This is a genomic window from Arthrobacter sp. 'calajunan', from assembly GCF_046940185.1.
In the GTDB taxonomy this organism is placed as follows: Bacteria; Actinomycetota; Actinomycetes; order Actinomycetales; family Micrococcaceae; genus Glutamicibacter; species Glutamicibacter soli.
Genome location: NZ_JBKZDY010000014.1, coordinates 1 through 55085 on the forward strand (window position 1 = coordinate 1; position 55085 = coordinate 55085).

At 65.2% G+C, this 55085-nt stretch carries 56 protein-coding genes (1 of these 56 running past the window's edge); 24 read left to right on the plus strand and 32 right to left on the minus strand.

Features of this window, described 5'->3' with window-relative positions; translation table 11 throughout:
- Positions 1-204: 204 nt before the first annotated feature.
- Entirely contained in the window at positions 205-981 is a 777-nt protein-coding gene (locus RF641_RS16055) for an SDR family NAD(P)-dependent oxidoreductase (RefSeq protein WP_161448441.1), read from the plus strand.
- Positions 982-1005: 24 nt separating this feature from the next.
- Here the strand turns inward: RF641_RS16055 and RF641_RS16060 are convergent, their stop codons facing one another.
- The 7 genes from RF641_RS16060 to RF641_RS16090 all read right to left on the minus strand — a co-directional run bounded on the left by RF641_RS16060 (position 1006) and on the right by RF641_RS16090 (position 9897).
- Positions 1006-1905 carry a hypothetical protein gene (locus RF641_RS16060; protein ID WP_424573603.1) on the minus strand — a complete coding sequence of 300 codons (900 nt, stop codon included), beginning with the start codon at positions 1903-1905 and terminating at the stop codon, positions 1006-1008.
- A 76-nt stretch (positions 1906-1981) separates the two neighbouring features.
- A complete protein-coding gene (locus RF641_RS16065; RefSeq protein WP_424573604.1) occupies positions 1982-2995 on the minus strand; it encodes a pseudouridine synthase in 1014 nt (337 codons plus the stop codon).
- Positions 2996-3042: 47 nt separating this feature from the next.
- Complete coding sequence (locus tag RF641_RS16070) at positions 3043-3870, minus strand: DNA-formamidopyrimidine glycosylase family protein (protein WP_424573605.1); 828 nt, start codon at positions 3868-3870, stop codon at positions 3043-3045.
- A 54-nt stretch (positions 3871-3924) separates the two neighbouring features.
- On the minus strand, positions 3925-8589 hold the full coding sequence (locus RF641_RS16075; RefSeq protein WP_424573606.1) for an ATP-dependent helicase: 4665 nt from the start codon (positions 8587-8589) through the stop codon (positions 3925-3927).
- A gap of 39 nt (positions 8590-8628) precedes the next feature.
- Entirely contained in the window at positions 8629-8928 is a 300-nt protein-coding gene (locus RF641_RS16080; protein ID WP_120991482.1) for a transcriptional regulator, read from the minus strand.
- Entirely contained in the window at positions 8912-9379 is a 468-nt protein-coding gene (locus RF641_RS16085; protein ID WP_424573607.1) for a hypothetical protein, read from the minus strand. The genes RF641_RS16080 and RF641_RS16085 overlap by 17 nt, the downstream gene beginning before the upstream one ends.
- 59 nt (positions 9380-9438) lie before the next feature.
- Positions 9439-9897 (minus strand): 23S rRNA (pseudouridine(1915)-N(3))-methyltransferase RlmH, encoded by a 459-nt coding sequence (locus RF641_RS16090; RefSeq protein ID WP_183043211.1) that lies wholly within the window; start codon positions 9895-9897, stop codon positions 9439-9441.
- Between the two features lie 56 nt (positions 9898-9953).
- Between RF641_RS16090 and RF641_RS16095 the strand changes: the two genes are divergently transcribed.
- The 4 genes from RF641_RS16095 to RF641_RS16110 all read left to right on the plus strand — a co-directional run bounded on the left by RF641_RS16095 (position 9954) and on the right by RF641_RS16110 (position 14034).
- Complete coding sequence (locus tag RF641_RS16095) at positions 9954-10658, plus strand: phosphatase PAP2 family protein (protein ID WP_052772206.1); 705 nt, start codon at positions 9954-9956, stop codon at positions 10656-10658.
- A 414-nt stretch (positions 10659-11072) separates the two neighbouring features.
- A complete protein-coding gene (locus tag RF641_RS16100) occupies positions 11073-11807 on the plus strand; it encodes an IclR family transcriptional regulator (protein WP_160309066.1) in 735 nt (244 codons plus the stop codon).
- Positions 11804-12742: a formimidoylglutamase gene (gene hutG / locus RF641_RS16105; protein ID WP_047118026.1), complete on the plus strand. Its 939-nt coding sequence runs from the start codon at positions 11804-11806 to the stop codon at positions 12740-12742. The genes RF641_RS16100 and hutG overlap by 4 nt, the downstream gene beginning before the upstream one ends.
- Positions 12743-12747: 5 nt before the next feature.
- A complete protein-coding gene (locus tag RF641_RS16110; RefSeq protein WP_047118025.1) occupies positions 12748-14034 on the plus strand; it encodes a sodium/glutamate symporter in 1287 nt (428 codons plus the stop codon).
- Positions 14035-14106: 72 nt separating this feature from the next.
- On the opposite strand, the gene RF641_RS16115 is transcribed toward RF641_RS16110, so the two are convergent.
- Positions 14107-15078, minus strand: coding sequence for a D-2-hydroxyacid dehydrogenase family protein (locus RF641_RS16115; protein WP_424573608.1), 972 nt, complete (start codon positions 15076-15078; stop codon positions 14107-14109).
- Between the two features lie 113 nt (positions 15079-15191).
- Here RF641_RS16115 and RF641_RS16120 point away from each other — a divergent pair, with 113 nt between their 5' ends.
- On the plus strand, positions 15192-16316 hold the full coding sequence (locus RF641_RS16120; protein WP_424573609.1) for a hypothetical protein: 1125 nt from the start codon (positions 15192-15194) through the stop codon (positions 16314-16316).
- 130 nt (positions 16317-16446) lie between these two features.
- Here the strand turns inward: RF641_RS16120 and RF641_RS16125 are convergent, their stop codons facing one another.
- The 12 genes from RF641_RS16125 to RF641_RS16180 all read right to left on the minus strand — a co-directional run bounded on the left by RF641_RS16125 (position 16447) and on the right by RF641_RS16180 (position 26394).
- The gene (locus RF641_RS16125; RefSeq protein ID WP_147407291.1) at positions 16447-17217 is read right to left on the minus strand and encodes a hypothetical protein; all 771 of its coding nucleotides are present in this window, start codon (positions 17215-17217) and stop codon (positions 16447-16449) included.
- A gap of 2 nt (positions 17218-17219) precedes the next feature.
- Positions 17220-18131: an ATP-binding cassette domain-containing protein gene (locus tag RF641_RS16130; RefSeq protein ID WP_047118022.1), complete on the minus strand. Its 912-nt coding sequence runs from the start codon at positions 18129-18131 to the stop codon at positions 17220-17222.
- A gap of 2 nt (positions 18132-18133) precedes the next feature.
- A complete protein-coding gene (locus RF641_RS16135; protein ID WP_424573610.1) occupies positions 18134-18523 on the minus strand; it encodes a hypothetical protein in 390 nt (129 codons plus the stop codon).
- 1 nt (position 18524) lies between these two features.
- On the minus strand, positions 18525-18869 hold the full coding sequence (locus tag RF641_RS16140; RefSeq protein ID WP_047118020.1) for a PadR family transcriptional regulator: 345 nt from the start codon (positions 18867-18869) through the stop codon (positions 18525-18527).
- A gap of 2 nt (positions 18870-18871) precedes the next feature.
- Positions 18872-19549, minus strand: a complete 678-nt coding sequence (locus RF641_RS16145) for a CPBP family glutamic-type intramembrane protease (protein WP_424573611.1) — start codon at positions 19547-19549, stop codon at positions 18872-18874.
- A gap of 55 nt (positions 19550-19604) precedes the next feature.
- Positions 19605-20069: a hypothetical protein gene (locus RF641_RS16150; protein ID WP_424573612.1), complete on the minus strand. Its 465-nt coding sequence runs from the start codon at positions 20067-20069 to the stop codon at positions 19605-19607.
- A 966-nt stretch (positions 20070-21035) separates the two neighbouring features.
- Positions 21036-21434 carry a 4-carboxymuconolactone decarboxylase gene (gene pcaC / locus RF641_RS16155; RefSeq protein ID WP_047118017.1) on the minus strand — a complete coding sequence of 133 codons (399 nt, stop codon included), beginning with the start codon at positions 21432-21434 and terminating at the stop codon, positions 21036-21038.
- Positions 21435-21449: 15 nt separating this feature from the next.
- Positions 21450-22247: an alpha/beta fold hydrolase gene (locus RF641_RS16160; RefSeq protein WP_047118016.1), complete on the minus strand. Its 798-nt coding sequence runs from the start codon at positions 22245-22247 to the stop codon at positions 21450-21452.
- Entirely contained in the window at positions 22229-23632 is a 1404-nt protein-coding gene (locus RF641_RS16165) for a lyase family protein (protein WP_120991475.1), read from the minus strand. The genes RF641_RS16160 and RF641_RS16165 overlap by 19 nt, the downstream gene beginning before the upstream one ends.
- A 109-nt stretch (positions 23633-23741) precedes the next feature.
- Positions 23742-24320: a protocatechuate 3,4-dioxygenase subunit alpha gene (gene pcaG / locus RF641_RS16170; protein WP_424573613.1), complete on the minus strand. Its 579-nt coding sequence runs from the start codon at positions 24318-24320 to the stop codon at positions 23742-23744.
- Positions 24321-25154 (minus strand): protocatechuate 3,4-dioxygenase subunit beta, encoded by an 834-nt coding sequence (gene pcaH / locus RF641_RS16175; RefSeq protein ID WP_113607659.1) that lies wholly within the window; start codon positions 25152-25154, stop codon positions 24321-24323.
- 43 nt (positions 25155-25197) lie between these two features.
- Positions 25198-26394, minus strand: coding sequence for a 4-hydroxybenzoate 3-monooxygenase (locus tag RF641_RS16180; protein ID WP_424573614.1), 1197 nt, complete (start codon positions 26392-26394; stop codon positions 25198-25200).
- Between the two features lie 282 nt (positions 26395-26676).
- Between RF641_RS16180 and RF641_RS16185 the strand changes: the two genes are divergently transcribed.
- Positions 26677-27474 (plus strand): aspartate dehydrogenase domain-containing protein, encoded by a 798-nt coding sequence (locus RF641_RS16185; protein ID WP_424573615.1) that lies wholly within the window; start codon positions 26677-26679, stop codon positions 27472-27474.
- A 9-nt stretch (positions 27475-27483) separates the two neighbouring features.
- Here the strand turns inward: RF641_RS16185 and RF641_RS16190 are convergent, their stop codons facing one another.
- The gene (locus RF641_RS16190) at positions 27484-28233 is read right to left on the minus strand and encodes an IclR family transcriptional regulator (RefSeq protein WP_424573616.1); all 750 of its coding nucleotides are present in this window, start codon (positions 28231-28233) and stop codon (positions 27484-27486) included.
- 103 nt (positions 28234-28336) lie between these two features.
- Positions 28337-29530 (minus strand): MFS transporter, encoded by a 1194-nt coding sequence (locus RF641_RS16195; RefSeq protein WP_424573617.1) that lies wholly within the window; start codon positions 29528-29530, stop codon positions 28337-28339.
- Between the two features lie 222 nt (positions 29531-29752).
- On the opposite strand from RF641_RS16195, the gene RF641_RS16200 reads away from it, so the two are divergent.
- From RF641_RS16200 to RF641_RS16225, 6 genes are all read left to right on the plus strand, one after another.
- The gene (locus RF641_RS16200; RefSeq protein ID WP_424573638.1) at positions 29753-30958 is read left to right on the plus strand and encodes a thiolase family protein; all 1206 of its coding nucleotides are present in this window, start codon (positions 29753-29755) and stop codon (positions 30956-30958) included.
- Between the two features lie 65 nt (positions 30959-31023).
- On the plus strand, positions 31024-31695 hold the full coding sequence (locus tag RF641_RS16205; protein ID WP_113607663.1) for a 3-oxoacid CoA-transferase subunit A: 672 nt from the start codon (positions 31024-31026) through the stop codon (positions 31693-31695).
- Entirely contained in the window at positions 31695-32345 is a 651-nt protein-coding gene (locus tag RF641_RS16210; RefSeq protein ID WP_424573618.1) for a 3-oxoacid CoA-transferase subunit B, read from the plus strand. Before RF641_RS16205 ends, RF641_RS16210 begins: the two co-directional genes overlap by 1 nt.
- A 93-nt stretch (positions 32346-32438) precedes the next feature.
- On the plus strand, positions 32439-33221 hold the full coding sequence (locus tag RF641_RS16215; RefSeq protein ID WP_424573619.1) for an IclR family transcriptional regulator domain-containing protein: 783 nt from the start codon (positions 32439-32441) through the stop codon (positions 33219-33221).
- 119 nt (positions 33222-33340) lie between these two features.
- Positions 33341-33613 carry a hypothetical protein gene (locus RF641_RS16220; RefSeq protein WP_113607665.1) on the plus strand — a complete coding sequence of 91 codons (273 nt, stop codon included), beginning with the start codon at positions 33341-33343 and terminating at the stop codon, positions 33611-33613.
- Between the two features lie 66 nt (positions 33614-33679).
- On the plus strand, positions 33680-34003 hold the full coding sequence (locus RF641_RS16225) for a hypothetical protein (RefSeq protein WP_424573620.1): 324 nt from the start codon (positions 33680-33682) through the stop codon (positions 34001-34003).
- On the opposite strand, the gene RF641_RS16230 is transcribed toward RF641_RS16225, so the two are convergent.
- The 3 genes from RF641_RS16230 to RF641_RS16240 form a co-directional block, all read right to left on the minus strand.
- Positions 33968-34519 carry a TetR/AcrR family transcriptional regulator gene (locus tag RF641_RS16230; protein WP_047118005.1) on the minus strand — a complete coding sequence of 184 codons (552 nt, stop codon included), beginning with the start codon at positions 34517-34519 and terminating at the stop codon, positions 33968-33970. The two genes, RF641_RS16225 and RF641_RS16230, sit on opposite strands and share 36 nt — an antisense overlap.
- Positions 34520-34554: 35 nt before the next feature.
- Positions 34555-35778 carry a saccharopine dehydrogenase family protein gene (locus RF641_RS16235; protein WP_424573621.1) on the minus strand — a complete coding sequence of 408 codons (1224 nt, stop codon included), beginning with the start codon at positions 35776-35778 and terminating at the stop codon, positions 34555-34557.
- An 83-nt stretch (positions 35779-35861) separates the two neighbouring features.
- The gene (locus tag RF641_RS16240; protein WP_424573622.1) at positions 35862-37373 is read right to left on the minus strand and encodes an APC family permease; all 1512 of its coding nucleotides are present in this window, start codon (positions 37371-37373) and stop codon (positions 35862-35864) included.
- A 343-nt stretch (positions 37374-37716) separates the two neighbouring features.
- On the opposite strand from RF641_RS16240, the gene RF641_RS16245 reads away from it, so the two are divergent.
- Positions 37717-38922 (plus strand): glycerophosphodiester phosphodiesterase family protein, encoded by a 1206-nt coding sequence (locus RF641_RS16245; RefSeq protein ID WP_424573623.1) that lies wholly within the window; start codon positions 37717-37719, stop codon positions 38920-38922.
- Between the two features lie 52 nt (positions 38923-38974).
- On the opposite strand, the gene RF641_RS16250 is transcribed toward RF641_RS16245, so the two are convergent.
- Genes RF641_RS16250 through RF641_RS16265 form a run of 4 tightly spaced genes read right to left on the minus strand, consistent with a single transcriptional unit; the run spans position 38975 to position 41427 of the window.
- The gene (locus RF641_RS16250) at positions 38975-39478 is read right to left on the minus strand and encodes a MogA/MoaB family molybdenum cofactor biosynthesis protein (protein WP_424573624.1); all 504 of its coding nucleotides are present in this window, start codon (positions 39476-39478) and stop codon (positions 38975-38977) included.
- Entirely contained in the window at positions 39465-39947 is a 483-nt protein-coding gene (moaC, locus tag RF641_RS16255) for a cyclic pyranopterin monophosphate synthase MoaC (RefSeq protein ID WP_424573625.1), read from the minus strand. The genes RF641_RS16250 and moaC overlap by 14 nt, the downstream gene beginning before the upstream one ends.
- Positions 39940-41172, minus strand: coding sequence for a molybdopterin-binding protein (locus tag RF641_RS16260; RefSeq protein WP_424573626.1), 1233 nt, complete (start codon positions 41170-41172; stop codon positions 39940-39942). Before RF641_RS16260 ends, moaC begins: the two co-directional genes overlap by 8 nt.
- A gap of 3 nt (positions 41173-41175) precedes the next feature.
- Positions 41176-41427: a MoaD/ThiS family protein gene (locus tag RF641_RS16265; protein ID WP_047117998.1), complete on the minus strand. Its 252-nt coding sequence runs from the start codon at positions 41425-41427 to the stop codon at positions 41176-41178.
- Positions 41428-41480: 53 nt separating this feature from the next.
- Between RF641_RS16265 and RF641_RS16270 the strand changes: the two genes are divergently transcribed.
- Both RF641_RS16270 and RF641_RS16275 read left to right on the plus strand, forming a co-directional pair.
- Complete coding sequence (locus RF641_RS16270; protein WP_424573627.1) at positions 41481-42650, plus strand: ThiF family adenylyltransferase; 1170 nt, start codon at positions 41481-41483, stop codon at positions 42648-42650.
- A 17-nt stretch (positions 42651-42667) separates the two neighbouring features.
- Positions 42668-43075, plus strand: a complete 408-nt coding sequence (locus tag RF641_RS16275; RefSeq protein ID WP_424573628.1) for a molybdenum cofactor biosynthesis protein MoaE — start codon at positions 42668-42670, stop codon at positions 43073-43075.
- 608 nt (positions 43076-43683) lie between these two features.
- Here RF641_RS16275 and RF641_RS16280 read toward each other — a convergent pair.
- On the minus strand, positions 43684-45501 hold the full coding sequence (locus RF641_RS16280) for a serine/threonine protein kinase (protein ID WP_424573629.1): 1818 nt from the start codon (positions 45499-45501) through the stop codon (positions 43684-43686).
- 410 nt (positions 45502-45911) lie between these two features.
- On the opposite strand from RF641_RS16280, the gene RF641_RS16285 reads away from it, so the two are divergent.
- The 3 genes from RF641_RS16285 to RF641_RS16295 all read left to right on the plus strand — a co-directional run bounded on the left by RF641_RS16285 (position 45912) and on the right by RF641_RS16295 (position 48811).
- On the plus strand, positions 45912-47564 hold the full coding sequence (locus RF641_RS16285) for a hypothetical protein (RefSeq protein WP_424573630.1): 1653 nt from the start codon (positions 45912-45914) through the stop codon (positions 47562-47564).
- Between the two features lie 464 nt (positions 47565-48028).
- Positions 48029-48223 (plus strand): DUF1016 N-terminal domain-containing protein, encoded by a 195-nt coding sequence (locus RF641_RS16290; protein ID WP_424573631.1) that lies wholly within the window; start codon positions 48029-48031, stop codon positions 48221-48223.
- A 75-nt stretch (positions 48224-48298) separates the two neighbouring features.
- On the plus strand, positions 48299-48811 hold the full coding sequence (locus RF641_RS16295) for a PDDEXK nuclease domain-containing protein (RefSeq protein WP_424573632.1): 513 nt from the start codon (positions 48299-48301) through the stop codon (positions 48809-48811).
- 95 nt (positions 48812-48906) lie between these two features.
- Here RF641_RS16295 and RF641_RS16300 read toward each other — a convergent pair whose 3' ends face one another.
- The gene (locus RF641_RS16300) at positions 48907-49863 is read right to left on the minus strand and encodes a helix-turn-helix transcriptional regulator (protein ID WP_424573633.1); all 957 of its coding nucleotides are present in this window, start codon (positions 49861-49863) and stop codon (positions 48907-48909) included.
- 90 nt (positions 49864-49953) lie between these two features.
- Here RF641_RS16300 and RF641_RS16305 point away from each other — a divergent pair, with 90 nt between their 5' ends.
- Entirely contained in the window at positions 49954-50502 is a 549-nt protein-coding gene (locus RF641_RS16305; protein WP_424573634.1) for a DinB family protein, read from the plus strand.
- On the opposite strand, the gene moaA is transcribed toward RF641_RS16305, so the two are convergent.
- Complete coding sequence (moaA, locus tag RF641_RS16310) at positions 50503-51543, minus strand: GTP 3',8-cyclase MoaA (RefSeq protein ID WP_424573635.1); 1041 nt, start codon at positions 51541-51543, stop codon at positions 50503-50505.
- 144 nt (positions 51544-51687) lie between these two features.
- On the opposite strand from moaA, the gene modA reads away from it, so the two are divergent.
- The 4 genes in view from modA to RF641_RS16330 are tightly spaced (at most 13 nt apart) and all read left to right on the plus strand, a layout consistent with a single transcriptional unit that may run on beyond the window.
- Positions 51688-52488, plus strand: coding sequence for a molybdate ABC transporter substrate-binding protein (gene modA / locus RF641_RS16315; protein ID WP_113607677.1), 801 nt, complete (start codon positions 51688-51690; stop codon positions 52486-52488).
- Positions 52481-53287, plus strand: coding sequence for an ABC transporter permease (locus tag RF641_RS16320; protein ID WP_113607678.1), 807 nt, complete (start codon positions 52481-52483; stop codon positions 53285-53287). The genes modA and RF641_RS16320 overlap by 8 nt, the downstream gene beginning before the upstream one ends.
- 13 nt (positions 53288-53300) lie before the next feature.
- Positions 53301-54059 carry an ATP-binding cassette domain-containing protein gene (locus RF641_RS16325; protein ID WP_424573636.1) on the plus strand — a complete coding sequence of 253 codons (759 nt, stop codon included), beginning with the start codon at positions 53301-53303 and terminating at the stop codon, positions 54057-54059.
- Positions 54049-55085: the 5' portion of a molybdopterin-binding protein gene (locus RF641_RS16330; protein WP_424573637.1), read on the plus strand. 223 nt of this gene lie beyond the right edge of the window; 1037 of the gene's 1260 nt are visible here — the first part of the coding sequence; it begins with the start codon at positions 54049-54051; its stop codon lies off the right edge, out of view. The genes RF641_RS16325 and RF641_RS16330 overlap by 11 nt, the downstream gene beginning before the upstream one ends.

Genomic DNA, 55085 nt, shown 5'->3' on the forward strand with positions numbered 1-55085 from the left:
ACAAAAATTTTTACAAGCACAACCCGCAAAACGGGGTAGGAGTCCGTCTCGTGGGCTCGGAGTTGTGTATAAGAGACAGGCCCGGCACCCTCGTGGTGCCGGGCTGCGCGGCAGCGGGCTCCCGGGCACCGGGATCCGGATCTTCACCTTTGCCCATGCGGGCGATAGGCTGACCGGAGATTCACGACTATCGAAGGGGTTTGCATGCAGCTACGGGATTCGGTCGCGCTGGTGACTGGCGGACTGTCCGGGTTGGGACGGGCCACGGCCCAGAAACTGGCTGCGCAGGCCAAGCACGTGGTGGTGCTGGACCTGCCGCGCGAGGACGGGGATGAAATCGCCGCGGCGATCGGCGCGAACGTGCGCTACGCCCCGGCGGACGTCACCAGTTCCGAGGAAGTGGCAGACGTGATAAAGCGCGTGCGCGAGCTGGGCCAGCTGCGGGTGCTGGTGAACTGCGCAGGGGTGGCAACCCCGGGCAAGGTGCTGGGACGCGAGGGCGTGCTGCCGCTGGAGAAGTTCGCCAAGGTGCTCCAGATCAATGTCAACGGCACGTTCAACGTGATCCGCCTGGGCGCCGAGCTGATGGCGCACAGCGAGTCGCTCATCGACGCGCAGGGCACCGCCGAGCGCGGGGTCATCATCAACACCGCCTCCGTGGCGGCCTTCGACGGGCAGATCGGGCAGCCGGCCTACGCCGCCTCCAAGGGCGCCGTGGCCGCAATGACGCTGCCGCTGGCCCGTGAGCTGGCGCAGCACCAGATCCGCGTCATGACCATCGCCCCGGGCATCTTCCAGACGCCGATGATGGCAGGGCTGCCGCAGGCGGCGCAGGATTCGCTCGGCGCGCAGGTGCCGCACCCTTCGCGGTTGGGCCGCCCGGAGGAGTACGCGGCCTTGGTGGAGCACATCGTGGCCAACCCGATGCTCAACGGGGAGACGATCCGTTTGGACGGCGCGATCCGCATGGCGCCGCGCTGAACCCGCGGCGCAGGCGGGCCGGACTCAGAAATCCAGGGTCCGGCCCGCCTGCACCCGGTGCTCGGCGTGGCTGATCTGGAACCGCCGGTTCTCCGCGCAGACGCACACCACGATCGCCAGGAACACCCACAGCACGCAGGCCCACAGCGGGGTGGCGCCCAGCATCCAGCCCTGGGCCGCGGCAGCGGCCAGCGCCAGGCCGAACCCGCTGGCGAAGGCATGCCTGCCGCGTTCGGAGTGGGCGAACACCGCCGCCGGCACCGCGGCGGCCACCGCGACCAGCGACACCGCCAGCGCATGGCCCGGCTCGTTCCAGCCGGCGGCTGCGAACACCAGCTGCAGCGTGTAGACCAGGGCGAATCCGGCGAAGAAGCCCAGCGGCATGTCCGTGGCGATACGCTCGGTCCGGTTGCGGGCGGTATTCAGGTTCAGCTGGTGCACCCCGTACAGCGCGATTCCGGCGGCCGCCGCGGAGACCGCCGCGGCGGTCCAGGGCAAGAACCCGGAGGCGAGCGTCAGCGCGCAGCTCATCAGGGCCGCAGCGCTCAGCGCATGGATGCCGGCCGCGCGCTGCCGGCGCGAGGAGAGCTGGGCAGGCAGGGCGCTGAAGGCGGCGCTGGCGATCAGGGCGATCCCGATGACCGGCCAGATCACCGCATGCACCAGCCCGGTATCCAGCAGGCTGGCCTGGCTGCGGGCATCCATCCCGGCGCCGAAGGCCAGCGAGGTGGCCAGCAGCAGCACCCCGGACAGGGCGAACAGCCCGGCGCGGACCTTGTCGAAGACTTCCACCGCGGGATTGGGCCGCAGGTCAGGGGCCGTATAGGGCAGCTCGAACGCAGGCCTGCGCGTGGACTCGGCGATGGCCCGCTGGGCGGAGCCCACCAGGGTGCGCAGCTGCATATTGGGCTGTGGCTCGGCCATGGCATACCATCCTTCGTCGGGCCCGTGCAGGGGTGTGCAACAGCCTAGGGTAAATATGCCGAGGTGAGAAGAGGCGCTAGGCGGCCGGGGCTTCGCGCAGGCTCTGCGCGGAACTGAAGCTGCGCGCGGCGCCGGTGATCGGGTCGGTGAAGGAAATGGTGTGCGCCAGCAGCTGCAGCGGGCGGTCGTAGTCGTCCGGCGCCAGGTCCCACAGCCGCGGGTAGAAGGCATCGTTGACGATGCCCAGGCCCAGCGAGGCGAGGTGGATGCGCAGCTGGTGGGTTTTGCCCGAATGCGGCTCCAGATCCATCAGCGCCACCTCGGTGCCCGCGTGGAATCCGGCGCTGCGGCCGATGGCCTCCACGCTGATCAGCGTCTGCGCGTTGGGCTCGCCGTCCTCGACGATCGAGCGCAGCTGGCCCTTCACCTTGGACATGCGGTTCTCGTAGGTCATCGGCATGCCAGCCAGCAGGGCGCGCAGTTCTTCGCTGGTGCGTTGCTGGCTGTGCTCCCCATTGGCCTGCAGCACCACGCCGGTCTCCAGCCCGTCGCCGGGGGCCAGCGCGACCACCGCCTTGTAACGTTTGGCGATCTCGCGGCGCTCGAAGAGCATCTGGTAGGCGCCGCGGGTTTCCGGGTTGACGGCGAAGAGGATCACCCCGGCGGTGGCCCGGTCCAGCCGGTGCATCGGCACCAGATCGTCGATGCCGGTCTGGTTGCGCAGCCGCACCAGGGCGGATTCCTGGATGAACTTGCCGCCCGGAGTGGTGGGCAGGAAGTGCGGTTTGTCCACCACCAGCAGGTGCTCGTCCTGGTGGAGGATCTTGGCTTCGAAGGGGATCGGGGTCTCCACCGGCAGCGAGCGGTAGTACCAGATGAACTCGTGCTCGCCCATAGGCGTCTGCCGGTCCAGCTTCACCCCGCCGATTCCCACGATCTCGCCGTCATCGAAGCGGCGCAGGATGCCCTCGGGGTCCACATGCCCGAACCGTTCGAGCAGATACTGGGCCACCGTGTCCCATGGACCGGTGCGCGGCAGGTGCAGACGGGTGGCGTTGACGCCGTTGCGGACGGGGAGCGGAGATGCCATGGCCATGGCTCCCATTCTTTCATCTTTGCCCCGGGCCGTTGTCCTCATCAGTGCGCAGCCGGCTGGCAGGAAGGACAGAAGTAGCAGTCTCGCTCCAGGCCCGAATCCTCGGCCGCGATCTTCAGCAGCTGGATCTTCGCGCCGCAGCGCAGGCAGGGCTTGCCGGCGCGCCCGTACACCCAGTAGGGCTCGCGGGTCCGGGCCAGGCCGGTGGTGACCCTGCGGGAACGCTCCTTGTTGACTTCCAGCAGGCGCTGCGACATCTCGATGACCTTCCCGAGGTCCACGACCTGTCCCACGGGCGTGAGTGGGTGCAGCCGGGTGAGGAACAGGACCTCGCAGCGGTAGATGTTGCCCACCCCCGCCATCAGCCGCTGGTCCAGCAGCGCCTCGCCGATCCCGCGGTGCGGCTGCGCCCGGAAATTCGCGGCGGCCGCCTGCGCATCCCAGTCGGGCCCCAGCAGGTCCGGGCCCAGGTGCCCGACCAGCTGCGCTTCCTCGGCAGTGGGCACGAGCTTGACCTGGGCGATGTCGAAGCCGACCGCCACGACGCCGTCGCAGGCGAGCACCACGCGTGCGGTGTGCGCCGGACGCTTGAAGCGGGCTCCCGGACCGTAGAGATCCCACCGCCCCTCCATGAGCAGGTGCGAATGCAGGGTCAGCGGCGGCTGGTTGAAGGCAGGTTCCGCCGTGGCGGGAGGCTGCAGCCGCATGAGCAGGTGCTTGCCGCGCGGGAGGACCTCGGACACCGTGTAGCCGGCCAGGTCCACCGTGGACAGTGCCGGGACCCGGAAGTCCGAACGCAGGATGCTCTTCCCGGCCAGCGCATGGTGCAGCCTTGCGGTGGCCCGGTAAACGGAATCGCCTTCCGGCATGGTGCATCTCCTTTGCTGCTGCCAGCCGCCGCGTACAGCGCGCTGGTGTCCAGGCTACCGCCGGAAGCGGATGCCCTGCGGGGTCGAGTAGAAACCGGCGCCCAGCAGGGCGGCGGCCGCCGGGTGCTCCTGCACAGGTTCGCCGTTGACCGTGGCGATGGCGATCTTGTCCACCCCGGCACGGCGCAGCGCCGCAACCAGCCTGGCCGCCAGCAGCGCCCAGGCCTGCTCTCCGGGTTCGCCAAAGGCCAGCACGGTGCGTCCGCCGCGTTCGAGGTACAGCACCAGCTCGCCGTCCAGCATGCCCACGATCGCCCCGGCCTTGCGCCCGGGGCGGTGCCCGGTCTGCGTGGCGGGCCACGGCAGCGCCGCGCCATAGGGGTTGGCCGGGTCGGTGGCGGCTAGCACCACGGCTTCGGGCTGGCGGCGCGGGTCCTCGGGCAGCACGAAGCCGCGCAGCCGGTCAATGGTGTTCGAGGTGGAGAACTGCGCGGCGCCCAGCTTCTCGATGAAGTAGCCACGGCGCGCATGCCCGGCCTCCTCCAGCTTGGACAGCACCCGGTAAAGCTGTCCGAAGCCCCCCGGCACCGCCTCGGCGGCCACCGAGCCGCGGGTCAGCACCCCGTAGCGCTCAAGCATGATTTCCGCGGTGGCGTGCGCGGCGATGGTGGGGTCGCGCACCGGCTCGGGCAGCAGCGCCCAGCGCGCCGAACCGCGGGTGCTGCGCGCATGCACCACGCCCTGCTCGCGGGCCATGCGGCTGAGTCCGGACAGCCGGTTCAGCCGGGCGGCGCGGGCGCGCGGGGCGGGCTTGGCGATCTTGTGCGCGGTGCTGCCCCCGGCCAGGTAGCCGCGCACCGGCGCCAGGGTGTCAGGGGAGATGAACCCGGCCCAGAACAGCTGCCAGCAAGCCTCGGTGATCTCCTGCTCGCTGGGCGGGCGCCCCTCGCCGGGGTGGATGCGCGCGGCGATCTCCTGCACGAAGTACGCGCCGGTCGGGTCGAAGGATTCAAGCACCCGGCGGGCCAGCGCATCCAGCGGCGCGGGGTCCGGGATCGGCAGGCTCAGCGGGGCATGCTCGGCGGTATGCAGCGAGAGCCAGCCGTCCTTGCCCCCGGCCGCGCCGGCGCCGCAGATGAGCACGTCCCCGGCGCTGGTCAGCTCGTCCAGCCAGGCGCTCTGGTAGCCGGGCAGCCGGGCAGGCAGCACAAAGGACTCCAGCGCGGAGGCGGGCAGCTCGACGCCTGCCAGCTGCATCGCCACCTCGTAGACTCCGTCGCTGCCCTCCAGCCGGGAGCCGACCTGCTGCCAGGCCGGCAGGAAACGCGCGAAAGCCAGCTGGTCCACCGGCTCCACCTCGGCGCGCAGGGCGGCCAGCGAGCGGGTGCGGATGGTGCGCAGCACCTGCACGTCGCAGTACTCGTCCCCGCTGACGCCCTCGGGAATCAGCTCCACCGGGCGGAATGCTCCCAGCGAGAGCCGCCCGGCGGCGGTCATGGCATCCAGCACCGGGCGCAGCACCGCCACGCCCAGGCCCAGCACCCCGGAGATCTCGGTGAGCGTGAACGGGGCGTGGGTGCGGGCATAGCGCGAAACCAGGTCCTCGACGGGCTGGGCCGCGGGCTCCAGGAAGGCGGCGGGGATGCCGGTGGGCAGCGGGGTGCCCAGTGCGTCGCGCAGCTTGGCCGCGTCCTCGATTCCCGCGTAGGCCAGCTGCCCGCCGATCCGCAGGGTGAACGCACGCCGGGTGGCCACCAGCGATTCGGCGTGCGCGCGGGCCGCCGCCTCGGCCAGCGGGGCCTGCTCGTCGGCAGGCTCACGCAGGCGTTCAGCCAGCTGAGCGGCGGTCAGGGGGCCCAGCAGCCGCAGCAGGTCCGCGGCCCCCTCCATGCCGGCCAGCCGGCGCTTGGGCGCCAGGTACTGCAGCTGCTGCGCCAGCTCGGCGATGACCTGCGGATCCAGGATCTCGCGCACGTCGTTGCGGCCCAGCAGCTCGCCCAGCAGCACCGGGTCCAGGCTCAGCGCCGCGGCCCGGCGTTCGGCCAGCGGAGCGTCGGATTCGTAGAGGAACTGCGCCACATAGCCGAAGAGCAGCGACTGCGCGAAGGGCGAAGGCAGCTCGGTGGTGACCTCCACCAGCCGGATGGCGCGCGAAGAGACCTGGGACAGGATCCGGGTCAGCGCTGGCAGGTCGTACACGTCGTTCAGGCATTCGCGTACGGTTTCCAGGATGATCGGGAAATCCGGGTAGTTGCGGGCCACGTCCAGCAGCTGGCTGGCGCGCTGGCGCTGCTGCCACAGCGGGGTGCGCTTGGTCGGGTTGATGCGCGGCAGCAGCAGCGCCCGGGCGGCGCATTCGCGGAAGCGCGCGGCGAACAGCGCCGAATTGGCCACCTGCCCGGTGACCAGATCCACGATCTCGTCGGACTCGAACGCGAACAGCTCGGCCCCGGGCGGCTCGTCGTCCATGGCGGGGATGCGCAGCACGATCCCGTCATCGGCGGCCATCGCGGAGGCGTCCAGCCCCCAGCGTTCACGCACCCGCGCACCGACTGCCAACGCCCACGGGGCGTGCACCGCCAGCCCGAAGGGCGAATGCAGGATCACCCGCCAGTCGCCCAGCTCGTCGTGGAAGCGCTCCACCACGAAGGTCTGGTGGTTGGGGACCTGCCCGGTGGCCTCGCGCTGCTCGCCCAGGTAGTTCAGCAGGTTCTGCGCGGCGAAGGCATCCAGTCCTCCTGCGCCCAGCTCTTCGGCGGCCTCGGAGCGTTCGCGGGCCAGCAGGCCGGTGGTGAATTCGCCCAACGCCGCGCCCAGCTCCACCGGGCGGCCCAGCCCGTCGCCGTGCCAGAAGGGCAGCTTGCCGGGCTGGCCGAAGGCGGGGGTGACCAGCACCCGGTCGTGGGTGATGTCCTCGATGCGCCAACTGGTGGCGCCCAGGGCGAACACGTCGCCCACCCGGGACTCGTAGACCATTTCCTCGTCCAGCTCGCCCACGCGTTTGGGCGCCTTGTCGTCCTCGGATCCGGCCAGGAACACGCCGAACAGCCCGCGGTCAGGGATGGTGCCGCCGGAGATCACGGCCAGGCGCTGCGCTCCGGGGCGCGCGGAGAGCACCCCGGCGTCGCGGTCCCAGATGATCCGCGGCTTGAGCGTGGCGAATTCGTCGGAGGGGTACTTGCCGGTGAGCATGTCCAGCGTGGCCAGGTACACGCTGCGCGGCAGCTGCTGGTAGGGGGCCGCGCGCCGGACGGTGTCGAACCATGCCTCGACGTCCAGGTCTTCCATGGCCACCGCAGCAAGGGTCTGCTGGGCCAGCACATCGAGCGGATTGGCAGGGATCGCCATCTTCTCGATCTTGCCCTCGCGCATGCGGGTGACCACCAGCGCGGTGGAGAGCAGGTCGGCGCGGTGCTTGGGGAAGAAGATTCCCTGGGAGACCGAACCCACTTGGTGGCCTGCGCGGCCCACGCGCTGCAGTCCGGAAGACACCGAGTTGGGGGACTCGACCTGGATCACCAGGTCCACCAGCCCCATGTCGATGCCCAGTTCCAGCGAGCTGGTGGCGACCACCGCACGCAGCCGGCCGAGCTTCAAATCCTCCTCGATGGCCGCGCGGGCGTCCTTGGAGACCGAGCCGTGGTGGGCGCGGGCCAGCAGCGGCGCCTCGGGATCCGCGGCCGCGGTGGACCCGGCCTGCGCCATCATCACCGCGGGGGAGGAGGACAGCTGGTTCTCTACCGCGAAGCCCTCGCGCTCGGCATAGATTTCATTCAGCCGCCCGGTCAGCCGTTCGGCCAGCCGCCGGGAGTTGGCGAAGATGATGGTCGAGTGGTTGGCCAGCACCAGGTCCACCAGCTGGTTCTCCACGTGCGGCCAGATGCTGGCCGCGGCTGCCGGAGACGAGCCGGGGCCCAGGTCGTGGGCGGCGGCAGCGGAGGGCAGGTCGGTCATGTCCTCGACCGGAACCCGCACCTCAAGCTCCCATTGCTTGGTGGATTCCGGGCGCACGGTGTTCACCGGGGCGGAGCCGGCCAGGAAGCGCGCGACTTCCTCGGGCGGCTCGACGGTAGCTGACAGGCCGATGCGCTGTGCCGGGGCGGCGAGCAGGGAATCCAGCCGTTCCAGGGACAGCGCCAGATGGGTGCCGCGCTTGGTGTTGGCGATCGCGTGGATCTCGTCGATGATCACCGTGTGCACCTGCGACAGCGTGGTGCGCGCCTGGCTGGTCAGCATCAGGTACAGCGACTCGGGTGTGGTAATCAGGATGTCCGGGGGATTGCGCAGCAGCTGCCGGCGCTCGGAAGCGGGGGTGTCGCCCGAGCGCACGCCCACCGAGACCGAGGGCTGGGAGAGTCCCAGCTCGTGGGCGGTGGCCCGGATGCCGGCCAGCGGGGAGCGCAGGTTGCGCTCCACATCCACGCCCAGGGCCTTCAGCGGCGAAATGTAGAGCACCTTGGTGCCGGTGCCCGTCGGATGGTCGCTGTCCTGGTCCAGTCCGGGCAGCGCCGGGGCATCCAATTCCGCGTGGTGCAGCCGATCCAGCGCCCAGAGGAAGGCCGCCAAGGTCTTGCCGGAGCCGGTCGGGGCGATGACCAGCGTGTGGTTGCCTTCGGAGATGGATGTCCAGGCACCGACCTGTGCGGTGGTCGGCTCGGTGAAGACTTCGGTGAACCACTTCTGGGTGGCCGCGCCGAAGCGGGTCAGGACATCGCTCATGGAATCGATCCTACGTTCTGGCACGGACAGCTGGAGGGCTTATTCGCCCTCGGTGATTTTGCGCAGTGCCGCCAGATGGCCGACGTAGGCACGGCGGCCTTCCTTGCTCAGGCAGAGACGCACGTGGCTGCGGCCGAGCTTGGCGAAGCGTTCCACCTCCACGTATCCGGCATCGGTGAGCTGTTTCAGGTGTTTGCTCAGCACTGAATCGGCAACGTTCAAATTTTCCTTGAGGTGCGCGAACTCGGCCCATTGGACGGGTGCGAGGCTTGCGCAGATCCGCAGGCGCAACGGTGCGTGAATCAGGTCGTCAAAGCGTGGTTCAGCAGGCTTGCTCACTGCCGTCCTCCACGCGTTCCTGCGTCAGCGAAGCACGCATTTTGTGGGCTAGGACCCCGAGGATTGCACAGCAGACAACCATCTTTCCCGCGGCTTCGAACCAAGTAGATGCCTCCCACATACGCAGGAACATCGTGGCCAGAATGATCACCACCAGGTAGCAGCCAAAGGCTGTCGAATTGCCGGGCAGTGGCCGCTGCTTGGCGCGTTTGCGTAGAAAGACAGCCAACCAAATAATCAGGGGAATGAACAACGCGAAAAGCGAATACAGAATCTGGTCTGGAACGAGACCGTCGATACTTGTCAGCGCACTGATCAGCAGGACTACACAGGTGGTGAATCCGCGCGGAGAGTCGCTGCTTCGGACCATGTTCTGAGAGGCGGCCTGTGCGTCGGCAAGGAGACTGGAGGCCTCGTGCTTGGTCGGGTTCGCGGCTTCTTGCGGGTTCATGTTCCCTCACTTTCCGTTACGGAAAGTTTTGTCTTTCCAAGATGGAAAGTCAAGGATGGCTAAACGTGGTGGTACTTGCCGCCGGCCAAGATGTCCTGGGCACGGTAGAGCTGTTCGGTGAGGATCAGGCGGACCAGCTGGTGCGGGAACACCAGCTTGGACAGCGACCAGGTGAAGTTCGCCCGCGCGTGAACGGTTGGATCAACGCCGTAGGCTCCGCCGATGATGATCACGACATTTCGCGCGGAGTCGATCGGCGTGCGCAGGGTATTGGCCAGCGCTGGGGAGTCGACGTTCTTCCCGCGCTCATCGAGCAGCACCACGAAGTCCCGGTCGTCGATTTTGGCCAGGATGCGGGCCGACTCCTCGGTGCGTGCCGCGTCGTTTTCCCGCGAGGAATGCGAGAGCAGCTGCCACGACAGGTCGAAGGGTTTCTTCAGCCGCTTCTCATAGCGGGAGATCCCCTCGTCCACCCAAGACTCATGCTTCTTGCCGACGGCCAACACCTTGATTGTCATGGTTCTATTCTTCCGCATAGCCGCCGGTCAGCGAACACAGGGGGTCTGTGGATACGATGGAGACCATGCGATCTTCATGGTTTTTCCGCCCGGGTCAGCGATCACGCGGCGTGCAGGCGTTGTGGATCGCCTTTGGACTCATCGTGGTGCTGTTCTATTTCACCCGGCGAATGCTGGTCTCCCTCAGGATCGGGGGATGGTCCAAGGATGTCGACCTGCCGGTCGAGCAGTGGGTTCTGGCTCACCAGGATCCTGTGTGGCACTCGGTTGCCACCGTGCTCTATCTCTGGGGATCAACGCCCGGCATGACGGTGACCATGGTGATCCTGACGGCAATCATTTGCCTGTGGGCGCGCAGCTGGTGGCCTTTGGCCACGGTAGCCTTCACCGCCTTGGGGTCGGTGCTGCTGACGGTGGTGCTCAAATCAGTGCTGCAGGTTGCGCGCCCGACTGGCGTGCCCGGAGGCCCTGCGCCGCCGGGGTCCTTCTCGTTCCCCAGCGGGCACACGCTGAATGCGGCAGCTCTGATTGGCATCGCCACCTACCTGGCTGTGGTCTACGGATTGCGTCGCTACGCATACCTGCTGGGCGGCATAGCGGTGTTGTTCGTCGCGGCCATGGGAGCCTCCAGGGTCTACCTTTCCCACCACTGGGTTTCTGACGTCCTAGTCGGGTTGCTCATTGGCGCAGGCTGGGCGGCTGTTGTGGCTATCTTGCACTATTTCTTCGTCCCCTCGAAGAGGATTCGGCAATCTTCCTAGCTTGCTGAACATCCCCGGATGGATGTGACATTAACTTCAAATATGATTCCGACATCGCGGGCCGACTTATCGGCCTGCGATGCGCTGCTTAACGACCCTGTTGGTGTTGCTCAACTAGTCCGGAGTTCAAAAGCGCCGCTTTAGCGCACGTCAGTACGCGGAACCTAGGGAGATTTCATGTTGTTCAACAATCCATTGGAGAATTTGGGCATGATTCCGGGGCGCTGCCGGCGAGGCGCACCTTTTTCCAGCGACTGAGAATTTGCCCCGATTCTTTCTCACTCGGTGAGAATTTCGATTTGTCCTCGCCGCATACATGACAGAACAATGGTTCATTGTGCCAATTTCCGCCGGCGGGCGGACCCGCACGAAAAAGTTGTTCACGGCCGTCCACGGCCTCTCGATGAAGGTGCCATGAGCGTAAGGAAAGAGTCCGATTCACAGACCGCACGGGTCTTGTGGATTCTCTCTGCATTGGCGAAGGTTCCGCAGGCAAGCGTGCGCGAGCTGTCCACCGAAACCGGCATTCCGGTGAGCTCGGTGTACCGTCTGCTGGACCACTTGGTGTTCTCCGGCTTCGTCCACAAAACTTCCTCCGGACACTACGGCGCCGGCGCCGCGGCCGTGCAGCTTGCCGAACGTTACTGGGATTCCAGCCTGGCGAGCGGAACCGTCGCCCCCTACCTGCGCCAGCTGTCGCAGGACTCCGGCGAACTCGCCGCCTTCATCGTGGCCCATGGCGCCGAATCGGTGTGCGTGGAAACCATCGAGTCCACCCAGGCGTTGCGGTGCAGCTACTCGGTGGGCACTTCCCACCCGCTGACCCTCGGGGCCTCGGGCACCATGCTGATGGCCCTGATGTCCCGGGAGCAACGCGCCGAAATCTTCGACTTCCATGATGTCGATGCTCCGTCGAGGACACGCCTTGAGCAGGCCTGCGAATCGGCCTTCCGAGCGGGCTACGCAGTCAGCCTCTCTGAGGTGGAGGAAGGCGTCTGGTGCGTCAGCTCCCCGGTCACGGACCTGAACGGAGAGCTGCAAGCAGTGGTGAGCCTAATGGCTCCCGCCCAGCGCAGCCTCGAACGCCAAGCTGAACTGATCCAACAAACCTGCAGAACCGCACTGAGCCTGAGTGGAGGAATCAAATGACCTGGAAACAGGCAACCGACTGGACCGGACGCAACGATGGTCCCGGTCCGGAGCATGCCCGCTGGCACAACACCATCCAGGCCTGGACAGCCGGGGCCGAACCCGGCGCCGCGCTGCTGGGTTTCGCCAGCGACGAAGGCGTGCGCCGCAACAAGGGCCGAGTGGGTGCGCGCGACGGGGCGCAGGCCCTGCGCACCGCGCTGTCCTCCATTGCCCTGCACGAACCGGTCAAGCTCTACGACGCCGGAGACATCGAGGTCGACGGCGAAGACCTGGAATCCGGGCAAGAGGCCTTCGCGGACGTGCTGGCCCAGCTGCTGCGCGAAGGACACTTCACCGTGGGTCTTGGCGGAGGCCACGAAATCACCTTCGCCAGCTACGCCGGACTGGCCCGCGCCCTCGGCGAAGACTCCAGCTGGAGTCTGGGCATACTGAACATCGATGCGCACTTCGACCTGCGCGAGGCGCCGCTGCCGAGCTCCGGCACCGGTTTCGCGCAGATCGCCAAGGCCCAGGCAGCCGCCGGGCGCCCCTTCCGCTATGCGGCCGTGGGCATCAGCGAAGCAGCCAACACCAAGGTGCTCTTCGACCGCGCCGCCGAGCTTGGCGTCGAGGTGCTTCTGGACACCGAATGCCATCTGGGCAACCTGCAGGCGGTGCGCGAATTCATCGCGAACTTCGCCGACTCGGTGGACCACCTGTACCTGACCATCGACCTGGACGCGCTGCCGGCCAGCGTGGCACCGGGCGTCAGCGCCCCGGCCGGCTTCGGCGTCAGCCTTGAAATGGTCCGCGAGATCGTCTTGGCCGCCGCCCGCAGCGGCAAGCTCAAGCACGCAGATATTGCTGAGCTCAACCCTCTCTTTGACATCGATCAGCGCACCGCCCGCACTGGCGCGCGACTGCTCAATGACCTGATCTTGAACCGAGGTTAAGATATATGGAATTACAACTATCCTTGGTCCAGACCGCGGCACTGGCGCTGATCCTGCTGGTCTTCGGCGAGTTCGCCCGCCGCCGCGTCGCCTTTCTGGAGAAGTTCTGCATTCCGGCCCCCGTGGTCGGCGGCTTCCTGTTCGCCCTGCTGGTGCTCGTGCTGCGCCAGACCGGCACCGTGGAAATCAGCCTGGACACCTCCCTGCAGACCCCGGCGATGATCGCCTTCTTCACCACCATCGGCCTGGCAGGTTCGCTGGCGACCATCAAGAAGGGCGGCAAGCTGCTGCTGATCTACCTGGTGGCCTGCTGGACGCTGGCCTTCGCGCAGAACATCATCGGCATGGGCATGGCCAAGCTGCTGGGCGTGGACCCGATGCTGGGCATCATGGCCGGCGCGGTCAGCCTCGAAGGCGGGCACGGCGGCGCCGCGGCCTTCGGTCCCACCGCTGAATCCATGGGCGTCGAGGGCGCCACCACCGTGGCCATCGCCTCGGCCACCTTCGGCCTGGTGGCCGGCAGCTTGATCGGCGGCATGCTCGCCAGCTTCCTGATGCACCGCCACAAGTTGGAAGTTCCTGCCAAGCCGCAGACGATCGCCCAGAAGGTCGGCGCAGGCTACGGCGTGAAGAAGCTTGCAGGCGGCGGCGGTTTCGCCGGCGGCCCGGCCACCGGAGAGGACCTCGACGAGGCCATCAAGCAGCCGGGCGACGAGATCAGCAACTACTCCTCGATCCTCTCCACCTCCACCATCATCGGCATCATCATGGTGCTGGGCATGCTGCTGGGCGACTGGATCGCGCAGATGACCGGCTTCTCGCTGCCCGCCTACGTGGGCGCCATGATCGCCGCGGTGATCTTCCGCAACCTGAACGACAAGTTCAACTGGGTGAAGATCAATGACGACTCGGTCAACCTGATCTCCCAGCTGACCCTCGGCTTCTTCCTGACCCAGGCCATGATGAGTCTGAAGATCTGGGAACTGGCGAACCTCGCCGGCCCGCTGTCCATCATCCTGCTGGTGCAGCTGGTGTTCATCACCCTGTTCAGCGCGATCGTGGTCTTCCGCATCATGGGCAAGAACTACGACGCGGCCACCATGGTCGCAGGTTTCATGGGCCACGGCCTGGGCGCGACCCCCAACGCCCTGGCGAACATGGACTCCTTCAACGCCAAGTACGGCGTGCGCTCGGAGAAGGCGTTCCTGATCGTGCCGCTGGCCGGCGCGGTGCTCATCGACCTGGTGGCGCTGCCCTGGATCGTGTGGTGCATGAACCTCGTGGCAGGTTAAATCCGCTCACCACCAAGTGCCCTCGGCGCATCGGGAATACGATGCGCCGAGGGCACTGCTGTCTGCACGGGATTAATTCAGCACCCGCACCGGTTTGCCCTTGGCCCAGGCCCGGATGTCCGCGGCCGCGTCCTGGTAGAACATCGCGAACTGCTCCACGGTCACGTAGCCGATGTGCGGGGTGGCGATGACCCCGCGGGTTGCGGCCAGCCGGTCGCCCTCCGGCAGCGGCTCCACATCGAAGACGTCCACCGCGGCCAGGTAGAGCTGCTCGTTTTCCAGCGCCTGGATCAGTGCATCGGTCTGCACGATGCGGCTGCGCGAGGTGTTCACCAGGATCGCGTCGGGCTTCATCCAGGCCAGCTGCTTGGAGCCCACCACCTCGGTGCTGCGCTCGGAGAGCTTGAGGTGGATGGTCAGCACGTCGCTGGTGGCGAACAGCTCGTGCTCGCTGACCTTGCGCACGCCGACCTGGGCGGCGCGCTCCGCGGTCAGGTTCTGGCTGTAGGCGATCACGTGCATGCCGAAGGCCAGCCCGATCTTCGCCACGCGGGAGCCGAGGTTTCCCAGCCCGTAGACGCCCAGGGTCTTGCCCGACAAGCCGATGCCCATGGTGCTCTGCCACCCTGTGGAGTGCTCCAGCGGGCGCTGCGCGGAGAAAATCTCCACATCCAGGCGCCGGGCCGCGGCGAGGATCAGCGCCCAGGTGTGCTCGGCGGCGTCGGTGGCGATGTAGCCGGTATGGCTGACAACCACTCCGTGCTCCGCGGCCGCGTCGAGGTCGATGGAGCCGTTGCGCCGTCCGGTGGTCACCAGCAGCTTCAGGTTCGGCAGGGCCTGCAGCCGGGAGCGCGGAAACGGCGTGCGTTCGCGCATCGCGACGATGACGTCGAAGGGCTCAAGCGCCGCGATCACGGTGGCGTCGTCATGCCCCAGGAATTCGGTGAAGACGCTCAGTTCGGCGTCCAGCTCCTGGGCCAGGGACTGGAAATCGGCGAGCGTGCTGGAGATGTCGTGGTAATCGTCGAGGACGGCAATTCGCATGGCTCAATACTAAGCACCACCGGTGCCGGGAAACGAGAGTATTTCCCTTATTTCCACTGACCAGCACGCACTCTGGCAGACTGGGTGGAAACTTCCGGGTGAAGGGAACATCCATGGACTTGAAACAATCCCTGCTCGCCGGGCGCCGCGGCCGCCGGCTGCTCAGCAGTATCGTGCTGTCCGGGACCGCCCCCGAGGCGCAACACCTGATGCGTTCGGTGTTCGACGCGTCCTTCGAATTGGCGCAGCAACGAGGCGACGGGGTTGTGCGCTTCACCATGGCCGAGGAAAGTGCAGGTGCAGAGCCGCAGGAATCCGCCGCGGATGAAACGGCGCCATCGATTGCCCAAATTGCGCAGATGCTCCGCACCGTGCCCCTGCCCGAAGCGATGCCCGAGCTGATTCGCTCAGCGCTGGCGGACAGCGTCGATTGGGCCATGTACTGGCAGCCTCCGGATGCCGAGGACACCTTGTTCGGCGACCCCCGACTCGTTCAAGCACTGGAGCGGGTAGCAGAGCATGTCGCGTCAACCGGCATCATCCAGAGCTGGATGGGCGCATCCACGCAGGCGAACCAGTGGATGATCACCTGGACGGGCGAAAGCGCCGAAGGCCAGTGGGAACCGGGCCTTGAACCTGCGCAATCCCAGCTGAAGGCGTGGAACCTCGATCTCGCGGAGAAAGAACGCGCCAGCAAGGCAGACCTGCGGGAAAAGATGGACCAGCTGGCCAGCGGGCACTGGTGGTCGAATCCGCCGGGCGGGCTGTACCGCAGCTTCGGAACCTTCGAGCTTGAAGAGCCCATCGGCCTGGCTTGTGTGGAGGACGGCATGGGATGGAGCTCGGCGCTGGTGCGGCGCCTGCAGATCGAATGCCGGAAGCCGGTATTCCACATCACCGAGCCAAAGCACTGGGCCGATTTGTGCCGCCGCTACCCGCTGGAAGTCAGCGCAACGATGCGGCGCAACTGGTTTGAAACGACCGGGCGCGACGGGCTCTGGGTCCAGCCGGACTGGCAGGCCGTGGCCGAGGACTACGACGGGGTGCATCTGGGCCTTGGCGCCTATCTGGCCGGAGCGGGGGAGATCATCGCGGTGGATGCCCGGCGCGCCAGCGTCATCGCCGGATGGAACCCCGATGAGACCTACTGGTTCACCGATGCCGTGCAACCGGTGGACGAGGTGCGTACGTGGGGAATTAGTGATGCGGGTGGGCGCGATGTTTGGTTGCGAAGATAGCCTTTGCGGTGCGCATGGACCCGGCATTCAGGACACTCCAGCGGGACGGTCCGCACTCGCGCAGCTCCAAGCTGTTCGGGTGCAAGCCGCCCCGCAGATTTTTTAGCGCCAATGCGCTACATCGCGGCGGCTAATGCGGTTCGGCGCGCCGCATGCGGATGAATCCCACCGCAAACGGCAGGAGAACCCATAGGGCAAATGAGGACAACGCAGTGCCTATACTTCCGTCGCCGATCAAGGAATTGGACATCGAGGCGGTTTGCAGGAAAGGTCCGATGCCACCGGGCAGCAACAACAGCAGATTGTCGATGAGCAGCACTTGGATGATCACTATCACCACCGAAAGCGGCGTCGACAGCAACGCGGAGCCCAATGCCGCACCGCTCAGCGAACCGGCAAACGACAACACAATTAGCATGCCGAGGACCTCCAGCGAACCTTGGGCAGTCCAGGCCATCCCAAAGGCGCTGGCCAGCCCGAAACTAACTGCCAGGCCGGTCGCGATGAACGCCGCGCAAAGAGCGACGCCGATGAGCACGGAGGTCACCAGTTTCGCCAGGAAAACACGGTGGCGACGTGGTTCCAACGCCAGAATCATCAGTATGTCCCGATGCTGCCAATCCATCGTATAGACCAGAATTCCAAGAATTGGGGTTCCCAAGGCAGCACATACGGTAAACGCCATCATGATGACTGAGAAGGACAACTCGGCTTCCTCCTGGGCAATTAGCACCCAGCACACTCCGAAGGACAGCAAGAGCCCAAGCCCAAGCATGCTCCACAGCACTGACTGCCCTGAACGAACCGTTGTCAGTTTCCGAAATTCCAGCCCCACCAAGCGGCCCAGTGTGGGCCGGGATCCAACAAGCGGTTGCCGTTCTGGTGTATCAGTGGTTTTCATAGTCAAAGTACTTCCGTCCGGTGAACACTGTATTCACCCTGTGTAAGGCGCAGGTAGGCTTCCTCCAGCTGGTGTTCCTGTTGCGATCCCAGCGAGGTGATCAGTATTCTGTGCTCCATGGCAATCTGCGCCACCTGTCGATTGCTGGCCTGGACCTTGAGCCAACCAGGGACGGCATGGTCCGAGACGGCAAATCCATGAGCCAGCAGCAACTTGGCGAGTTTCTCCGGCTCGTCGGCTTCGACGCTGACTTGTGAATCCGGGTTGCTGAGATCCGACAGCGTGGATTCCGTCGCGACGCTGCCGCGGTCGATGATGACCACGCGATGAGCGTAGGATTGCAGCTCCTGCAGGAGATGGCTGGAAACCAAAACGCTTCCCCCGTCCTGGGCGAACCCTGTCAACAAGCCGCGCAGCCAGCTGATGGCTTCGATGTCCAGCCCGTTGACGGGCTCATCCAGGATCAGGCACCGAGGACGCCCCAGGATTGCAATTCCAAGCCCGACGCGCTGGCGCATCCCGAGAGAGAGGGACTTGAATCGTCGTTTGGCAACAGATTCCAATCCCATTTGCTCAATAACTTCGTCGCGGCGGCTGTTGCTGATCCCGAGCATGCCTGCTGCAAGACTGAAGCTGTCGCGAACATTTCGTCCTGGATGCCGAGCGGCTGCGTCCAGCAGCGAACCGACTGCCGCTCCCGGGTTCGGCAGGTCGGAATACCTGACCCCGTCGTAAAGAATGGAGCCTGAATCGGGGGTGCCCAGACCCAGCACCATTCGCATCAGCGTAGATTTTCCGGAACCGTTAGGGCCCAAAAGGCCGGTGATTTGTCCTGCAGGTATCGAGCACGATATCTCCTTGAGGATATGCGCCTTCCCGTAATGCTTGGATACCGAAGAAACTTGGATATGCATGCTTATTCAACGCCCTTTGGGATTCGATGATCTACCATTGCGCCAATGATCGAGCCGATGAAAGCTATGGCCAGCGCGCCGACGAGGGTCAGAACGCTGATCAGCGGGTTGGACTCCCCGGCTGTAGCAAACGAGGTAACCACCCGGCCGAGGACCACTAGTACGGCGACGGCAACAGCAACGGTGATGATCCAAAAACCCTTCGATGTGGCTTTCCCCTTGGTGAACGTTTCGGCGAAACTTTTCTCCGGACCGAAAAGTTCCAATGGGGTGCTTTGAGCCGCCTCGGATTCCGCGCGGACTTCCCGGAGGGTTTGTGCGACGACGGACTCCGGCATGCGGCGCCAGCGAAGCTGATAGGCCAGGTTCTTGAAGTATTCGTCGTTCGTCATGTCAGTGCTTCTCTTCGTCTAGTAATTGATTGGTGACCGCAGTGAACTCACGCCACATTTTGGTCTCCGTTTTCAGAGCAACAAGGCCGGCGGCGGTGATTCGATATGTCTTGCGGCTTGGGCCGTGCTCCCCTTCTACCCATTCAGTCTCGACCAATTCGTCGTCGACGAGGCGTCGGAGGAGCGGATACAGGGTTCCTCCGCCAACATTCCCGAGGCCGTAGCCCGCCAACAATCCGATAACTTCATGCCCGTACGTTCCGCTGTGGCGATGGATGGTCCTCAGCACACATAGCGTCAAGGAAGCCTTGAGCCACCCGCTGGGCCATTTCTCCGCTTGATTCATAACTAGATCGTAATCCGATCTACAAAGGAAGTCAATGAAGGTCGCTTTGCGTTGCCAAGGAGCAGTAGCCAGCTGACCGCAAGGACCAGCGCAATATCCATGCCGAGAATCACGGGACCTACCAACAACTCGCTGGCTGTTTCCGAAAGGGATATAACCATGAGATTGGCGATCAAGTGAGTGGCTGCAGAGGCAATCCATGTGCCAGTCAGCGCACAGATGGCGAATGCCGCCAAGGAAAACAATGCTCGATCAGCAACTAGCCAGGGGTTGCTGATCGGGTGGGCTAGGCAGAATCCAACAGTCGCTGCAGCTGGGATCATCCATCGATGGCGTGGACGAAGATGCTTGCGCATCCTCCAGGGAAAGTACCTGAAGGCAAGCTCTTCGGCACATGAGGCGAGGGCCAGCCCGATGAGCACTGCGGGAGACGTCCACTGGGCGACTCCCGCGATCAAGGCGAATAGGACGGCGACCACGCCTATGAATTTTCCGGTAGACGGGCTTCCGGCTTCTGGATATTTTTCAGGGTTGTTGCAGATCAGGTAGGCGGCCGTGGCCGCGGTTGCCATAACGAGCGCGCCAAACCATTCGCTCGCCACGAGGTGATCCCATGCTAGCGCCAGGCTAGCGAGAGTTAGCATGGCGCTGATGGCCACATATGCAAGAAGTCTTGTCATTTCGAATTGGGTTCTACAGGGTCGCCCGCGTTGCTCGCGGGCGACCCGCTAGATGCTAGAAGAAGTAGTGCCAGAGAGCGTCGAAGAGCTCCCAGAGGCCACCCGAGGCAACGAAGTCGATTCCCCAGCGGATCCACGAAGCGAGGCTATTCCACCATTTCTTAAACGCGTTCCATCCTTTTTTGACGGCGGACTTCATGCTGTTCCAGATTTGAGGAGCATTTTTCTTGATCCAGTCAATGACTGGCTTGATGCTGATCCTCTTCTGCGCGTCGGAGGCCGAAGCTGTTCCGAGATCCGGGGAGGCGACGCTGCGCGTGCCGCTATCCGCAGCAATGGATCCGGACGATACGGTGCTCGCCGACGATGCGACAGTTTGGACGGGCGAGATTGAGGGCTGGGCAATGGCGCTAGCGGCTCCGGTAACTGGCGCAAACAGCAGGGCGCCACAGAGTGCCGCAGCCAGGGTGCGACGCTTGATCGGATTGGCCGATGGCGTCGTCTTTCGAGCTTGACTCATTTCGAGTTCCTTTGTCTCTCTTGTGAATGATGATGGTCCTGCAGGATCCGAGACTAATGTATATAAATCCATCGCATTTATGTCCAATACGACAAAATGTTAAGGCAAGCGTGGTGCGTTCGGATATCCTGTAGCGGTTTGGCGGCAGAGTCATGTTATATTGCCGTAAGTTGACTAAACCCCAATTCATTCACGCTAAGTTATCAAGTATTAGCAAGCAAGATGACCTATTTTTGTCTTGAGATCATTCTGAATGCTTGTAGATGCGGTGCGTGTTTGGCCCCTGTTCGGCCGCCTGTTGCATCTGGGGGATTGACGCAGTTCGCGGTTGGCGACACAAAACACTATCTGTTAGTGTTTTGAACTGCTTTCTGATGGGTTGCGCAGTCCGTCCGTTCGGGCGCGGCCTAGCCGCACTTCCGAAAAAGGTATTTAAGGTTGGAACTTGCTTTTGCCTGTGCGGCAACAGATGCGTACGCGACAGCCTTGTGGCTTCCGTCAGATCGTTCGCCGACAGGCAATGAATGAGTAGCAGATGACCCGGTCGATTCGAAACGTGGCCCGTGCGCGGCACGCGATGGCGGTTGCAGAAGCAACTCGCGCGGTGCCGTGGCCTCAAAGATTTTCAGCGTTGGTTCGAATGCCAGGTGTAATAGCGCCAAAGGTAAAGGTGCGCTGGGTGCCAAACGACAACGGGCTGTTCCGCCGGCCCCACGCATTCACGGACGCGGGGGCCAGCGACGAAGCATCGGCATTCGCGTCTGTGCCGGCCGCAGACCAAGAGCAAGGTGCAGCGGTTCAACCGGACGATGCTGGAGCAGTGGGCGTACGCGATCCGGTACCGCGCGGTGGCTGAGCCGGTTGCTGCTTTGCAGGGGTGGCTAGGTTATGAGAACTACCGTCGAGGGCAAGCTTCGCTGAAGGCCCGAGTACCGACCGACAGTGTTCTCAACCTTGGCAACACAGCTAGGAGGCCTCGTACTCGGCCAAAACTTTCTTGCCGATCTTGAACGCGACGTTGGCCGCGGGCACCGAGCAGTAGATGGCGCTCTGGAGGAAAACTTCCTTGATTTCATCAGGGGTCATGCCGTTGCGCAGGGCCGCATGCACGTGCATTTCCAGCTCCTCCCAGTAGCCGCCGGCGATCATGGCGGTCAGGGTGATGGCGCTGCGGGTGGTGCGCGGCAGGCCGTCGCGGGTCCAGATGGTGCCCCAGGCGTAGCGGGTGATCATCTCCTGGAACTCGTCGGTGAAGTCGTTCGAGGTGCTGGTGGCGCGGTCGACGTGCTCGCCGCCGAGCACTTCGCGGCGCACCACCATGCCGGCGTCGTAGGTGTCGCCGGGCAGGCGCTGGGAGTCAGTCATGTAGCTAGGCCTTTGCTAGTTGGCGGTGAAGAAGTTGATCAGTTCTCGTGCGGTCGCGGCCGGGTCCTCGGCCGGGGCCAGATGGGCCACGGTGTCGATGACGGCGAAGGCTCCCTTCGGGGCGTGCTCGGCGATGAACTGCGCGTCGCTTGGCGGGCAGACCTGGTCGTGGGCGCCGTTCAGGCCCAGGATCGGATCGGTCATGGCCGCCAGCTGCTCGCGCAGGTCGAACCCGGCCAGCGCACCGCAGACGTGGGCGTAGGAGAAGCGGTCGGCATCCTGCAGGTTGTGCAGCAGGTTGGTGGAGGTGACCGCGTCCTTCTCGATGAAGCCGGGGGCGAACCAGCGCTGCGCGGAGCCGACCACCATGGTCGGGGTGCCGGCCTGGGCGACCAGCTCGGCGCGTTCGGTCCAGGCTTCCGGGGTGCCGATCTTCGCCGCGGAGCAAACCACGGACAGAGCCTTGAAAACGCCTGCATGGTCGTTGGCCAGCTGCAGGGCGATGGCCCCGCCCACCGAGACTCCGGCGTAGTACAGCGCCGCGTCCTGGCCGATGACCCCGTCGCCGCGCAGCGCGTCGATGGCGTCCATGACGCCCTGGGCGAGCTGCGCCATGGTGAACGGTTCGGCGGACGGCTTGCTTTCGCCGTGGCCGGGCAGGTCCCAGGCGATGAGCTGGAAGTGGTCCTTGAGGAAAGGCGCGGCCGGCCCCCATAGGTGCAGCGAGGAGGTGCCCAGCGAGGGGCCCAGGATCAGCGTCGGCAGCGAGGTATCGAGGTTCAGCAGCGAGGGGGTTAGTTGTGGGACAGCCATGATTCCTTCCACAGGGCATAATCGGCAAGAACTGTATGGGTGAAGCGTGCGGCGCTGCCCAGGTATCCGGCGGGATCCAGCAGCGCGTCGAGCTGGGCGTCGGAGAGGTCCGCGTGGGAAACCTCCAGGCGCAGCAGCTGGCGCAGCCCGATCGGCTCGGTGAGCGAACGCAGCACAAGTTTCTGGATGGAGGGCTTGCCGCCGGTGATGACCGGGGCCAGCACGGTGGCGATGCGCTCGGAGAGCACCGCATCCCCGCCCAGGGCGAGGTTGCGGGCCAGCGCCGGCTCGTTGACGGTCAGCCCGTTGGCCAGCACATCCGCGTGCTCGGCGGCGCCAATTGCCAGGCGCAGCAGCTCGCGCAGCGCCGGCCATTCGGCATGCCAGCCGCCGTCCGGGCGCTCGTCCGCCGCGGTGCCGGCGGCGGTGAAGAGCGTGGAGACCAGGCCCGGGGCGCCCAGCGCCGCGGTGCGCAGCAGCAGCGAATGCACGGGGTTCTGCTTCTGCGGCATGGCCGAGGAGCCGCCCTTGCCTGCCTCGCGCGGTTCGGACAGCTCGCCGATTTCCGGGCGGGAGGCGGTGAGCACGTCGGTGCCGAAGGTGCCCAGCGCAGCGATCACCGCGCCCAAGGCGGAGCCTGCCTGCAGCAGCGGCACGCGGTTGGTGTGCCAGGGGACCTGCGGGTCGGCCAGCTGCAGCTGATTGGCCAGTTGCGCGGCCAGCTGCGCGCTGTCCGCGGCGCTGTCCGAGGTCGAGAGGAACTGGTCCAGCGAGGCGAGGGTGCCCACCGCGCCGCCCCACTGCAGCTGCAGTCCGGCGGCCACCGATTCCAGCTGGCGGCCGGCGGCGAGCACCGCCGACAGCCAGGAGGCGGCCTTCCAGCCGAAGGTGGTGGGCAGCGCATGCTGGGTCAGCGACCGGGCGATGCACGGGGTGTCGTCGTAGCTGCGGGCCAGTTCAGCGAGCCCGGAGGCCGCCGAGCGCAGCCGGGGGAGCAGCTCGCGGATGCCGCGGGACAGCAGCAGCATCAGCGCGGTGTCGATGATGTCCTGGCTGGTGGCCCCGCGGTGCAGGGCAGTGCCTGAACCGGCCGGAGCGCCGTCGTCGACAAGCCGGGCGCGCATCATGCCCAGCAGCGGGATCAGCGCGTTGGCCCCGTCGGGGGTCAGCGCGGCCAGCTCGGCCAGGTCGTAGCGCTCAACGTCGGCTACCGCCTCCACGGCGGCAGACTGCGCGGCGGTGCACAACCCGGCGGCCGCCTGCACGCGCACCCAGGCGGCCTCGACATCCAGCATCGCCTGCACGAAGGCCGCGTCATCGGCCAGCCGGGCGCCGGCCCCGCCGGCCCAAACCGGGTTCAGCACCCCGTAGTCGGCATTCATCATGGCAAAACCTCACTTGTGGCAGTACGTCCAATACCCCGCCGGGGTGGAAGGCCGCGGTGCGCGGGCACCTGCAGCTTCCACCCTAGCGGGGCACATGGTCTTCTTGTATTCAGCTTTCGCGCGGGTAGGACAGGAACACGGTCTCGTCCTCGCCCTGCAGGCGGATGTCGAAACGCAGCGAACCGTCCGCCTCGCGGGTGGCGATCAGCGTCTTGCGGCGGTCCTCGGGCAGCGAGGTCAGCAGCGGGTCATTGGCCAGCGCTTCGGTGTCCTCCGGCAGGTAGATGCGGGTGAACAGGCGGTTGAGCAGTCCGCGGGCGAAGACGGTGAGCATGATGAACGGGGCCTTGCCCTCCTCGGTGGGGCCCGGGTTCACCGTCGTGAAGGTGTAGTGGCCCACGTTGTCCACCGGCACGCGGCCCCAACCGGTGAAGGTGTAGCCGTCGCGGACCAGCGAGCCGTCGCGGGAAACCACGGTGCCGTTTTCGTCGGCCTGCCAGATTTCAAGCATCGAGTCCGGGATGACCTCGCCGTTGCCGTCGTAGACCACGCCGTGCAGGCGCACCGCGGCCGGGTGGGCCTGGTTGACCAGCTCGCCGCCCTTCTCGAAGGGCAGCGCGTAGCCGTAGAACGGGCCGATGGTCTGTCCCGGGGTCGGGACGAGCTTCAGTTCAGGTGCCTGTGCCATTTAGTTCTCCCCCTCTTCGTCTTCCATCCAGGTGCGGTTGCTGCCGGTGAGCACGATGTCCCAGTTGTAGCCGGTGGCCCATTCGTGGCTCGTGATCGAGTGGTCGTAGGTCGCGACCAGGCGGTCGCGGGCCTTTTGGTCGGTGATCGCCTGGTAGATCGGGTCCAGCGCGAACAGCGGGTCGCCCGGGAAGTACATCTGGGTGATCATGCGCTGGGTGAAGTCGGTGCCGAACAGCGAGAAGTGGATGTGTGCCGGGCGCCAGGCGTTGTGGTGGTTCTTCCACGGGTACGGGGCCGGCTTGATGGTGGTGAAGGAGTATTCGCCGTTCGGTCCGGTGATCGCGCGGCCCACGCCGGTGAAGTTCGGGTCGATCGGGGCCGGGTGCTGGTCGCGCTTGTGCACGTAGCGGCCCGCGGCATTGGCCTGCCAGATCTCGATCAGCTGTCCCGCCACCGGGCGGCCGTCGCCGTCCAGCACGCGGCCAGCCACGACGATGCGCTCGCCGATCGGTTCGCCGTTGTGCTGGATGGTCAAGTCGGATTCGAGGATGTGCACGTCGCGCTGGCCGAAGGCCGGGGAGTGCAGCTCGATGGTCTCCGGGTCGGTGTGGTGCAGGTCCTTGGTCGGGTGGCGCAGCAGCGAGGAGCGGTAGGGCGCGAAGTCCACGCGCGGCTGCGTTTCTTCCTTGGCCCCGGCCAGCACCTGCTGGCGGTAGGCCGCGTGGGCATCGCTGATTTCGGTGCTGATTTCCTCCTGGGACGCGGTGGACGCGGCGGGATCCAGGACGTGGGCGTTCTCGAAGGACTCGTCCGGTGCGGTCTGGGTGCTCATCGGTGGGCTCCTTTCGTGGTTTGGTGGGCGTGGGGTGCGGGAATTAGGAGTGCGGCCAGCCGGTGTAGGACTCGGCCAAGTACTGCATCCCGTAGCGCGAGGAGGTCACGGTGTCGAGCTCCCCGAGGGCGCGCTGGGCCATGAACGGATCGGCGTTCACCGGCGTGTGCAACATGGAGGTCATCCAGTAGGAGAAGTTCTGGGCCTTCCAGACCCGCTTCAGCGCGAGGTCCGAGTAGCCGCCCAGCAGCTTGTCGCTGCCGGTGGAGAAGAACGAGTCGAGCGCTTCGAAAAGCACCTTGACATCGGCGAATGCCAGGTTCAGGCCCTTGGCGCCGGTGGGCGGCACGGTGTGCCCGGCGTCGCCGATCAGGAACATGCGCCCGTGCGAGAGCGGCTGGCGCACAAAGGAGCGGAAGCCCAGCACGGTCTTGTCGAAGATCGGCCCGGTCTTCAGCTCGAAGCCGTCAGGCCCCGCCACGCGCTTGTTCAGCTCGGTCCAGATGCGGTCCTCGCTCCAGTTATCCACGTTTTCGTTCGGGTCGCACTGGAAGTACATGCGCTGCACGGTTTCGCTGCGCTGGGAGATCAGCGCGAAGCCGTGCGGGGAGTTCGCGTAGATCAGCTCCGGGGAGGACTTCGGAGCCTCGGTGAGGATGCCGAACCAGGCGAACGGGTAGGTGACCTTGAAGTCCTGCTTCACGGAATCAGGCATCTGGCGGCGGGCGAAGGAGCGCGAGCCGTCGGCGCCGACGATCACGTCGGCGTGCACCTCGAATTCGACGCCCTCGGCGTCGGCGAAGCGGAACTTCGGGGTGCTGGTCTCCATGTCCAGGATCTCGGTGACCTCGCAGTTGAAGCGCACGTCGCCGTTGTCGCGGGCTCGGGCCGCGGCGAGGTCCACGAACACCTCGTTCTGCGCGTAGAGGGTGACGGTGGCGTCCACCAGATCGCGGAAGTCCAGCGGGTGGGATTCGCCGTTGAAGCGCAGGTCGATGCCGGCGTGCTCGTCGCCGTGGGTCAGCACGCGTCCCTCGACGCCGGAATCGGTCAGCATGGCTACCGCCTGGGCCTCCAGGATGCCGGCGCGGTGGGTGTTGCGGATGGTCTCGTGGTCGCGCATCTCGACAACGATGTTGTCGATGCCTGACTTGGAGAGCAGATGGGAGAGCATCAGGCCGGCGGGGCCGCCGCCGATGATGCCGACCTTGGTTTTCAGAATACGGGCTGCCTGCGCCATGGGGTTCCTTCGTGTGTACTGCCATGTGTTGTGGGAGAAGACCGGCCTGCGCGGCCGCGTCGTCAACATGGACGCCGACGTTGAATCCTCTACAGCATGACGGTGCGGTGCCTCACACTTCGCCTTTGTTCTTATTGAATGGGAAAAGTGTCTGTGTGCGGGATGGTGGCTTGAGGGCCGTGACGACTTAGGCCTCGGCGTGTGAGGTGGCCTAAGCTGGCGGTAGCCCCCTTCGGCCTTCCGAGGGGCTGGCAATCATGCTGCACTACTGAATGGATGGTCATGGCCAGGGGCGCCGAACGACGAATTGGAGTCCTGGGGCACGGGGCCATCGGATCCCTGGTCGCCGCCCAGATAGCGGCCGGCCATGTGGCCGGGGGAGTGCTGGAAGGCGTGATCCTGCGCCGCCGGCAGGATCTTCCCTATGAGCAGTTTTCCCTAGACGAGGCGCTGGAGCGCTGCGACATGATTGTCGAATGCGCCGGGCAGCAGGCAGTGCGTGAGCATGCGGTGCGCATCCTTGAAGCCGGCGCGGACCTGTTGGTGATCTCGGTGGGAGTGATGGCAGACCGGGAATTCGCCGCGCGCCTGGAGCTGGCAGGGCCTGGCCGGCTGTACTTCAGTTCCGGCGCGGTGGGCGGCTTGGACCTGCTGGCCTCCGGAGCCCGCATGGGTGCATTCTCCGAGGTTGTCATCACCACCCGCAAGCTTCCTGCAACCCTGGCCCAGCCATGGATGAGCCAAGCGCAGCGCACCGAACTGGAATCTTCCGCGGCGTCGGTAGAGGTTTATTCCGGATCGGCGCGGCAGGCCGCGCAGCAGTTTCCCAAGTCCCTGAACGTCGCCGCGGCGGTGGCCCTGGCGGTCGGGAACTGGGATGTGGTCTCGGTGCGCCTGCTGGCCGACCCCGACGCCGCCTTGACCGAACACGTGATCGAGGCCCGTGGCGCCAGCGGGGAGTACAGTTTTTCGATCAGGAACCAGCCCTCGGCGCATAACCCGCGCACCAGCGGCGTGGTGCCCTGGGCGGTGCTGCGCTCGCTGGAAACCGCGCTCGGCGCGCGCGGAGGCCTTCTCTAGGAGCCGGTTCTAGGCGTCCGCCGCGTAGCCCAGCGCGCGGGAGATGCCGCGCGCCGCGGTGCGCAACGCCAGCGCGGCGGCCGGCAGTGTCGCGGAACCGCGCGGCACCACCACGGACAGCACCGCCAGCGCGTAGCCTTGCAGGTCCAGGATGGGCGCGGCCACGCCGGTGGTTTCCTCATCGATGTAGCCGTCCATGGAGGCGAAGCCGTTGCGGCGGATCTCGGCCATTTCCGCGCGGAAGTTCGGGTGGGTGGCCAGCATCAGCTCGCGGTGGCGTTCAAGGAACCCGTGGATGGCCTCCGGCCGGGAGAAGGCAAGCAGCGCCATGCCCATCGAGGTGCGGTGCACCGGCATGCGCCCGGCCACGCTCGCCTGGTTGACCACGGATCCCGGGCGGGAGAGCCGCTCGATGATCAGCACCTCGTCCTCGTGCAGCAGGGACAGCTGGGTGTTCTGCCCCAGCAGCGCGTTGATGTCCTCCATGAAGGGCAGCGCCGCCTTGCGCAGGCCCTGCGTCGCGGCGCTGCGGTTGGCCAGCTCCCACAAGCGCAGGCCCAGGGTTACCTGGCCGTCCTTGCCGCGGGAGAGCAGTCCGTGGGACACCATCTCGTCGAGCAGCCGGTACATGCTCGCCTTGGGGATCTGCGCGCGCCGGGCCAGGGTCAGCACGCTCATCGACGGCGTCTGCTGGTCGAACGCGTCAAGGATGCGGACCAGACGGTCCAGCATCGAATCCCCACTGGGCGAATTGGCCATGGAACCTACTCTAACTGCCCGATCCGGCAGGCGGTCGGACGACGAACGCCGGGCCCTTGGGAGGGGCCCGGCGTTGCTCGAATGGAATTGATTGAGTGCGCTGCTAGGCGCTCTTGGGCTTCGGGATCTGCGCGATGACCAGGACCGCGATCAGCGCCGCGCCTCCGTAGAGGAAGAACGCGCCCGGGTAGGCGGTGCCGGCGGCCACCATCAGGCCGGTGACATAGGGGCCGATGATCGCCCCGAAGCGTCCGATGCCCGAGGCCAGGCCGATACCGGTGGCCACCATGTCACGCGGGTACACGTGGCCTGCATACACGTACATCAGGCACTGCGAGCTGAAGACGAACACGCCGGTCACGAACAGCACGGTGTTCAGCAGCACCTGGCTGCCGAACGGCACTGCCAGCAGGACCAGGAAGACCGCGGAGGCGGCGAACCAGAGCAGCGAGACGAGCTTGATGCCCTTGGCATCGGCCGCGTAGGCGCTGATGATCAGGCCGGCGATCGCGCCGAGGTTCAGCACGAAGAGCATGGTCAGCGAATCGGCCACCGGGTAGCCGGCGGCGCCCATGATCTTCGGCAGCCAGGCGTTCAGGCCGTAGACCAGCACCAGGCCCATGAACGCGGCGATCCACAACCCGATGGAGCTGCGCAGGTACTTGGGCTTGAGCACGTCCATGATGGAGGTCCGCTCGCCGGACGGGGTGATGTCGCTTTCGGGCAGCTTGAACCACAGCAGCGCCAGCAGTACCAGGCCCAGGCCGCCGCCCAGGTAGTAGAGGATCGACCAGTGGACCCCGGCGGCCTTGCCGGCCAGCGAGGCCAGTACCGCACCCAGGTGGTAGCCGACCATCGGCAGGTTGTTGGCCAGCGCGCGGCGTCCCACCGGGGCGTTCTCCTGCATCAGCGCCAACGCCACCGGCATGCAGCCGCCCAGGCCGAGGCCTGCGATGAAGCGCACCAGGCCCATCAGGTTGGCCGAGGGCATGATCGGGAAGATGAGGGTGAAGATCGAGAAGACGAGCACCGCGAGTAGCAGCGGGCGGCGACGCCCGAAGCGGTCCGCCAGCCGGCCCATGAAGGCCGCGCCGACGCCCACGCCGATCAGGGAGAAGGTGTTGACCCAGTTCATTTCATCGACGCTGAAGCCGCCGACGTTCGGGTCGGTGAGCACTGGGATCGTCGCGCCCAGGGCGACGATGTCGTAGCCCTCGAAGACCACGATGAAGAAGCAGAGGGCGGCGATCCAGCCACCGAGTTTGACTGGGGTGGTGCCGGCGGATGTCGTGGCCAATTCAGGTCCTTTCGAAAACTACTCGCCATGAATGGTGACGCTCATCATGACCTAGTGAGACTAGCACCTCATTCGCAGTGTGGACAAACGTTCAGTGTGCGAACTCCTTGAATCGATCGTTTCCGTCAAAACCCTTGAGGTCGCAGGTGTGGGACTGGTAAAGTTCTTATTATGAACTTAAGTTCACACAGTGAACTTTTCAATCGTGATGGAGCAGTGACTATGCAGCAGGCCTACCTGTACGACGCAATCCGCACCCCGTTCGGCAAGATCGGCGGCACGCTGTCCGGGCACCGCCCTGACGACCTGGCCGCGCATGTGGTGCGCGAGCTGGTGGCCCGCTCGGCCTCGCTGGACCCGACAACCATCGACGAGTCGATCTTCGGCAATGCCAACGGCGCCGGCGAGGAAAACCGCAACGTCGCGCGCATGGCCACCCTGCTGGCGGGGCTGCCCACCTCCATCCCCGGCACCACGATGAACCGCCTGTGCGGCTCCTCGCTGGACGCTGCCATCGCCGCCTCCCGCCAGGTCGCCACCGGGGACGCCGATCTGGTGCTGGTCGGCGGCGTCGAGTCGATGAGCCGCGCCCCGTGGGTGCTTCCCAAGACCGAGCGCCCCTTCCCGATGAGCAACCTCGAGCTGTCAAACACCACCCTGGGCTGGCGCCTGGTCAACCCTGCCATGCCCGGCGAATGGACAGTCTCGCTGGGCGAGGCCACCGAGCAGCTGCGCGAACGCCACCAGATCACCCGCGAGGACCAGGATGAATTCTCAGCCCGCTCGCACCAGCAGGCCGCCGCGGCCTGGGACGCCGGCAAGTACCAGGACCTGGTGGTCCCTGTGCCGCCGGCGTCCAAGCGCGGGACCGAAGTCACCCGCGATCAAACCATTCGCGGCGATTCCACCGCGCAGACCCTGGCCGGGCTGCGCACGGTCTTCCGCACCGGAGAGAACGCCACAGTCACCGCCGGCAACGCCTCGCCGATGTCCGACGGCGCCTCGGCCGCCTTCATCGGCTCCGAGCGCGGCGGGCAGCTGCTGGGCGCCGAGCCCATCGCCCGCATCGTCTCCAACGGCGCCTTCGCGCTGGATCCGCAGTTCTTCGGCTTCGCGCCGGTGGAAGCGGCCAACAAGGCAGTCGCCAAGGCCGGACTGACCTGGAAGGACATCGCCGCGGTCGAGCTGAACGAGGCCTTCGCCGCCCAGTCGCTGGCCTGCGTGCGCGCCTGGGACATCGACGAATCCATCGTCAACGCCTGGGGCGGAGCGATCGCCATCGGCCACCCGCTGGGCGCCTCGGGCCTGCGCATCCTTGGCACCTTGGCCCGCCGCCTGGCCGAATCCGGCCAACGCTACGGCGTGGCCGCCATCTGCATCGGCGTAGGCCAGGGCCTTGCCGTGGTCCTGGAAAACACCACCGCCTGACAGCTGACCAACGGGGGATGCGAACCCCCGGCCCCACGACATTCTGAACCTAGAGAGGCAAAAAGATGGCACCACGCATCGCCACCAGCGCGGCCGACGCGGTCGCGCAGATCACCGACGGTTCCACCGTCCTGATCGGCGGCTTCGGCAACGCCGGGCAGCCCATGGAACTGATCGACGCGCTCATGGAGTGCGGCGCCACCGACCTCACGGTGGTCAACAACAACGCCGGACAGGCCGACGCCGGCCTGGCGCTGCTGATCAAGGAGCGCCGGGTCAAGAAGATCATCTGCTCCTTCCCGCGCCAGTCCGACTCCTGGCACTTCGATGAGGCCTACCGCGCCGGGGAGATCGAGCTGGAACTGGTCCCGCAGGGCAACCTGGCCGAGCGCATCCGCGCAGCCGGCGCCGGGATCGGCGGCTTCTTCACTCCGACCGGCTACGGCACGCTGCTGGCCGAGGGCAAGGAAACCCGCGTCATCGACGGGCGCGGCTACGTGCTGGAATCGCCGATCCACGCTGACTTCGCGCTGATCAAGGCGCTGCGCGCGGACAGCTTCGGCAACCTGGTCTACCGCAAGACCGCACGCAACTTCGGCCCCATCATGGCCACCGCCGCCGCACAGGCCATCGTCCAGGTGGACGAAATCGTGCCGGCCGGCGGCATCGATCCGGAAAACGTGATCACCCCGGGAATCTACGTCGACACCGTGGTGGCGCTGGGAGGCAGTAACTAATGACTACGTACACGCCAGAAAAACTCACCCGCGATGAAATGGCGCAACAGGTGGCCGCGGACATCCCCGCTGGCGCCTTCGTGAACCTGGGCATCGGCCAGCCGACCAACGTCTCGAACTTCCTCACCGCCGACCAGGGCGTCACCCTGCACACCGAGAACGGCATGCTGGGCATGGGCCCGGTCGCCACCGGAGAGGACATCGACCCGGATCTGATCAACGCAGGCAAGATCCCTGTCACCGAGCTGCCCGGCGCCAGCTTCTTCCACCACGCGGACTCCTTCGCGATGATGCGCGGTGGGCACCTGGACGTCTGCGTGCTCGGCGCCTTCCAGATCTCCGAGGCAGGGGACCTGGCCAACTGGCACACCGGCGCCGAGGGCGCCATCCCCGCAGTGGGCGGCGCCATGGATTTGGCTATCGGTGCCAAGCAGACCTGGGTCATGATGAGCCTGTTCACCAAGGCCGGCGAATCCAAGCTAGTCAAGGAGCTGAGCTACCCGGTCACCGGGCTGGGCTGCGTCTCGCGCATCTACACCGAAGTGGCGGTGTTCGAGCTGCGCGATTCCAAGGTGTTCGTCCGCTCCACCCACGGCATCAGCTTCGAGGAATTGGAAGCCCGCATCCCGGTGGCGCTGGAGCGCGCCTAAGCGGATCGGCTTTGGCAGACCAAGTAGATTAGTGGGGGTGCCCGTTGCGGGCGCCCCCACTGGTATTTTTCGACGAATTTCAAAGGATGGCCGATGAGCGAGCAGAGTACGGGCACCGCCGGCGTGCAGTCCCTGGCCCGCGGCCTGCAGGTGATCAGCAGCTTCGACGCGGAGCACGCCTCCATGACACTCTCCGAGGTGGCAGCCCGCACCGGCCTGTCCCGCGCCACCGCCCGGCGCTTCCTGCTCACCTTGCAACAGCTGGGCTACGTCCGCTCGGACGGCAAGTACTTCGAGCTGACTTCCAAGGTCCTGCAGCTGGGCTATGCCTATCTTTCCAGCGCCACGCTGCCTCAGCTAATCGAGCCGGTGCTCGAGAGCCTGTCGGCGGCCGTGGGCGAATCAGCCTCCGCCGCCGTGCTGGAAGGCAGCGAGATCATGTACGTGGCCCGCGTGCACACCCGCTCCATCATGCGTGTGGGCATCTCGGTGGGTACCAGGTTCCCCGCCATCCACACCTCCATGGGGCGTGTGCTGCTGGCCCACGCCGGCGAGCAGGCCATCGAGGCGGCGCTGGCCGGCATCCAGGGTCCGCTGGCCCCGAATACCATCACCGATCCGGCCGCGCTACGCGCCGAACTGGCGCTGGTCCGCGCCCAGGGCTTCGCCGTGGTGGACCAGGAGCTGTCGGTGGGGCTGCGCTCGGTCGCGGTCCCGGTGCACCGCCCGGACGGCACCGTGGCCGCGGCCATGAACGTGTCCATGAGCGTGGGTCCGACCGGACCGGCCGACGCCTCCGATGCCGCGCAGGCGATCCTGCCGCAGCTGACGGCCGCCGCCGCCCAGGTGGAACAGGCGCTGGCCGCCAGGAAATAGGAGTCGCGCCGAGTTCGAAGACACATTGTCCGGGGTGGAGGCTGTCGGCCGCCAGCTCGGGGCCTCGGGCGACCGGCGACGGCCTGCGCGGCCGGAAGTATCCCTGGCACCTGCGCCTGGTGGCGACGACCTTCTGGGTGGGGGCGGTCTTCGACCCCGAGGCCGCGGACGGCTCCCAGGTCATCAGCGCCTACGAAGGCTGGCGGTATGAGCGCTCCGGCGGCTGCAACGGGGTCATCGAGGACGGCGTCTGCCAGACCGAGCCGCGCAGCGCGGAGAACGGCTTCTTCCCCAGCTCCATGACTCCGAAGCAGACCCCCTTCTACCTGGACCTGCCCTTCGCCGACGTGAACAACGTCGCCGCCTTCGCCCTGCGCGGGCAGACCCCGTAGGCGCAGGATCCGGGTTACGCCGGGGACCTGGAGAATCGGGAGTTCTCCTGCAAGAAGAACCGCTGGGTGCAACTGCAGTACAAGGGGAACACCTGCTTCGCGCAGATGCAGGACGCCGGCCCGGCCGAATACGACGAATTCGACTACGTGTTCGGCGACGGCGGCACCGGTCCGAAGGGCACCAAGCACAACGACGCCGAGCTGAACGGCACGCAGGCAGGGGTGTCCTGGCGCTTCGTGGACGAGGTGGACGTGCCCGATGGGCCGTGGAAAACCATCGTCACCGATTCCGGCTACGACTGGAGCAGCGGCGGGCCCGCAGACAAGCAAGTCCGCCGAGGAGCAGGATCGCGCTCAAGCCGTCTCGGCCGCCGGCCTGCAGGCCAGTAGCTGCCTCACCAGCTGCTGCAGGGTGTCGGCGGTCAGGAAGCCGTCCTGGTGACCGCGCGAGATGTCCAGGTGGTAGCTGACCCCGTCGCCGGCCAGCAGCGCCAGCTTGGCCAGCACCGGGTCGCCCAGCGCGTCGTTGAGCACCTGGTACCAGAGGTCGCGCCCGCGGCGCAGCGCCGCAGAGGCATCCTCGTTGCCGCGCTGGGCCAGCCGGGTGGCAGCCACGACCATGCGTTCGAGCGGCGAGTCCTCCTCCATGGAAGAGGCGAAATAGTAGTGCACCGCCTGCGCGGGATCCGCGCTCATCGTCGCCACGTCCGCGTCGATCAGCTCGTTCAGGCGCCTCACCAGTTCGGTGTCCAGCGCCTGGCGCGAGCGGAAGTGGTGCAGCAGCCCCGCCTTGGACAAGCCGCTGCGCTTGGCGGTGGCATCGATCGTCGCCTCGCGGGCGCCGTGCTCGTAGAGCAGCGCCACGTAGGCGTCGAGGATGATCTCCTGTTTGGTTGCGGTGCTCATGGGCGCGGTTTCTCCAGGGGCTCAGGGCTGCAAGTTTACTTTTCGACGATACCCCACGGCGAGCCATAGCCCGCCGGTTCGGCCGCAGCCAGCAGGTCGAGGAACGGGGTGGCCTCGAAGGCCTCCGGGCCGAGCACGCCGGCGCCTGACCAGGTGCCGTTGGCCAGCAGCTCCAGGGCGATGACCGGGTTCACCGCGGTCTGCCAGACCACTGCCTGGGAGTCGTCGCGGGCCATGGTGTCCTCGTTGTCGGCCACGTGGTACAGGTAGCGCGAGCCGGTGGACCCGTCCTTCAGCGTGCCGGTGACCAGCACGCCGGCGCAGGTCTTGCCCTTCATCAGCGGGCCCAGGGTGGCGGGATCCGGCAGGCAGGCGGCGACGACGTCGCGCGGGGAAACCTGCACGCCGCGCACCGGGACCGGGTCGGTGGAATCCAGGCCCAGCTTGTTCAGGGTCTTGAGCACCTCGATGAATTCGTTGCCCAGGCCGTACTTGAAGTCCACGCGCTGCGCGTCAAGCCAGCGCGGCATCATGGTGACTTCCTCGTGCTCCACGTTCACGCATTCGACCCGGCCGATGCCCTCCGGGAACTCGAAGAGGGTCGGCTCGGAGAACGGCGCGGTGGTGTACCAGCCGCCCTTGGCCTTGTCGAACATCACCGGCGGGTTGAGGCATTCCTCGATGGTGGTCCAGATGGAGAAGGACGGGGCGAACTCGTAGCCCTCAACGCTCAGGTTGGCGCCGTCGCGCACGCTGAGCTCCTCGATCGTTTCGAACAGCTCGTCGGCCGCGTAGCGGGCCAGCACGTTGGACAGGCCCGGCTCCACGCCGATGCCCACCAAGGCCAGTTGCCCGTCGCGCTCCCATTCATCGGCCACGGCGAACTGCTCGTCGCCCAGCTTGATGTGGGTCTGGGTGAACGGCTGTTCGGGGTGGCGCTGGGACAGGCTCATGGCCATGTCCAGGTAGGTGACCCCGGCGGTTTTGCAGGCGTTGAAGATCGGCATCACGAAGCGCGGATCCACGGCGTTGAGCACGTGGGTGGCCCCGGTGGAACGGATCAGTTCCACCAGCGAGTCCTCGGAGGACGCGTCGACCTGGGCGGCGGCGTAGCGGGTGTCGCCAATGGCCTCGATCAGCTGCTGCGGGCGGGCGGGGTCGTAGTCGGCGATGGTGAGCTTTTCGAAGAAGCTGCGGCGGGAGGCGATGCGGGCCGCCGCGGAGCCGACGCCGCCGGCGCCAATGATCAGGATCTGCATGGAAGGTGTTCCTTTGGTGGAGTAGCCGGGGGGGAGGAAGTTGCTCGGGTAGCGGGGCCTGGGGCGCCTAGTTCTCGGGACGCCTACTGCTCCGGAACCAGTACCGGGGTGTCGCGGTTCAGCGAGCGGCCGGCGAAGTAGTCGCGCGACGCCGGGCGCAGCGCCCACAGCCCCATGACGACCAGGCCCAGCGCCAGCGAGCCGACACCCATCACGAAGGTGCCGCTGATGCCCAGGATGGTGGTGGTGCCGTATTCCGGGTCGAGCATGCTGATGGCCGAGTAGATGAACACCGCTGACATCATCAGCCCGCCGACCAGCGGCATGACCAGGCGGAAGCACAGGTTGCGCAGCGAGTCGGTCAGCGAGGAGCGGAAGTACCAGATGCAGGCGAAGGAAGTGATCGCGTAGTACAGGGCCACTGCCAGCGAGGTGCTCTCGATGGTGTCGGCCAGGATGTCGCCGGAGATGATGGTCATGCCCACGTAGAAGACCAGCGAGGCCGAGCCGGTGAACAGCGTCGAGAATGCAGGGGTCTTGAAGGCCTCGTTGACCACGCCGAAGCGCTTGGGCAGCGCGCCGTAGACGCCCATGGACAGGGTGCCGCGGGCGGTGGGGAGGATGGTGGTCTGGCAGGTGGCCAACGCGGAGATCGCCACGGCAAGCACCAGCAGCCAGCCCCAGGATCCCATGGCGTCCAAGCGCAGCGCGAAGAACACGTCGTCCGCGCCTTCAGGGTTGCCCAGTCCCTTGCCGGTGTCGCCGATGCCGGCGAACATCATGGTCAGCACCGTGATGCCGATGTAGGTCACCAGCAGCATGGCGGTGGACAGCAGTGCCGCCAGGCCCGGGGTGGTGCGCGGGTTCTTGGTTTCCTCGGCCAGCGCCAGGCAGGTGTCCCAGCCCCAGTAGATGAAGATCGCGATCAGCACACCCTGCACGAAGCCTGCAGGGTTGTCGGTGGCGAAGGGGTTGAACCAGTCCCAGGAGAACTTCGGGCCCAGTTCCGGCATGGTCTGGATCGCGAAGTACAGCCCGATGCAGAAGGCGATGATCGCCGCGTACTGCAGGGCCATCAGCAGGTACTGGGTGACCGCGCCGGTTTCCACGTCGCGGTAGGAAATCCACGTCATGGCGATGATGATCAGCGCGCCGAACGCGGTGACCAGCACCTTGGAGTCGGCGATCGAGCCGTCGCCGATGAGCAGCAACAGGTACTTGGAAGCGACCTCGGTCTGGCTGGACATCACGATCACGCCGGCGACCATCACCGCCCAGCCTGCCATCCAGCCGGTTTTCGGGCCGAAGGCCTTGGCGGCCCAGGTGAAGGCGGTGCCGCTGTCGGGGATCGCGGTGTTCAGCTCGCGGTAGGCGAAGGCGGTCAGGCACATCGGGATGAACGCAACGATCAGAGCCGCAGGGGTCTGCGCCCCGGCGGCCATGACGATGAAGCCCAGGGTCGCGGCCAGCGAGTACAGCGGCGCGGTGGAGGCCAGGCCGATGACGGTGGACTGCATCAGCCCGAGCTTTCCCGCCGCGAGCCCCTTGCTGGTCAGCTTCGGGAGTCTGCTCGTGTGCTGCTGCGTCGTCGTCATACGTGGAAGTCCTCCCGGGAAATGCGTCAAGCCTGAAATTTAACCAACCAACTGGTTGGTCTGCTATATCCTGCCAACTTCGGGGAAGTGAGTCAAGTTACACCCCCGGGTGACGCGCTGCACCACCGGGTGTGGTCGGGGTTACTTTGAATCGTTCAAGGAAACCTTCCCGGTGCGGTGTATCCGCGGGCTGCGGATCCGGCGGCGCGGCGGTCCCTTCGACCGCAGGATGAATCAAGTGTTTCCTCGATTCTCATCCGGCGTTAATTCCTCCGTGGCTGGTCCTTTGCCGGACTTCGGCACAGTTGACGGCATCAAGGAGACCTACAGGAGGAACAAACCCATGACGTTGCGACCCCTCGCACTCGGCGCCTTGGCCCTTGGCCTGACCGCCGGCATCGCGGTTCCGGCAGCGGCGGCCCCGGTGGAGAATACGGCGGACGAAACCACCCTCATCGGCCACCGCGGGGCGGCCGGCGTGGCCCCCGAGAACACCCTGTCCGCCATCAAGGCCGGCAGCCAGTCGGGCGCCGACTTCATCGAGATCGACGTCCAATTGAGCAAGGACGGCGTGCCCTTCATCTTCCACGACGAAACCCCGAACCGGACCACCAACGCCAAGGACGTGTTCCCGGGCCGGGAAAACGACCCGATCACCTCCTTCACCTGGGAGGAGCTGCAGCAGCTGGATGCCGGATCCTATTTCTCCGCGGCCTTCGCCGGCGAGAAGATCCCGCACTTCGACAGCGTGCCCGGAGCCCTGGCCGGCACCACCGGCGTCTACATCGAAATCAAGTCCCCGGCGAAGTCCCCGGGGGTGGAGCAGCTGGTCGCCGACGCGCTCGCCGAGGACAAGGGCTGGTCGCGGCTGCTGGAGCAGGACCGGATCGAGGTGCTCGGCTTCGACGCCGCCTCGAACCGGACCTTCGCCCAGCTGGCGCCCGAGGTGCCGCTGCAGCAGCTGGCCGGAAGCGTGCCGGACGCCGCGACCCTGGAAAGCTACGCGCAGTTCGCCGACTCCTTCGGCACCAGCTACCGCACGTTGGATGCCTCCGGCGCGCAGCGCGTGAAGGACGCCGGGCTTCAGCTCGGGGTCTACACGGTGAACTCGACCGAGGCCGCCGAGCAGTCGCTGGATCTGGGTGTCGAGCGCATCACCGGCGACTTCCCGCAGCAGGTGGCGCGCCACCTGTCCGGGCGCAAGCCCTTCCCGTCCAACGACGGGCTGGTGATCGCGGAATCGGTGAACGACGTGCCGGGCAACGACCTGCAGCCTGAAACCGGGGAGCATGTGGTGCTGGAGAACACCGGGCGGCGCACGCTGTCCCTGGAGGGCTACCTGGTGCGCGACGCGGCGAACAACGTGATGCGCATTCCGGCCGGCTACCAGCTGGAGCCGGGCGAGCAGCTGCGCCTCTACCCGGGGCCGGGCACCAACAGCGCGCAGGCGGTCTACCTGGACGGCGGCGTCGCGGTGCTCAACAACGGCGGCGATTCGCTGGCGCTGTGGAACGCCAAGGCGAAGCTGATGGACACCTACGCCAACTAGGAGCGGTCGGAAAGCAGCAGGTCTCGGGCGAATACCCGGGACCTGCATCTCGTTAGCGGCGCGGGCCGTGCCCGTCGTCGGCCCGCGAACCGGAATGCTGCGTCAGCAGGTGCTCGAGGATCGGATCCAGCACTGCCAGCCCGTCCTTCACCCCGCCCGAGGAGCCGGGCAGCGTCACCACCAGCGTGCGGCCGGCGAATCCGGCCACCCCGCGGGTGATTACGGCCATGGGGGTGGAGCTTTCGCCGCGGCGGCGGACCGCCTCGATGATGCCAGGCAGCTGCACGTCCAGCAGCGGGGCGACCATTTCAGGGGTCTGGTCATCGGGGGAGACCCCGGTGCCGCCGGTGGTCAGCACCACCGAGGCCCCGGTGGCGATCTCCGCGTCCACCGCGAAGCGCACGGGCTGTCCGTCGGCGACCACCAGCGGGCCGGCCACGGTGAATCCGCGCTCGGCCAGCCAGCCGGCGAGCACCGGTCCGGTGGTGTCCGCGGCGCGCCCGGCCGCGGCGCTGGTGGAGGCCACGATGACCGAGGCGCGCCTACTCACCTGCATCAGGGGCCCAGTCCCCGCTCTTGCCGCCGGATTTCGCCAGCACCTTCACCTCGGTGACCTCTGCCTGCTTGTCCACTGCCTTGACCATGTCGTACAAGGTCAGCGCCGCGACGCTGGCGGCGGTCAGCGCCTCCATCTCCACCCCGGTCACGCCCTTGGTGGTGACCTGCGCGGTCACCAGCACCGCGGAGTCCTGCGCCTCGAAGTCCACCGACACCTTGGAGATCGGCAGCGGATGGCACAGCGGGATCAGCTCCCAGGTGCGCTTGGCGGCCATGATGCCGGCGATGCGCGCGGTGCCCAGCGCCTCGCCCTTGGGCAGGTTGCCGGTCATCAGCATCTGCACCACCTCCGGGCGGGTGGTGAACAGCGCCTGCGCGGTGGCCACGCGCTTGGTCACGGCCTTGTCGCTGACGTCGACCATGTGGGCGCTGCCGTCCTCGCGCAAGTGGGTGAGTTTCTCAGACATTCATTCTCCAAACATCGATCATGGTTCCGGCGGCCAGCTGCTCGACTCCCACCGGGATGTGCACCAGCGCGTCCGTGCGGGCCAGGTCGTGCACGAGGTGCGATCCCGGATCCAGCACCCGGACCTTTCCCTGCTCCAGCAGCGCCCGGCGCACCTGGTGCTTGCCCGCAGGCGAGTGCACCTCCGCGGCCAGCTCGTACGGTTCGGGGACCGGCGCAGGCAGTGCGGCCAGCTGGCGCAGGGCCGGGGCGAGGAACAGTTCCAGCGAAAGCAGCGCGCTGACCGGGTTGCCCGGGAAGCAGAGCACCGGGGTGCCGTCCAGCTGCGCGAAACCCTGCGGTCCCCCGGGCTGCAGCGCCACGTGGTGGAAGCTGCCGCCGCGCGGGGCCAGCGCCTCGCGCACCACCTCGTAGGCGCCGGCGCTGATGCCGCCCACGGTGAGGATGAGATCGACCTGCCGGGCCTGCGCCTCCAGCGCGAGGCCCAGTGCCTGCGCGTCGTCGGGCAGCCGCAGGGTGTCCACCTGCGCGCCGTAGCCGCGCAGCGCGGCGGCGAGCATGGGCGAGTTCGAATCCGGGATCCGTCCGGCCTGAGAGGTTCCGTCCATCAGTTCGTTGCCGGTGGTGCACACCAGCACCCGCAGCTTCCTGCGCACCGCTACCTCGCGCACGCCGCTGGCCGCCAGCGCGCCGATCAGCGTGGGGGTCAGCCGCGCCCCGGCCTCGGCGACCAGTGCGCCTGCCTGCAGGTCCTGGCCGACGGGGCGGATGAAACGCCCGGGCTCGGACGGTGCGGTGAAGGTCGCAGAGCCAGTTGGCCCGCCTTCGCCGGCGCGCACCAGCTGCCCGAAAACGCCGTCCGAGGTGGCTTCCACGGGAACGACGGTGTCAGCCCCGGCCGGGATCACTGCCCCCGTCATCACCGGGGAGACGGTGCCGGGCAGCAGCTCGATCTGCCGATCCCCGGCCGCGGCGGTGAAGCCCAGCGGCAGGACGACCGGGTGCTCGTTGCTGGCGCCTGACAGCTCCGCGCTGCGGGCGGCATACCCGTCCATCTGGGAATTGGTGAAGGCGGGGATGGGAAGCAGTGCAGGCAGCTGGGCCGCGGCAACCCGTCCGGGCAGGTCCGCGGCCTCGACCGGCAGCGTTTCGGAACCCAGCGCCGCGATCGCCGGGACCAGCAGTGCGGCGATTTCCGCGCGGTGTCCATCCAGGGTGCAGGCCATGGCTTATCCGCCGGCGAAGGGCGGCAGCACGTCCACGGTCAGCTCGCCTTCCGGGCCCAGCTCGCCGTCATCGCGCCTCACCACCCCGTTGATCAGGAAGCTTCCGGCACGCAGGACCTGGGCCATGGGATCGCCGTAGGCGCCGACCAGTTCGGCCCGCAGCTGGGCCAGGGACTCGGCGCGCGGCCAGCTCTCCTGCTCGGTGCCCGCCGCGGCCGCCGCGGCGGCGAAGTAGCGTATCGTAATCTGCGACATGACTTCATGCTATCGCCTATCATCCGGCGCGGCCGGGCGCGTAGGATCCGACTATGAGTGATCGCGCGTTTAAGCCCCTGGTCGACCCGGCCCCGGCGCTGAGCGACGAGCAGCAGGCCCGGGCCCAACGCCAGCTTGCCCTGCCCGGATTCGGGCCCGTTGCCCAGCGCCGCCTGGCCGCCGCCCGCGTGCTGGTGATCGGCGCCGGGGGACTGGGCAGCGCCAGCATCCCGTACGTCGTCGGAGCCGGGGTTGGCACCGTGGGCATCGTGGATGACGACGTGGTGGAGCTGTCCAATCTGCACCGCCAGATCACCCACACCACCGCGAACATCGGGCTGCCCAAGACCGCCTCGCTGGCCGCCGCCGCGCGGGCGCTGGATCCTGGCGTGCGGATTATCGAACACAACCTGCGGCTGACGTCCCAGAACGCGCTGGAAATCTTCTCCGGCTACGACCTGGTGATCGACGGCAGCGACAACTTCCCGACCCGCTATCTGAGCAATGACGCAGCCCAGCTGACTGGCATCCCGCTGGTCTGGGGCTCCATCCTGCAGCACCACGGGCAGGTCTCCGTCGCCTGGCACGAGCACGGCCCGGGCTACCGCGATCTTTTCCCCGTTCCTCCGGCCCCGGGCAGCGTGGCCGACTGCGCCACCGGGGGTGTGCTGCCGGGACTGTGCGGCACCATCGGCTCGCTGCTGGCGACCGAAGCCCTGAAGCTGATCACCGGAATCGGCGCTCCGCTGGTGGGCCGGGTGCTGGTCTACGACGCACTGGCCGCCAATACCCGCACCTTGGAGTACTCCCGGGATCCTGCCGCGACACCGGTGTCCGGGCTGATCGACTACGAACTGTTCTGCGCCGGGAACCTGCCGCAGCCCGAGCAGCTAACCCCGGAAGAGTTGGTCGCCGCGTTGAACTCGGATAATCCGCCGTTCCTGCTGGATGTGCGCAACCTGGATGAGCGTGTGGAGCTGAACCTGCGAGGATCGCACCACCTGCCGCTGGCGCAACTGGAAGCGGCCGTCGACGCAGGTGTCGAGCTATCAGAGCTACCCGAACACGTGGTGGTCTACTGCACCCGCGGACCGCGCGCCCTGCGCGCCGCGCAGCTGCTGTCCGGCCGTGGAATCTCCGCCAGCTATTTGCTCGGAGGTGCTCCTGCAGTAGCTGAACTGGCCCCCGACCTAACTGAATCCGCACTGCCTTCGCAGTTCTGAAAGACTAGAGGAATTACGTGAGCTACGCACTGATCACCAACCAGCCAATTGACGAGGATGCAGTCAAGGCAGCCGTACAGTCGGATACCGCGGGAGCCGTGGTGCTGTTCCATGGGATCATCCGCAACCACGATGGCGGGCAAGCGGTGAACTCGCTGGACTATTCGCACCACCCCGAAGCACAAGCGTTCTTGGAGAAGATCCTGGCCGAAGAGGAAGCCCGCACCGGGCTGAACCTGGCTGCAGTGCATCGTGTCGGTTCATTGGATATCGGCGATGCGGCATTAGTTGCAGCTTCCGCTGCGGCGCATCGGCGCGAGGCCTTTGAAGCCATTGAGAATTTGGTAGAACGTATCAAGGCAGAGGTTCCGATTTGGAAGCGCCAGCACTTTAGCTCCGGAGCATCGGAGTGGGTCGGTCTTTAGCAGCTCATTTAGCTGTGCGGTCCATTGACAAGTATGTGTTTCACTTACTTCGTGCGTTGGAATCAAGAATGGGGTTGTCCGCTCGCATCCGGGCGGACAAGAAAATATGGACTCAACTCGAACCGTAAGTAATTCACCGCTTGATAGCTCGGCGGAGCAACACCTTGGAGCTGAATCATCGACGCAACTCGACGTCGTTTGAAGTCGACGCGATGTTTGGTCAGCGGAAGGTGTCTTACAACCGACGTAGTAACGCAATTTCTCCTAAGCTGTTGAGACATAGAGTTGCTTGACTTGCCGAGCAACTTATCTTCAGCGTTTTCTTTTGAAACGGCGAGTCCACCTCAGGAGTCTAGCGACTCATGGGGTACAGGACTGAAGCCACGTTACCGATAAGAGCAACAGCACAGGTATTCGATAGCGGCTGTGACTTCTTGGCTGCTGCGACCGCGACCAATGATTCAACCCAGTATCACGACTCTGTTGTGACTGCCGTATGGCTCCGCAAGTAGCTCGCTTCTCTTTCCCTACGATTCGACCGCTTGTGTTCACAGGAGATTTTCAGTCCTTGTCGATGACGGAGAATGTGAAGTTTAGTTCTGAAGCTTCTATATGTCGCGGAGGCCTAAAATTTTGGCCAAAGTGTTGGGGATGTCGAACGTTGCACCCCAAGTGAGCGCGACAAGATCGTCGAATATTTCATCAGGTCGAAGCAGATCGTGCACATCGCCCTCGAAGACGTAGTCCTGAACAGCCATAGCGAGAGCCTCTTTGCTGAACTGCTCGTAGTCGCCATAAGAATTGAAGTGAATTGAGTACGTGTCGTCGTTATTTTCCACAAATGAGGTATTCCATTTTTCCCTCAACTTCTCAAGGACGACCAGATTTTGTGCATCGGCGGCAGGATCGAATATGTCTCGGCCGACATCAATTCGCTTGGGACTATCCCAGTCTGTTCCCTCCCAATTGATTCTCACCTGGCGTTCGAACTCAATTTCATGAAGAGTCTGTGACGTTATATTGAATATGTCGGCAGTGAGATGCCTCCTCACATTCTGAACTATCCACAGGATAGGAGCGTTCATAAGATTGCTATAAAGAGATCCGTTATATGGTCCATCTGAAACAGTAAGCTGACGACGTGCTTGTTCTATCAGTTCTTGGCAGTGGTAGTCTTTGCAGAAGCGGAAATAATGAGCGGCCTTCCGCGGTAAAGCAGCCCAAAGCGAATCTTGCTCTAGCGGATACTGACTCTGGATGGATTCAAATTCATCCACAAGCCGCGTCTTAAGTGGGGAAAGCACCAAATCCATGTCAGACTCACTCCAAGCACCATTTGCTTCATATTCGAACTTCGCTTTGCACATTGAGTACAGGATTGAGTGGACGCAGCCGTTATAGAGTTCGGCACTCACAGAGTAGCTGACCTGACAGTGATAGTTCGGATTGTAACGCGCTAGTTCTTCGCTAGTGGTCCGCTCGAATATGTACTTTGCGGACATGACATCTGCACCAGCCTGCTCGAGCAAATCCGTTAAGGGGATGTTGCCGATGATCGACTCATCAGACGGACGTAGGTCTTCCTTGATTTCTTCGAGGCGCGCGTCTATCTGTTTGCGAATCAAATTGAGAGAGTCCCGCACGGCTTGAATCGTGATGCGTTGTGTCGCGTCCTGAAGCATCATTCTTTCGACAAGTAGGTCGAGGTTAGAAAGAAACGGGTATATATCGCCTACTCGCCGATGCCGTACACCACGAGCGTTCTGCTTGGTAAATATCTCCGTGAAGATGAGCCCGAGTGCGAAAATGTCCGCAGGGTTGCCAACGTTGTTGGCATTATTCTTTATCATCTGTTCCGGCGCCTGATAATTTCGATTGGCCAGAAGATCACCTTGGACGGTCAGAGACGAGTCCTTGAAATGAGCGATGCCGAAATCTGCAAGTACGAGCCGTTGATTATCACTGTCGACGAGAATATTCTCGGGCTTAATATCCCGGTGCACTACCCCTTGATCGTGCACATAGGAGAGCCCATCACAAAGTTGGGAGAGGTAATCGAGAATCACCCAGTAGTCGGTTTCCTCCTCGACTATGTGGCGCAAGTTCTTCGGGTACAGATCCATGGTGTAGTAGAAGTGGGTATCGTCTTCAGAGTACGCGTGGATTTTCACGACGTGATCATTGTTCGAATGCCGCCCGAAGTCGATTTCTTGGCGGAATCTCTCATTGCGCTCTGATCGGGCATCCTTCCGTATTTGTTTCAGGGCGTAGACTCTGCCATCTGCCGAGGAGCGAACCGCTCGAACCGTTCCCGCTCCGCCCTGGCCGAGCTGTGAGTCGGTGACGGTGTATGTGTCACCGTCGATCTCGAAAACCATTAACTTCTTCATGGTGACAACAATATTTGGCTTTGTGACAGATTGCATTGCATCTGTCTGGCATTTGAAGTCAGTACTGCGTGCGCTGATGGCAGGATACCCGGCGCAACTGTCTCCGCACCCGATGCTGACCCTCGAATTCTTGGCGCAGTGGTACCGCCGAACACTCAAGTCCCGCACGAACTTGAGTAAGGTGACCAGCGGCTGTAGGTTCAGAATCCGCGATGACTTCAAGGGCAAGAACGAGAAATCTACATTGAAATTGGAAGGGAGGCTGCACCGTTGGAGGGATTGACCAATGAGGCAACTTATGGGCTGCAGGTTGCCTTTTCGAAGGTATTCAAACTCAACATTTGACCCAACTAATGGAGCGCGGAAATGCCACTTCAGCATGGGTGGGATTAGAGTATAGGTGCTTCTTAAAGCATGTTGATCTTTGGAGCAGATAGGACCAATCAGTGACTAGAACGTTTAGCGAAGCTGAAATTGTACAGATCAGTGGACAGCAAGCCAAGGACGAATTTATGCACGCAGGGACAGGTCTCTGGACGGTGCTCTACGACTTCGAAAGAGTTAGCCAGAGACCAGTTTCGGCCGTAGCATTTTCAGTTCTGGCGCCGCCTTCACTGCGATCCGAGTTTTTGAGCACGAGCGGTTGGGATGCTACTGCCGCGTTTGGTCAACCTGGCACAATAACTACCTACGGCAAGACAAAGTCGACCTCATATTTTCCCTTTGGCAACGACCAAGGGATGGAGCCCATCGTCATTGTCACTGACTCTGCAGGAACAAGAGAATCACAGATCTTGATCTGCCAGGAATTCCGCCTTGTCTTTGAACTGTTCGAAGATGCAGAGACTGGTAATCTGATCAAAGTCTTGGATGACGGCATGGAAGAGACGGTAGTCGAGGTGACGGGCAAGACGGTTCGCGCCCGGAGTTCCTACCTTGCTCGTTTCCGCGCACTCAAGCAGCTTGATTTATGGCTGTATACGGATGTAACCAGTCATTTCCCCGAGGCGCCTCAATGCACTGACCTAAAGCGATTTGACATGGAATGGAAAGACAATGATTCGTCCGGATCTAACAGCGTAGGTGTTGCGTTAGGGTATCCTACGTCTTTGTTTAATGCAAAAAAGTACTTCGCTCCTGGGCCAGTGGAAAAGTGCAATCTGTGGGAATACGAGGACCGCAACAGGTCTTATGAAGACTTCATCATTGGTGAAGACGAATTTGGCAAGCCTGTTACCTTCACCTGTGAAGAAGACAAGCTCGCTAATTACTTTGGCAAGAATCCTGAAGCTCCCCACTATCTGACTCCTGTATTCTTCCGGAGAGATGTGTTGCTAAAGTACTACAATCACGCGGAGCTCTACACAGTTTCTAGCGGATCGGTTTCATGCGGCACCCGTTGGAATCTTCGCATGGATAACGACCATGAAGAATATGTAGCCGTCTTCCTAGGCGACCTTGGACGGGATCTGCCTGACACTGAGCGCCAGTATTGGAAAGGTTTTAACATCGCCCCTCGCGGTCCGATGAGCAGCACGTACTCACAGCGCTCCTATGAAGGTAAATGGGTTGATGCTCAACAACCTGACCACCGGTTTAAAGCAGCGTATGAAGAACTGCAAAGTCGCTGGAACAATGACCACGGATGGCAGATATACCGCCAACCTCATGATGCCGACAAAACGATTATTAGGCGGCTCCACGTTCCACTCAACGAAACCCAATCCGAGTTTGAGGATCAATTAATGAACCTCGCTAAACTCCTGGTCGATTTCCTCAATGAAAAAGCGTTGGTGAAGGAGATCGGCAAAGGACCGGATGGAGAACGTGGGCTAGGTAAGCTTCAGCGGTTTTTCACCATGACTGGCTACGAGTACGTCAAGGAGGACAACGCTCTGCTGAGAGAAATCCAAGAGCTTCGTTCAAGGGTTTCGGCTCACAGCAAAGGTTCCGATTACAGTAATTATATCGCGGGCAAACTCGGCGGAATGCAAAAGAAGGAGTTTGTAAGGAACCTATTGGGTGAAAGCACCGAGATGCTTAAGCGATGGACGGATTTTTCTGCCATTTATACAGCCGATAGTGGAGAAAAATCGTAATTTTTAGTCGGTACAGGGATCCTTGAATATCGTTGTAGTTTTGTCATAGCTAAACGGCTAAGAGTATCGTGTCTAAGATTTGAGGTTTCCCAAAACTCTAGTGGGGCTCATACTATTTCTGGGTCGTACTAATTTTCTTAGAGAGGGAATCTGTGTGTTTGAGCGGATCATAATTGTTCTCGTGTGGTAATTCTTGAGATTTCAATTTAGGTTCATCCCATATGTGCTTCTCTAACCATCGGCGTTCGATACTGAACTCCTCAGGGAGTGGTTCGTAAGAAATCCAATTCTCAGATGGACTCTGGAGCTCTCTTCGCAAGGCAGTTTCTAGCACCAATTCCCTATCCATTCGCTTTCGGGGATCATGCGCGGGGTTAAAGAATATGTAACGGTGAGAATATTCGATCATTAGATTGTCTAAGGCTATGGTGAGCCCGCTTCGAAGATTGATCTTGTGATCTTTTATGCGGGAGTTTGCCGAAGCGTGGGGTGATGAGGATTCAATTGTCCAGTCGGCAACTGGACAATTGAGCTGGACTCACAACGTGGCGCTTCTGAATAAGATTAGTGACCGTGAATTGCGCCAGTGGTACGCACCCCGTGCAGTTCAGCATGGTTGGTCCGTGGCGGTTCTTGAGCACCAAATTCGTACTCGGTAACATACACGCGAAGGCGCGGCTCCTAACAATCTAGAATCTCGTTTACCCAGCCAGGGCAGTGACTTGGCGAAGGAAGTGGCTAAGGATCCCCTGATCTTTGATTTCTTGGGGCTCACAGAAGAGGCACAAGAGCATGCGATTGAAGAAGCCATGACGCTTCGGTTGTCGCAGACCTTAGCCGAGTTTGGCGCTGGTTTCGCGTTCGTCGGTAGGCGGCACCATCTCGATGTCGATGGCGATGATTTTTATGTTGATCTGTTGTTGTATCACGTGCCATCGGACCGATATGTCGTCGTTGAGGTGAAGGCTGGGAAGTTCAAGCCTGAACATCTGGGGCAGCTGAATTTCTATGTCGCTGCGGTCAATGACATGTTGAGGCTTCCCCGTCAGGCTCCCACGGTGGGGATCTTAGTTTGTGGGTCCAAGAACGATCGGACGGTGCGGTATGCCTTGGAAGGTTCGACACAGCCGCTAGCGGATTCTTCTTACACGTATGATGCGTTGCCTCAGGAGGAGAATACGACTTTGCCGTCTCATGAAGCGATTGCGGCTGCGTTGGAGGTCGAAGGAGATCTGGCAGGCGAATAACATTGATGCTGCCGTGGATCCAGGTAATTGGTCGGATGGCATATTGATTGCTATGACCTTCTGAGCCGGAAACCGCCGTCAACCAAGACATCTGTCTACGTTTCAGAACCCTGCAGTAGTCTTGCGGACCAACCATTCAGTAGCTCGCGCAGTTCTGCAGGTTGCGCCTCGCTGATCTTCGCCTCGCATAGCGCCAGCCCGAACGCCACCCAGCGCAGGTCCGAGTCCTCGGTCCGTACCAAACAGCTGTGATCATCAAGCTGCTGAATCTCGAACCACCTGCCGATCCGCGATTCCAGCTCCTCGGCGCTGGCATGCACCCGGGCGCTGACCCGCAGGTTTCCGGCTCCCCGAAGTCCGGCGCGGACGAATTGCGCCGCATCGCCGCCAGGGATTTCCCGGGGCGCGAAGCGCAGTGCCCGAGGCTCGGCATTTTCCGCCCGATCCACCCGGAAACTGCGCCAATCAGCGCGGTCCAGGTCGTAGGCCACCAAGTAGTAGCGGTTGCCCACGTTGACCAGCTTGGCCGGCTCCACCCGTCGTGAACTGGCATTGCCCCGGGCATCGCGGTAGTCGAAGGCAATACGTTCGCGGTCGCGGCATGCTTGGGCGAATACCACCAGCACCTGCGGATCCACCGGTTCCGGGGTTGAATGCTGCGAGTCCAGCGGGACGGTGCTCGCGGTCAGCGCCTGGGCCCGCTGCCGAAGTTTGGCCGGGAGCACCGGAACCACCTTGGACAGGGCGCGCAGCCCTGCGTCCGCCAGCGCATCTTCGCCTCCGTGGATTATCGACTGCAGGCCGACGACCAGTGCCACCGCCTCCTCGTCGTCGAGCACCAGCGGCGGCAGCGCCGCACCGGCGGCCAGCTGGTAGCCGCCGCCCACACCGCGTTCGGCCTGCACCGGGTAGCCCAGCTCGCGCAGCTGGTCCACGTCGCGGCGCAGGGTGCGCAGCGAAACCTCCAAGCGCTGCGCCAGCTCCTCGCCGGACCAGTAGCGCCGGGTCTGCAGCAGCGAGAGCAGGCGCAGGGATCGTTGGCTGGTACTCATGCAAATATTCTGCCTCTATTTAGGACAGAAACTGGCACTTATGGCTCTTATCGTGGATTTATCAGCACATCAAGAACGAGGAACAAGACCATGAGTACCACCATGAAGGCCACCGAAACCACGCTCACCGGTGAGCGCGCCGACCTGCACCAGGCCCTGGCCAATGCCCGCCACTTCCTGCGTTTCACCGCCCAGAACCTGGCCGACGAGCCGGCGGCAACCCGCACCACCGTCAGCGAACTGACCCTCGGCGGACTGGTCAAGCACGTGCGCTCCGTGGAACAGGTATGGCAGCAGTTCATGCTCCACGGCAAGAGCGCCATGGGGTGGGGCGATGCGGATTTCTACGACATGCCGCCCGAGGCAATGGAAGCCTTCAAAGCAGAATTCAGCATGCAGCCCGGCGAAACGCTGCAGGGCCTGCTGGATTCCTACGCTGACATCGCGGCCGCGACCGACGCGCTGCTGGTTGACATCGACCTGGACGCCACGCACGAGCTGCCCAAGGCCCCGTGGTTCGTGGACACCCACTGGTCCGTGCGCCGCACGCTGCTGCATATCATCGCGGAGACCACCCAGCACGCCGGGCACGCGGACATCATCCGCGAGTCCCTGGACGGCCAGAAGTCCATGGGCTAGCTACCCGCCGATATAGGACATCTCGATGCGCTTGCGGTTGCCCGGGGTGAGCGCGGCGCGCAGCTCCGAGTAGTTGTCGTCGCGCTGGCGCCAGCGCCCGGTCAAAGCCCGGGCCAGTTCCGCGTCATCGGCCCCGCCGCGCATCAGCGCGCGCAGGTCGTACCCGGAGCCGGCGAACAAGCAGGTGTACAGCTGTCCCTCGGCGGAGACCCGGGCGCGCGAGCACTTCCCGCAGAACGCATTGGTGACACTCGAGATCACGCCGATCTCCCCGGCCCCGTCGGCATAGCGCCAGCGGTTCGCTGTTTCCCCGGGCTCGGTCTTGACCACCGGTTCCAGCGCCCAGCGCTCGTTGATACGCGAGACGACCTCGCTGGAGGGGACCACCGCATCCAGCTTCCAGCCATTGGTGGTGCCCACGTCCATGAACTCGATGAAGCGCAGGATCTGCCCGGAGCTGCGGAAGTGCTCGGCCAGGGACAGGATCTCGTCGTCGTTGACCCCGCGCTTGAGCACGGTGTTGACCTTGACCGGGCCCAGCCCTGCCTGCTCGGCCGCGTCGATGGCCTGCAGCACCCGGGAGACCGGGAAGTTCACGTCGTTGATCGCCTTGAAGCGCGCATCGTCCAGCGAGTCCAGCGAGATGGTCACGCGCCGCAGCCCGGCGGCCTTCAGCTGCTGCGCCATCACCGGCAGCGCGGAGCCGTTGGTGGTCATCGCCAGGTCCACCGGCTTGCCCTCCGGGGTCGCCAGCTTCGAAAGCATGCCCACCAGGTCGACGATGCCGCGGCGCAGCAGCGGCTCGCCGCCGGTCAGCCGCAGCTTGTGCACCCCCAGGGACACCGCCACGCGGGCGAGGCGTTCGATCTCCTCGAAGCTGAGCAGCTCGGAGCGCTCGCGGAAGGCGAAATCGCGCCCGAAGATCTCCTTGGGCATGCAGTACACGCAGCGGAAGTTGCAGCGGTCGGTGACCGAGATCCGCAGGTCGTGCAGCGGCCGGGAGCGTGCGTCGAGCAGCGCTGCCGCAGGTTGTGCCTTCATCCTCCCAGCGTAGCCCCTTGCCCGGCCGCTGCGAAGAGGCGCGAAAGTTCCAGCTCACCGGCGGTCACCTTGCTCCCGTCAGCGGCCTTGGCGGTTGTAGCATGGCAGGCAGGAGAGAACCGTCCGCCACTTCTAAGGAACCCCATGCGCCTTTCGCCGCCCGCCGCACTTCGCGCCCTCGCCCTGCTGGCCGCCGGGACCCTGGCGCTGGCCGGATGCGCGGGCCAGCCGGGCTCCCAGGATGGCGACGCAGTGGCCACCGCGGCGCCCACCAGCACGCTGACCATCTCCGCCGCCGCCTCGCTGCAGCGCTCCTTCGACGAGATCGCCAAGGAGTTCACCGCCGCGCACCCCGAGACCGCGATCTCCACCATCGCCTACGACGGCTCCTCCACGCTGGCCACCCAGATCGTCGAGGGCGCCCCGGTGGACGTGATCGCCTCGGCCGACGAGAAGAACATGGCAGTGGTGACCGACGCCGGGCTGGGCGGCGACCCGGTCATCTTCGCGACCAACACCCTGGTCATCGCGGTGCCGAAGGGCAACCCGGGCAAGGTCAAGTCCCTGGCGGACCTGGCCGGGGCGACCACCGTGCTGTGCGCCCCGCAGGTGCCGTGCGGTTCGGCCTCCGCCACGCTGCTGCAGAACCAGGGGGTTGAGGTGAAGGCCGCGAGCCAGGAGCAGAACGTCACCGCGGTGCTGCAGAAGGTCATCGCCGGGGAGGCGGACGCGGGCCTGGTCTACGCCACCGACGTGGCCGGCGAAGATGCAGTGGAATCCATCGTGCCCGCGGGAGCCGAGCAGGTCGTGAACTCCTACCCGATCACCGCGCTGGGCGAACAGCCCGGCGCCCAAGACTTCGTGGACTTCGTGCTGGGCCTCGAGGGCCAGCAGATCCTCAAGGACCACGGTTTCGGCAGCGCCTCGGCGGGCGCCGATGGCTAGCGACACCGGGGTGCGCGCCCCGGGGCTGGCCATCGCCCCGGCGCTGCTGGGCATCGCCCTGCTGGTCATGCCGCTGGTGGCGCTGGTGGGCCGCGCCGGCTGGGACACCTTCCTCACCGACGTGACCAGCCCCGCCGCGCTGGACGCGCTGTGGCTTTCCCTGCGCACCGGTGCCGCGGCCACCGTGGTGTGCGTGCTGCTGGGGGTGCCGCTGGCGGTGCTCATGGCCCGCAGCGGCCCGAAGCTCGCCCAGCTGCTGCGCGCCCTGGTGGCGGTGCCGCTGGTGCTGCCGCCGATGGTCGGGGGCGTGGCGCTGCTGTTCCTGTTCGGGCGCACCAGCCCCATCGGGCAGTTCATCGACTCCGTCTGGGGGGTCACGCTGCCGTTTTCCACCGCCGCGGTGGTGATCGCGCAGAGCTTCGTCGCGCTGCCCTTCCTGGTGCTCTCGGTGGAGGGCTCGCTGCGCTCGCTGGGCACCGGGTACGAGCAGGCCGCCGCGACCCTGGGCGCCGGGCGGTGGATGGTGCTCACCCGCATCACCCTGCCGCTGGCCGCCCCGGGCCTGGTCGCCGGGGTGATCCTGTGCTTCGCGCGGGCCATCGGCGAATTCGGCGCGACCGCGCTGTTCGCGGGCAACGCCCCGGGCATCACCCAGACCATGCCGCTGGCCATCTACACCGCGTTCAACGGGGCCGGCGACGGGCGCGACGCCGCCGTGGCGCTGTCCCTGCTGCTGCTTGGCGCCGCGGTGCTGGTGCTGGTCTGCGTGCGCGCCTGGCGGCCAGGAGCCCTTAAATGAACGGGGCGCTGAAATGACGCTCACCGCCCGGCTGGAGATCCCGCGCACCGGCTTCACCGTGCGCGCCGAATTCACCGTGGAGTCCGGCCAGGTGCTGGCGCTCATGGGCCCCAGCGGCGCCGGCAAGTCGACGATCGTGCACGCGCTGGCAGGCATCCAGAAGCTGGGCGCCGGGCGGATCGAGCTGGACGGCGCGGTGCTGGCCGACGCCCGCACCCACGTGCCCCCGCACCGCCGGCAGATCGGCCTGTTGGGGCAGGATCCGCACCTGTTCCCGCACCTTGACGCGGCGAAGAACATCGCCTTCGGGGCGCGGGCCGGCGGCATGGACAAGGCCGCCGCCGCCCGCGAGGCGGCCCGCTGGCTCACGCGCCTGGGCCTGGGGGAGATCGCCGGGCAGCGCCCCGCCGCCCTGTCCGGGGGCCAACGCCAGCGCATCGCCCTGGCCCGCGCGCTGGCCGCCGAGCCGCGGGTGCTGCTGATCGACGAGCCTTTCGCCTCGCTGGACGTGGAAGCCGCCGTGGACATGCGCCTGCTGGTGCGCGAACAGCTGCAGCGCACCGGCATCAGCGCGGTCATCGTCTCCCACGCCGCGGCCGACGCTCAGGCGCTCGCCGACCAGCTGCTGGTGCTCGAACGCGGGGCCGCCACCCACTACGGGCCGGTGGCGCAGGTCTTCGCCGCGCCGGCCACCCGCTTCATGCGCGCCGTCGTCGCCACGCTGCCAGCCGGCGCCCCCGCACAGCTCAAGGAGGCCATCGATGGCGCCTGATTCCCGTTCCGGCGCAGGCCCAGGCGCCGCCCCGGTCCCGCCCGAAGAGCACCTGCGCGCGGTGCTCCAGCTGGTCCGCCCGCTGCCGCCGGTGCAGCTCTCGTTGGCCGAGCCGGGGGACTTCGCCGCCCTGCACGGGGCCGTGCTGGCGCAGGATGTCGCCGCCGCGCACCCGCTGCCGTTGTGGGAGAACTCCGCGATGGACGGCTACGCGGTGCGCGCCGCGGACACCGCGCAGGCCCCGGTGGACCTCCAGGTGCTCGGCGTGGTGCCGGCCGGCAGCGGGGCCGACCCGGTGCTGGGTCCCGGGCAGACCGTGCGCATCATGACCGGCGCCCCGCTGCCCAGCAGCGCGGATGCGGTGGTGCGCGTGGAGGACACCAGCGGCTTCCACCCCGGCACGGTGCGCATCAACACCGCCGTGCAGCCCGGGCGCGACGTGCGCCGGGCGGGGGAGGACCGCGCCGCCGGCGCCCCGGTCGCGCTGGCCGGGGAACCGTTGACCGCCGCCCGGCTCTCCGCGCTGGCCGCCGCCGGGGCCGCAGCCCTGCTGGTGCGCCCCGCCCCGAAGATCGCGGTGCTGGTCACCGGCGCGGAACTGCGCACCCCGGGCAGCGCGCTGTCCCGCGGGCAAATCCCGGAGTCCAACTCGCTGCTGCTGGCAGGCCTGCTGGCCGAATCCGGGCTGCCGGCGGCCACCGTGGAGCACTGTCCCGACGATCCCGGGCTGGTCCGCCAGCGGCTGGACGCGCTGGGCGCGCAGCATGACGCGGTGATCTCCACCGGAGGGGTGGGCCCGGGCGAATACGACGTCATGCGCCAGGTCCTCGAGCAGGAGCCTGAGGTGCGCGCGGTGCGTCTGGCCCTGCGACCCGGCGCCCCGCAGTGCGTGGGCCGGCTGCGCGCCGGCGCGTTGGTGTTCGCGCTGCCCGGCAACCCGGTCAGCGCCGCGGTCGGCTTCGAGCTGTTCGTCCGCCCCGCCCTGCGCGCCCTGCAGGGCCATGCATCCCTGCGCCGCCCGGTGCT

What these genes read in the sequence shown, in the direction of transcription:
- RF641_RS16055 (WP_161448441.1), top strand. Translation starts at nt 205, where the DNA reads ATGCAGCTACGGGATTCGGTCGCGCTGGTGACTGGCGGACTGTCCGGG.
- RF641_RS16060 (WP_424573603.1), bottom strand. Translation starts at nt 1,905, where the DNA reads ATGGCCGAGCCACAGCCCAATATGCAGCTGCGCACCCTGGTGGGCTCC.
- RF641_RS16065 (WP_424573604.1), bottom strand. Translation starts at nt 2,995, where the DNA reads ATGGCATCTCCGCTCCCCGTCCGCAACGGCGTCAACGCCACCCGTCTG.
- RF641_RS16070 (WP_424573605.1), bottom strand. Translation starts at nt 3,870, where the DNA reads ATGCCGGAAGGCGATTCCGTTTACCGGGCCACCGCAAGGCTGCACCAT.
- RF641_RS16075 (WP_424573606.1), bottom strand. Translation starts at nt 8,589, where the DNA reads ATGAGCGATGTCCTGACCCGCTTCGGCGCGGCCACCCAGAAGTGGTTC.
- RF641_RS16085 (WP_424573607.1), bottom strand. Translation starts at nt 9,379, where the DNA reads ATGAACCCGCAAGAAGCCGCGAACCCGACCAAGCACGAGGCCTCCAGT.
- RF641_RS16090 (WP_183043211.1), bottom strand. Translation starts at nt 9,897, where the DNA reads ATGACAATCAAGGTGTTGGCCGTCGGCAAGAAGCATGAGTCTTGGGTG.
- RF641_RS16095 (WP_052772206.1), top strand. Translation starts at nt 9,954, where the DNA reads ATGGAGACCATGCGATCTTCATGGTTTTTCCGCCCGGGTCAGCGATCA.
- RF641_RS16100 (WP_160309066.1), top strand. Translation starts at nt 11,073, where the DNA reads ATGAGCGTAAGGAAAGAGTCCGATTCACAGACCGCACGGGTCTTGTGG.
- hutG (WP_047118026.1), top strand. Translation starts at nt 11,804, where the DNA reads ATGACCTGGAAACAGGCAACCGACTGGACCGGACGCAACGATGGTCCC.
- RF641_RS16110 (WP_047118025.1), top strand. Translation starts at nt 12,748, where the DNA reads ATGGAATTACAACTATCCTTGGTCCAGACCGCGGCACTGGCGCTGATC.
- RF641_RS16115 (WP_424573608.1), bottom strand. Translation starts at nt 15,078, where the DNA reads ATGCGAATTGCCGTCCTCGACGATTACCACGACATCTCCAGCACGCTC.
- RF641_RS16120 (WP_424573609.1), top strand. Translation starts at nt 15,192, where the DNA reads ATGGACTTGAAACAATCCCTGCTCGCCGGGCGCCGCGGCCGCCGGCTG.
- RF641_RS16125 (WP_147407291.1), bottom strand. Translation starts at nt 17,217, where the DNA reads ATGAAAACCACTGATACACCAGAACGGCAACCGCTTGTTGGATCCCGG.
- RF641_RS16130 (WP_047118022.1), bottom strand. Translation starts at nt 18,131, where the DNA reads ATGCATATCCAAGTTTCTTCGGTATCCAAGCATTACGGGAAGGCGCAT.
- RF641_RS16135 (WP_424573610.1), bottom strand. Translation starts at nt 18,523, where the DNA reads ATGACGAACGACGAATACTTCAAGAACCTGGCCTATCAGCTTCGCTGG.
- RF641_RS16140 (WP_047118020.1), bottom strand. Translation starts at nt 18,869, where the DNA reads ATGAATCAAGCGGAGAAATGGCCCAGCGGGTGGCTCAAGGCTTCCTTG.
- RF641_RS16145 (WP_424573611.1), bottom strand. Translation starts at nt 19,549, where the DNA reads ATGACAAGACTTCTTGCATATGTGGCCATCAGCGCCATGCTAACTCTC.
- RF641_RS16150 (WP_424573612.1), bottom strand. Translation starts at nt 20,069, where the DNA reads ATGAGTCAAGCTCGAAAGACGACGCCATCGGCCAATCCGATCAAGCGT.
- pcaC (WP_047118017.1), bottom strand. Translation starts at nt 21,434, where the DNA reads ATGACTGACTCCCAGCGCCTGCCCGGCGACACCTACGACGCCGGCATG.
- RF641_RS16160 (WP_047118016.1), bottom strand. Translation starts at nt 22,247, where the DNA reads ATGGCTGTCCCACAACTAACCCCCTCGCTGCTGAACCTCGATACCTCG.
- RF641_RS16165 (WP_120991475.1), bottom strand. Translation starts at nt 23,632, where the DNA reads ATGATGAATGCCGACTACGGGGTGCTGAACCCGGTTTGGGCCGGCGGG.
- pcaG (WP_424573613.1), bottom strand. Translation starts at nt 24,320, where the DNA reads ATGGCACAGGCACCTGAACTGAAGCTCGTCCCGACCCCGGGACAGACC.
- pcaH (WP_113607659.1), bottom strand. Translation starts at nt 25,154, where the DNA reads ATGAGCACCCAGACCGCACCGGACGAGTCCTTCGAGAACGCCCACGTC.
- RF641_RS16180 (WP_424573614.1), bottom strand. Translation starts at nt 26,394, where the DNA reads ATGGCGCAGGCAGCCCGTATTCTGAAAACCAAGGTCGGCATCATCGGC.
- RF641_RS16185 (WP_424573615.1), top strand. Translation starts at nt 26,677, where the DNA reads ATGGCCAGGGGCGCCGAACGACGAATTGGAGTCCTGGGGCACGGGGCC.
- RF641_RS16190 (WP_424573616.1), bottom strand. Translation starts at nt 28,233, where the DNA reads ATGGCCAATTCGCCCAGTGGGGATTCGATGCTGGACCGTCTGGTCCGC.
- RF641_RS16200 (WP_424573638.1), top strand. Translation starts at nt 29,753, where the DNA reads ATGCAGCAGGCCTACCTGTACGACGCAATCCGCACCCCGTTCGGCAAG.
- RF641_RS16205 (WP_113607663.1), top strand. Translation starts at nt 31,024, where the DNA reads ATGGCACCACGCATCGCCACCAGCGCGGCCGACGCGGTCGCGCAGATC.
- RF641_RS16210 (WP_424573618.1), top strand. Translation starts at nt 31,695, where the DNA reads ATGACTACGTACACGCCAGAAAAACTCACCCGCGATGAAATGGCGCAA.
- RF641_RS16215 (WP_424573619.1), top strand. Translation starts at nt 32,439, where the DNA reads ATGAGCGAGCAGAGTACGGGCACCGCCGGCGTGCAGTCCCTGGCCCGC.
- RF641_RS16230 (WP_047118005.1), bottom strand. Translation starts at nt 34,519, where the DNA reads ATGAGCACCGCAACCAAACAGGAGATCATCCTCGACGCCTACGTGGCG.
- RF641_RS16235 (WP_424573621.1), bottom strand. Translation starts at nt 35,778, where the DNA reads ATGCAGATCCTGATCATTGGCGCCGGCGGCGTCGGCTCCGCGGCGGCC.
- RF641_RS16240 (WP_424573622.1), bottom strand. Translation starts at nt 37,373, where the DNA reads ATGACGACGACGCAGCAGCACACGAGCAGACTCCCGAAGCTGACCAGC.
- RF641_RS16245 (WP_424573623.1), top strand. Translation starts at nt 37,717, where the DNA reads ATGACGTTGCGACCCCTCGCACTCGGCGCCTTGGCCCTTGGCCTGACC.
- RF641_RS16250 (WP_424573624.1), bottom strand. Translation starts at nt 39,478, where the DNA reads ATGCAGGTGAGTAGGCGCGCCTCGGTCATCGTGGCCTCCACCAGCGCC.
- moaC (WP_424573625.1), bottom strand. Translation starts at nt 39,947, where the DNA reads ATGTCTGAGAAACTCACCCACTTGCGCGAGGACGGCAGCGCCCACATG.
- RF641_RS16260 (WP_424573626.1), bottom strand. Translation starts at nt 41,172, where the DNA reads ATGGCCTGCACCCTGGATGGACACCGCGCGGAAATCGCCGCACTGCTG.
- RF641_RS16265 (WP_047117998.1), bottom strand. Translation starts at nt 41,427, where the DNA reads ATGTCGCAGATTACGATACGCTACTTCGCCGCCGCGGCGGCCGCGGCG.
- RF641_RS16270 (WP_424573627.1), top strand. Translation starts at nt 41,481, where the DNA reads ATGAGTGATCGCGCGTTTAAGCCCCTGGTCGACCCGGCCCCGGCGCTG.
- RF641_RS16280 (WP_424573629.1), bottom strand. Translation starts at nt 45,501, where the DNA reads ATGCAATCTGTCACAAAGCCAAATATTGTTGTCACCATGAAGAAGTTA.
- RF641_RS16290 (WP_424573631.1), top strand. Translation starts at nt 48,029, where the DNA reads ATGCGGGAGTTTGCCGAAGCGTGGGGTGATGAGGATTCAATTGTCCAG.
- RF641_RS16300 (WP_424573633.1), bottom strand. Translation starts at nt 49,863, where the DNA reads ATGAGTACCAGCCAACGATCCCTGCGCCTGCTCTCGCTGCTGCAGACC.
- RF641_RS16305 (WP_424573634.1), top strand. Translation starts at nt 49,954, where the DNA reads ATGAGTACCACCATGAAGGCCACCGAAACCACGCTCACCGGTGAGCGC.
- moaA (WP_424573635.1), bottom strand. Translation starts at nt 51,543, where the DNA reads ATGAAGGCACAACCTGCGGCAGCGCTGCTCGACGCACGCTCCCGGCCG.
- modA (WP_113607677.1), top strand. Translation starts at nt 51,688, where the DNA reads ATGCGCCTTTCGCCGCCCGCCGCACTTCGCGCCCTCGCCCTGCTGGCC.
- RF641_RS16320 (WP_113607678.1), top strand. Translation starts at nt 52,481, where the DNA reads ATGGCTAGCGACACCGGGGTGCGCGCCCCGGGGCTGGCCATCGCCCCG.
- RF641_RS16325 (WP_424573636.1), top strand. Translation starts at nt 53,301, where the DNA reads ATGACGCTCACCGCCCGGCTGGAGATCCCGCGCACCGGCTTCACCGTG.